The organism is Ornithinibacillus xuwenensis, from assembly GCF_039614845.1.
Classification (GTDB): Bacteria; Bacillota; Bacilli; order Bacillales; family Amphibacillaceae; genus Ornithinibacillus; species Ornithinibacillus xuwenensis.
In genome coordinates this window covers 456,719-514,389 of record NZ_JBDIML010000001.1, presented here as the reverse complement: position 1 = coordinate 514,389, position 57,671 = coordinate 456,719, and the positions used below count along the sequence as shown (strand labels likewise).

Below are 57,671 nucleotides of genomic sequence, written 5' to 3'. Positions count from 1 at the left end.
ATAATCTCATTAGCTCAATTCGAGTAGTATTATCCAATAATGCATACTCCAAAGGCGTACTTGTCGTGATGAATGATGAAATTCATAGTGCAATAAATGTAACCAAAACATCAACTAGCAACGTGGCTACATTTCAAAGTCCTCAATATGGACCAATTGGAATCGTTACGAAGGAGTCGATAATCTTTCACCATCAGCTAGTAACTAGAATTACTTATCCTGTTAAGCATATTTCCAAAAATGTATTTCTCCTTAAGGCATACGCAGGCATGGACAGTCGAATCATGGAAGCTATCCATAGCGGGAAACCAGATGGATTAGTAATTGAAGGTCTTGGACAAGGAAATTTACCGAAGGAAACCATTGAACCAATCAAGAACATTCTAGCAGATAATATTCCAATTGTGTTAGTTTCGAGAAGCTTTCGAGGTACGGTTCAACCAACGTATGCATATGAAGGTGGAGGGAAACGATTAAAGGAAATGGGGATTATCTTTACTACTGGACTTACAGGTCCAAAGGCACGTCTAAAATTATTAATTGCACTAGAGAACACTTCAGACATGGAGGATTTGCGGAACATTTTTGAAAAGGATTTATAAGGATAGAATTTAGGTAAGGGGGAATAATCCCCCTTTCAATTTAAAAGCAAAAAAACGCACAGAAAATTCAAGATGAATTACTGTACGTTCTCATTAATAAGATAAAGCTCACAGACGAGCTGCAATCACATTTGCAATTTTTTCGCCATGAAATCTTCCATTTTCGATAAAGATTTCGTTATTATTATTTCCCGCTGCAACTACCCCAGAAACAAATACTCCAGACACATTGGTTTCATACGTCTCCTCATCATATATCGGTTTCCCATTATCTTCGTTAAATAAGACACCAATTTCCTGTATTAATTTAAAGTTTGGACGATAGCCTGTCATGGCAAAAACAAAATCATTTTCAATACGATATTCTTTACCATTAACGGTATAATACACTGCATCTTCGGTAATCTTTGAAACATGGGAATTAAATACCATTTTAATAATATCTTTTCGTACTAAAGAATCAAAATCAGGTAATATCCATGGTTTAATACTCTGAGAATAACTTTCACCTCGATAAAGCACCGTTATATTTGCACCGGCCTTATGGAGCTCTAATGCGGCATCAACTGCAGAGTTCTTACCTCCTATGACAACAACATTTTTCTTATAATATGGGTGACCTTCTTTAAAATAGTGCATTACTTTTGGCAGCTCTTCTCCAGTTACATTCATATAATGCGGTTGATCATAATATCCAGTAGCAATAATCACATTATCTGCCAAGTATTTGAGATGCTCCCCCGATTGTTTATTCGTTGTAATGACAAATTGCTCATTTTCCTTATGCAGTGAAATTACTTCCTCAAAGGCTTTTACACGTAATTGTTTTCTTTCCGTGACACTTCGATAATAAGCTAACGCTTGATTTCGAACTGGTTTTTGTCTTTCTGTTATAAACGGAATACCACCTATTTCCAATTTTTCACTAGAACTAAAAAAGGTTTGATGAGTAGGATAGTTATAAATAGCATTGACAATATTTCCTTTTTCAATAAGTAATGCGTCAATCCCCTTCTCTTTAAGCGAAATTGCACTAGCAAGTCCACAAGGGCCAGCACCAATTATAATGACTTTTTCTTTTTGCATGTATCAAGCACTTCCTTTAAGTAAAATCAAAAAACTCTTATCTCTGATATATGATAAGAGTCTTTTTGTTTATTTTTCTGTTATACCCATCCGCGGAATCGAGATGCTTCTGCCATTTTTCTTACGCCAACCATATACGCTGCTAGACGCATATCAATTCTTCTCGTCTGAGAAGTTTCATAAATCGTGTTAAATGCTTTGGTCATCGTAGCAAGAAGCTTTTCATCAATCTCTTCTTCTGTCCAATAATAACCTTGATTATTTTGAACCCATTCAAAGTAAGAAACTGTTACACCACCAGCAGATGCAAGTACATCGGGTACTAGCAGAATTCCTCTTTCTGTTAAAATCTTAGTTGCTTCCATTGTTGTTGGGCCGTTGGCTGCTTCTACAACAATACTCGCTTGAATTTTATGAGCGTTTGCTTCTGTAATTTGATTCTCTACAGCAGCCGGAACTAGAATGTCACATTCCATTTCAAGTAACTCTTTATTGGAAATCGTAGTATTAAATAATTTGGTTACCGTACCAAAGCTATCTCTTCGGTCAAGTAAATATTCAATATCTAATCCCTCTGGGTCATACAATGCACCATATGCATCTGAAATACCAACAACTAGTGCTCCAGCATCATGTAAGAATTTAGAAAGAAAGCTACCAGCATTTCCAAATCCTTGAACAATAACCTTTGCACCCTTCACATCAATGTTACGTTTTTTTGCGGCTTCATCGATACATATCGTTACACCTTTTGCCGTTGCAGATTCTCTACCATGGGAACCACCTAATACAATAGGTTTACCAGTAATGAAGCCTGGGCTATTGAATTCGTCAATTCTGCTGTATTCATCCATCATCCATGCCATAATTTGAGAGTTTGTAAAAACATCTGGTGCAGGAATATCTTTGGTAGGTCCAACAATTTGACTAATTGCACGAACATATCCACGACTTAATGCCTCTAATTCACGAAATGACATTTCACGTGGGTCACATATAATGCCACCTTTTCCTCCACCATATGGTAAGTCAACAATACCAGCCTTTAAACTCATCCACATTGATAATGCTTTCACTTCAACTTCGGTTACGTCTGGGTGGAATCTTATTCCTCCCTTTGTAGGACCAACTGCATCATTATGCTGCGCACGATATCCAGTGAAGATTTTAGTTGAACCATCATCCATACGAACAGGAATTCTTACTGTCATCATTCGGAGAGGCTCTTTTAATAACTCATAAACTTCATCAGGGTAACCCAATTTCTCCAGTGCGTTTTTTACAACAGTTTGAGTTGAACTCAACACGTCCATTTGTTCCTTTTTCTCTTTGGTAGAATCTGCTGCTTTTTCGGCTACCATGAATTTACCTCCTAAAGATCATATAAAAATTTATTATAGCTATTCTCAGAGATTAGTATACACGTTAAACATAAATATGCAATATAAAAACTCTTATTTTCCATGAAAATAATAAAATAATGTAAGCGCTTTATTACTATATCATTTTTCGTCGGAATTTGTCACCTTTTTTAAAAAATACGTAAATATTAGGTAAAAGCTTCCATTATGGTTTCAACTGCATTTTCTTGGATAATGACTTTTCCATATTCCTTAAGTCTATAGGACGTGACGATGCTAGGATTTGAGAACTCAGACATTAATGCTATTATATTTTCTTTATTATTGCCATTTAATTCATTTCGTTTTAAAAGCATATAATATCGATTTCCCATGTAATATACTTGACCGCCATAAACCATTAATGTATTTAAATAGGCAGAAACTTGTATTATATTTTCAAAATCATCAAAAGAAAAAATTAATTCTTTGCTCTCATCAAGTGTCACTTTCATTTCAATGAAATCCTCATCCCAATCTATATTATCGCAGTTTTGCGTTACAATAACATGCATGCCCTGTGCCTGCATTAAATAGACCTGAACATATAGTTTTCCTTCTAGTTCAAAGCCTAACTCTGAGCTTGCTTCATGCATAACATCCGTAAAGAGGTTTTCAATGCTTATCGCATCGTACCATATTTCCTCTTTATTAAATCCCCGATCTACCAAATCATCAAACGTCAAAAATATTGTAAATTGATTACTGGACACCCTTTCAATACGCACATAGCATCCTCCTCAAATTTGCGAATTAGATAAAACCTTCATTTCTTATCAGCTTATTAGTTAAGAAAATAAAAAAAATCCATATTAATGGAATTACTTCCATTATCATCCTAATAAGAAGAATTCTTTTTATTAGTATATGCTCTTTATAAAATTGTTGAACGTTATCCGAGTTTATTCTTACTTATTCAAAAAGCGGAATTAATACAAAAAACCTCCTTAATCAGAGGCTTCATGTGTAATTTAGAACGTAACGATTCCGTCACCAAAGTATAGGAGCATGATAAGAATAATAATTAGTAAAACTGCTACTACTACTAATCGAATAAATGGTTTACTTAGCTTAACATGTGCTCTTCTTTTCTTTTGGCCATGAACTTCTTTTCTTGGTGGCAAATCCAATACATTAATTTCTTTTTGCTCATCTTCATGTTCAACTTCAATACGTTCATCAGAATTGTCATCTGATTGACTATGAAGTTCATTTACAATCGACCGAAGCTCCTTCGCCTGATCGTCAATTTCTCTCTTATTCTCTTCCATTCAAGATTCACCCCAGCTCTTATAACGAATGAATATCCCTAATAAAAAGTCCACTATAAAATGTGAAAAAATCGTTACGAGAAGATTATCTGTTACTTCATACATATACCCAATTAAAAAACTAACTAACAATATAGAAATAAGTAATACTGGCTTCCGTAAATAACGCACATGAACGATAGCAAAACTAACACTAGCAAAAATGTAGCCAAAGATCGTCTGAATGACACCACGAAAAAGCAGCTCCTCAGACAATGCTATTAAAAAAGTCAGGAGCAAAATCTTATCGATACTTATATCCGAAAAAATGCGTTTATTAATACCGCCATCATCATAATGTTTACTTGGTAAAAACCGCATTAATACAAGATCAACAAGTACAATAAGAATTCCGGGTAGAATTCCAAAGTAAACAACTTCGCTTATATCGAATTGTATGATAAATGTCCATGTTCGCAGGTCTTCAAACAGTACTAAACTAAGAACTGCTGCAATAACAATAAATAATAATTGCGAATATATGACAGATTTTCGAAGGTCTTCATTTGATAATTGTTTAATTAGCTCACTCTGTTTCATGTGTATCTCCTAAACCAAATAGGTGTTTAAGCTTCATCTCCCAATTGGGCAAGATACTAGCATTCACCGTCTGTTTTGGCTTAAAATCTGTTAAATCAATCCCACAGTTGCTACAGCATTGTTGAGTCAATACTGTATATCCATGTTGAAATTTAGTGTAAAGTTCTTTTCTTAAACATTCCGTGGAGTGAATCCATGAAATCATGTCTTGTAATTTATGCTGTTTTAATTTCATTCGCTCATCTCTAATTTCCCTTATTAGATGGAATGTTTCTGTTAGTTTACCTTGGTCATATTTTAAACTATTTTCTGTTAGGACGCTATTTTTTTCTAAATGAGAAGAAATAAATCTCCACTGTGTTTCACTTATTTCAAAAAGCGCTTCTACTTCCACCATGTCAGCTGGTATCACTTGTTGCTGTTTTGCATATCGACTAACAATCTGAAATACTCGCGTTAAATCACTATCAGATGGCAATTCACTCTGAATCAACTGCTTAGGAAGAAATTCATCCTGCTTTGAATAAAGTAATATACTAACACTCTGTTCCCCATCTCTCCCTGCCCTACCGATTTCCTGGATAAACGATTCTATTTGGCCCGGAAAATGATAATGAAAGACAAAACGTATGTTATTCTTATTGATCCCCATACCAAATGCACTTGTGCAACAAATAACATCAATTTGATCATTCATAAATTGTTGCTGAATCGAAATTCTGTCAATCGGATCCATTCCACCATGATAGTATGCAATACGGTGATTGGGGAGTTTTTTGTATAGCTGTTGTGTAAAACTCTCAGCAGAAGACTTTGAAGAAAAATAGATAAGAGATGGTACTTTATTCTTAGATAAAATGCATGATATAATCGCAAGCTTTTCCTCATTATCCATAACTTCTTGAACAGAAAGCATAATATTATTACGATCGATAGGATAGATATGTTTCACCATATTTGGTAAGTTAAGTGACCTTTTAATATCATTCTGAACTTCATTGGTCGCAGTAGCACTTAGCGCCAAAACATTAGGATTGCCTAGCATTTCAATTATTGGATAAAGCTTCTGATAATCTGGCCTAAACTCATGCCCCCATTGGGAAATACAATGTGCTTCGTCAATAACAAATAAAGCTATATGTAATCTACTCAAATAGTTCTGTAATTCTTTTTGCTGTAGAATTTCCGGTGACAAATAGATGATCTTATAGTTTGAAAGTGATCGATACAGCTTTTTTCTGGAATGAAAATCTAAAAAGCTATTAATTGCGATAACGTCTTTAAAATGATTTGCTTTTAACTCCTTCACCTGATCCATCATTAAAGAAATTAGTGGTGAAACAACAATCGTTATTCCTTCTAGTAACCTAGCAGGTAGTTGGTAACAAACAGATTTTCCCGTACCAGTTGGAAGTACCCCTAGAACATCCTTTCCCTTTAATACATCTTCAATAATCTCTTTTTGACCTACTCGAAAGGTTGAATAACCGAAATAGTTTTCAAGCTCTTTTTCTAAGTGGATTATGTTAGACATGTGGGCCCTCCAATCTCAACTCTTCTAGCCTAGCTAGGACAAGTCTAATCTGAAAATAGCTGATGGAAGAAGTAGTATTATCTTTTATTATCTTCAATTTATACGTGTTGTACTTATGGATTGCCTGTAATATGATAGCTTGCTCTTGCTTCGTCACAAATGTATCAATTGTAAATTCTTTATCATATAGTACAATTTCGACAATATGGTCATAGATTGTATTTAATTTGAGATTACGCATTGACGCAATCTCTGAAACCGTAAAGTGATTACATAATAATTGATAGGTTTGCTTCGCAGTATTCGTAATAAATTTTGTTTGCTCGAGATCTCGTAATAGTGAATACAAAACCGTAAATCGTTCTTGGTTTTGTTCGATTTTTACAATTAAATGATGCGTAACTCCAGTTAAGTAAAGGATAACATCATGCTTTGTTAGAGAATGTTTTTCTGATAATTGCTCAACACTCATTCCATAGTACTTGTACCCACTTAAACGATCTACAAAGATATTTGCTTCTTTCTCAGGTAATTGATTCAAAAGCTCATATAGCTCTTCATATAGTTTGATAGTAAAATTTCTCCTATTTCCTTTTATCGTAGTGTAAAACTTTTTTGTCCAATTTGTGATGCTTGGTCTATCAATTACTGGAATAAATGTGGTGTTTCCTTTTTGTATATTGGATAACGTTTGGATAATTAAAAAAAGCCGTTCTAGAAAAGTAACGTCTCGACCATAGTACTTTATCCCGTTAAAATAACATAAGATACTAGTAACGTCAGATTGCTTTAAATACTGTTCTCCTCTGTCCGTGATATCATAATAATTATCTGTTTTACCTTTTTTAATCAAACCACCTGCAACCATTTGCTGCACACAATCTAGGAAATCAATCATTGTTAACGCAGGATAGATTCCGTAAAGCCCTTCTAGGTTGAAAATTTTAGCATCATGAACAGATTGAATAGATTTCTTGCCGGAAAGCAGATGATAGATTCCGGAAATAGAGCGATTTTCCTTCATGAATGTTATACATTTTAATATTATCCCTTTAAAACACACAATACTTCCCCTCTTTTCCGTCACTATCTCCATCATAACACTGATTGCAATAGTTGAATTATATATGCTAACAAATTAATATAGAAGTAAGCACCAGAACTGCAAAGTAAGGATAAGGGGTATGTAACATGAGAGCAAAATATTCCATCGTGGATAAAGACACATGTATAGCCTGTGGTGCTTGTGGGATTACCTGTCCACAAATTTTTGATTATGATGATGAAGGTCTTGCGTTTGTCCGAATCGATCATAACACAGGAAATCAAGTAATTCCATTGGGATTAGAAGATGACGTACTGGATGCATTTGAGGGTTGTCCAAGTGACTCTATTAAAATATCCGAGCTTCCATTTAACGGTAATCCATTAAGGCTTGAAGAATAATAGAACACCAACTTAGGCTAGTTGGTGTTCATTTTTTTAGATGTTTCGTTATATAGTTATTAAAGATAAATGTAATTGCAGGATATAATAAAATCATAAATGCGGCATTCCCGATTGCATGATTCGTATCAAATGGTAATCCGGCAAGATAATATGCCAGAAATCCCTGACCAGTCACCTGGTAGTTTACCAATGAAACTACAAAACCATAAAAATAACCACAAAACACAGCGAATAAAACCACTACATAGAGAGGGAATTTCTTAGTATACTTGCCAATTATCCCACTTATTAAGCCTATTAATCCCCAAGTAATAATCTGCCAAACAGTCCAAATTCCAGTTCCTAGTAACATGTTTGACAGAAAGGTAACCAAAATTGCCAATAGGATTCCAGAAACTGGCCCTAAAAAAATGCCACTGATAATAATGATTGAGGTAACCGGCTGTACACTAGGAATGAAGGACACGGCAACCCGACCAACAATTGCTAATGTGGCGAGTAATGCAATCAGTGTTATCTTATAGATATTCACTTATATCATTCCCATGATTGGAAATCAAGTACTACTTCGTCACCATCTTTTAGTACAATGTCGTTTGCACCAACTTCAGCCGCTTTTCCATTAACAGAAATCATCCAGAATTTCTTTAATTCTTTATCTTTATCATTGATACCTTCAATAGAATTAACATAGCCATCTTTTTCTTCAACTTCAAAATTGGCTTTCAAAACATCCATTAAGGTGTCACCATCTTCAATAACAATATCTTTTTCTTCAATAACTTCAGCCTCTTTATCCTGAGAAAGTTTTATATGGACTGAAGCTTCCTCCTGCTGTTCCGAATTATTTTCGGATTCATTTGATTGTTCCGTAGTTGTGCCTTGACTTTGTTGTTCATTATTAGTGGAATCCTCTTCTGAACATCCTACCATCACAACTAATGTAATAAGTACTGCCATAAATTTAAATAATAGCTTCTTCATCTTCTCATCCTCCATACGTGTTATCAAGAACAGGAAAAATAAAAAGAGCTAACCCGCAACAAGGTTAACTCTTCTGACAGTCCTTCACCATAAAAAAGCATCGTTTTACTTTCTATGTACGAGATTGTCTCAAATGTCCTATCCTCGGGATCATTGATACAAATGACACTGGCAGGTCTACTGACTTGTGACTTATGCCTACTTTAAGCCCTTCCCGTATGTTATTCATACAGTGGCAATGCTTAGTTCGTTATCACTTACAGTTGCGAGGACAGCTCTAGATTTTCACTAGATTCCCTTTTAAGTGGAACACACCAATATCAAAAATATTGTATTCAATTCTACTGAATATAGTAACAATACAAGTCGAAAAACACAAGCTAAAGTTCTTCACTTCTAGGTATCTTCAAGTTAAACGTTGTACCAATATTTACCTTACTTTTAACCGATATCATACCGTTATGCGACGTTACAATATTCTTCGCTATTGATAGTCCTAGTCCGGTCCCCTTCACATGCTTGTTTCTAGTCCGAGATTTATCTGCTTTATAGAAACGTTCAAAAACAAATGGTAAATCTTCCTCGGGAATACCACTACCACTATCCTCTATCGATACATTCAGCTCGTGTATATCGTTTTGAACAAAGACCTTAACAAAGCCACCTTCACTCGTATGTCTAATAGCGTTATCAATCAGGTTTGTAAAAACTTGTTCCATACGGTCTGGATCATAATAAGCATATGGTTCTGATATTTCTTTTGTCAATACCAAATCTATCTGGTGTTCCTCTGCTATTCCTTTAAATTTCCGATATATACGATCCACATATGGATTAACCTCAACCGTATCTACCGTTAAGGTTAAATAACCCGCTTCCATACTAGCTAAATCAAGTAATTCATTAACTAATCGGCTAAGTCGTAGTGATTCTTCATAAATAATTTGGGCAAGCTCATTTTTTTCTTCTTTACTTTCTGCGATATCATCCACAATTGCTTCACTATATCCCTGAAGCATTGAAATAGGTGTTCTTAATTCATGCGATACATTGGCTATGAAATCTTTTCGCAATTTATCAAGTCTGCGTTCTTCTGTCATATCACGCATAACAGCAACTGCACCGCGAATATAGGATTGATCATATAATGGAGTCATAATCATAACCCAAGTTCTACCTTGCAATCCAATTTCTTCCAACACCTCTTTTTCTCCTTGAATAACCTCTTGCAGTAATTCATAGAGCTCGTTCGGAAGTTTACGATTACCATCTGCCTTCTCTAGGTTCTTCTCAAAATACCAATCCTCCATAAACTGTTCTGCAGGACGATTGGTGGCAATAATTTCCCCATTTCTACTTAATGTAATGACACCATCTGCCATGGAATTAACAATACTTGATAATTGCTCTTTTTCTTGTCTTAATGCATTAATATGAAATTTCAACTGTCTTCCCATGTGATTAAATGCCATCGCCAGTTCACCAATTTCATCATGGGTTAAAATGGGAACCTTCGTATTAAATTCACCTCTTGTTAAATCAAAGGCAGCTTCTCGCATTTTAATAAGCGGTGACGTAATACGTGTGGATAAGAAGAAAGCAAATATTGTTGTAAGAACAATGGCAACAGCAGCCGCACCTAATATTATCTTAGTTGTTTCAGATTTGGTTTTATCGACAACGGCAAGCGATTGATAGACAATTACTGCCGCATCGCTGTTAGGTACAGAGGTTGCAACAAGCATAACACCCATTTCCTCATTAGGAACTTCAATTTGCTTTTCGATCGTCGTATCACGATTTGACAAATCTCGAACATTAGAGTTTTCAATAATCCACTCTTCATTCAAATCAGATAGCATTTGATTATCGGTATTCGAACCCCAGATTCTTCCGTCTGAAAATAGAATAAGTACTTTACTAGCAGAATCTTTTACCCGTTCTGTCGTTTCATGAATTAACGAGATGTCTTCATGATTTTCAACCATCACAGAAACCTTCGTAGCTGTCTGCTCCAAGTCTTTTTCTGCTTCTTGAACGTGAAAGTTCTCAAAGAATTCAAGTAAAAATATGGTTAACACAAATAATACAAAAGAAACTAGCAATAAAATCGTCACTGCTAGTTTCCCTACAACACTACGCCAAAACATTATTCATCATCTACCTCAAATTTGTATCCAACACCCCAAACGGTTACAATCATCTTCGCGGCTTCTTTGGAAACATTATTTAATTTTTCACGTAATCTCTTTACATGTGTATCTACTGTTCGTAAATCACCAAAAAACTCATAATTCCATACATCTTTCAGTAATTGCTCACGATTAAACACTTTATCTGGGGACTTTGCTAAATAACAAAGTAATTCGTATTCTTTAGGTGTTAATCCTACTTCTTGTCCCTCCGCAGTAACACGATGTGCATCATGATCAATCGTTAAGTGTGGGAACACTAACAAGTCCTTTGTTTGCGCGTTCACATCATTATAACCGCTTGTTGTTGTTCTCCTTAATAAGGCTTTAACACGAAGTACCACTTCTCTTGGACTAAACGGCTTCACAATATAATCATCTGTCCCAACTTCAAATCCCTGTACTCGGTTTGCTTCTTCACCTTTTGCAGTCAACATAATAACGGGAGTATTCTTTTCTTTTCTTAATTCCTGGCACACTGCAATTCCATCCATCTCTGGCATCATGATATCTAATAAAATAAGATCATAGTCATTTTCTAAAGCAAGTCCGAGTCCATCCGTTCCATTCTCAGCTTCTTCTACTAGAAAATCTTCCCGCTCTAAATACATTCGAATTAATCGGCGGATTCTTTCTTCATCATCAACTACAAGTACTTTGGCACTATTATTCATTGATAAGCTCCCCCTTGATAAGCGTTACTAAAAGTATATACCAAGCATTTATAAAAGTATAAGAAAACACGACACCCGTTCAAAAATGTCATGTTTTCTATCATTTATTTATGCATAAGAATGTAGTCCTGCAAGAACTAAATTAACAACGATTAAATTAAACATAATAATTCCAAAACCAACTACTGCAAGCCATGCAGATTTCTCACCATGCCAGCCTCTTGAAAGCCTTAAGTGTAAATAAGCAGCATAGAAGAACCACGTAATTAGTGCCCAAACCTCTTTCGGGTCCCAGCCCCAAAATCGATCCCAAGCTATTTGCGCCCAAATTGACGCGAAAATCAATCCACCTAACGTAAATACAGGGAAACCAATTGCAACAGATCGATAATTTATTTCATCAACAAGATCTGGCTTTACGTTTTTAAGTAATGGTTGAATCGCAGCCCCTACACGCTTTCTTAATATTAAACGTATTAGTCCATATAGGACACTTCCGACTAGTAGAGACCAGACAACAGTATTAAACTTTCTTCCCGCGTCAGCTCCATGCATCCATTCAGGTGTCTGGAACCATGGTTCCATTACGCCTTCAGTGGTTAAGGTGCCATCATATGGTCCCGCAATCGCTGGCATAGTATATTCTGTTGTTACTGTTTTATCATTTAACGGATAGTCAAAGCTAGCACTGTATCCCATGGCATTAAACACCGATGAGCTAACGATAAATCCTATAAATAAAAATAGTGAATAGATAACAAACTCTAACGCAATAGTTCGCGCACTTCTTACACTTTGATCTACCTGACGAATTAAATAAATTAATCCCGCAACGAAACTAATAAAGAGTATACCTTGTCCTAACGCAACCGTCGAAACATGTATGGCAAGCCAGTGGCTTTGTAAGGAAGGTACTAGTGGTGAAATCTCCCTTGAGAACATACTAGCATATGCAATAATAATCATCGCAACAGGTAGTGCAAAGAGTCCTAACACACTAAGCTTGTATATAAAATAGATGATTATAAAAGCAAATACTAAACACATACCTAAGAAAGTTGTAAATTCAAACAAGTTACTTACCGGTGCATGCCCTGAAGCCATCCATCTAGTGACAAAATATGTTAATTGTGCGATAAATCCAATTATTGTTAGGCTAATGGCTAATTTTCCGGCGAAGCCTGTTTTGGATTTATCACTTGTTTTATCTTTGATAGTTGCACCAAAAAATAGGGTTGCAACTAAGTATAAAATAAACGCTGTAAAAAGTGCCGTACTACTTGTACTTAATAAGCTTTCCATAAGTGCCCTCCTTATTCTACTTATTCCTCTTCATTTTGGTCTTCTACCATATTAATAGCAGTGCCATCGATTGCTTTTTCAATGTCTTTTTTAAGTCCAAACCAATTTTTATTGGTATGACCTGCTAGTAACACGCCATCACCCTTACGTTGAATCCAAATTCTTCTGTGCTGCCAATACATTCCTTGGATAACCCCAATCATAAAGATTATTGCACCAAATCCAAATACTGGAAGTGTATAATCTTTTCTTACGGTTAATCCACTCTTACGATCAAAATCAATGGAGTCAATGAGAATACGATATTGATTTTCTCCAGTGGGATCAATTGACGGAGCAAATGTCCCAACCACATTACCCATCGGCTGTAATTCTACTACCGTTGTATCAATTCCTAAATCTTCAGCAGCACCTATGACATCACCGACAAAGCTAATCTCGTAATCTTCACTTTCCGGTGGGTAGAGATTAAACACGAATGCCGGATTATTGGAATCATTGGTTTCTGACTTAACCCCATCTTCCGTTAGTTTATAATCAGGATAGTATTCGGCCACAACCACTTTATATCCATTATCTAGTTTATATTCATGCTTCATATTGTATAAATCAATTGTAAATTCGCCCAGTGCTTCTGCATCAGGGTCATTCATTTCATAGATTTTAAAGGTCATATTCGCAAACTCATTTAATTGATAACCCTGCTGATAAAGAGCATAACCATCAAATTTAAGTGGGTAATTCATTCGTATTTCATCTTCCGTAACCTTTTCTAGGTCTGTTTCAGCGCCTAATACTTCTGAATCTCCTGATTTATAAATTATCACATTACTCTGGAAGTTACTCGGTACGATACCTTCTTTCGCAATTGCCTCTTTAAACCGCTCATCCTCTTGGTCATAGGTTTCTAAAATGAACTCTTTATTCTCGATATAGTATTCTCCATCCGTTCCAGGAATAACTTTCAATTCGCCTTCTCGAACCCAAACGTAATCATCTAGGTAAAGTAATGGAGTAGTCCGTAATAGGGCAGCAAGCAAAATGATAATCAAACCAATATGATTAACATATGGCCCCCACCTTGAAAATCTACCTTTTTCAGCTACTAGATGACCATCTTCTTCTTTTACCTTATAACGTTGCTTACGTAAACTTTCTTTAACAGATTCAATATCACCCTGCTCAACAGATTCTGTTTTACTATAAAAACGTTGTCTATTAATAAAAGATTCATGTCTTTTTGCTTTTTGCCTTTTCAATGCTTTATATAACGGCACAAAACGGTCAAGACTACAGATTACTAAGGAGATACCAATTAAAGCAATTAATAACAGATACCACCAAGAGCTGTATAAATTATGAAAGCCTAATTGATAGTAAATTTTCCCTAAAATACCAAATGTTTCCGGATAATATATTTGCGGATCTCGTGATACGGCAGTAGATGGTATGTATTGTTCCTGTGGAAAAATAGTTCCAATTCCTGAAGCAACTAACGCAATAACAATTAACCAAACTCCTACTTTAACAGAGGAGAAAAAATTCCATATCTTATCTATGATTGTCTTGTTATATGTTTTTGATCTTCTAGCACTACCTTCATAACGCATATTCAATAGTTTCTTTTTATCATTTCCATCGATATGCTGGTTCATTTCAATAGGCTTACCACATGCTTCACAAAGAACGGTGCCCTCCGGATTCACATGGCCACATTCACATTTAATATGATTCATCTATATCCCTCTCCAGTAATTATGATTCATTTGGTTGAATTTGTTGTAAATATCCCTCTAAACGTTCAAGTGAAAGCGCGCCTTCAACGATTTCAACTATCTCTCCTTCTGAATTGATAAAAAAGGTACTTGGAATTGGACCAATTTTATACTGGTCACGCACAAGATCTTTCGTATCATGTGGGATTGGGAAAGTTAAATCATGCTTATCAATAAATTTATCGATAACAAACTCAGTCGCATCAAGGCTAACCGCAATGATTTCGACACCCTTTTCCTGATACTTAGGATATAACTCTTGCATATATGGCATTTCCGCTTCACATGGCTCACACCATGTCCCCCAGAAATTCAGCATAACCCCTTTTCCACGATAATCACTTAAACGCACGGTCTCAAGTTCATTATTATTATTAACCTGTGTTAATTGAAAGTCTGGTGCCTGATCACCTATATCATAAATGGTTTTATCCTTTGTTATATTAGTAATTAAGGCATATCCCACTGCAATAAGTAGTAGAACTAAAATAACAGAACGAAAAATTAATCTGTTCCTTTTCTTCTTTTGTTTCGTAACTTTAGCTTGTTCAACGCTCACTAAGACCACTCCCTGCCCAATTATACCATTTATTGGACAATGTAAATTTGTCTAATCTTCAACAATTTTGGACGCAAGGTTTCTCATTTGCTTTACTTCCTTAGGAGTAAGCTTACGATATTCTCCTACACGTAGCCCTTCTAGTGTAAGAAGTCCATATTTTTCACGCTTCAGTTTCATTACTGGGAAACCAAGCTGTTCCATCATCCGACGAACATGCCTGTTCTTTCCTTCTCTAAGTGTCAACTCAAGAATGGTCGTATGATTCTTTTTATCAGTAGAAATCACACGATATCGTAATGCTTTCAATAGCTCTTTCTTGTCTTTTACGCCTTTACGTAGCTTTGCAAGGTCCATTTTAGAAGGAATTCCTTTTATTTTTGCAACGTATACTTTTTCTACACCATATTTAGGATGCATGACCATATTTGCAAATTCACCATCATTTGTTAGAAGCAATATTCCAGATGTATCATAGTCAAGCCGTCCAATAGGATAAATCCGCTCTTCAATTTCTGGAAAGAAATCTGTAACAATCTTTCTGCCTTTATCATCCTTCACACTAGAGATAACACCTCTCGGCTTATAGAACAGATAATGAACTGGTGGCTCTTTTTCAAGCTGTACACCTTCCACCTCAATTTTATCATCTGAGCTAACCTTCGTACCCAGTTCTGTTACAATCTTATCATTAACTTTAACTTTTCCAGCTACGATAAGGGCTTCTGCCTTTCTTCTCGACGTTACACCGCTTTGCGCAATAACTTTTTGTAGTCTTTCATATGTATTCGACATAATATCACCAATTTATCCTTTAATTTATTGTCACTTGTCATTAAAATCAATTGTATTAGAAACTCCAGAAACTAATGTTTAACTTTCTAACATAATAATAGCGTTAACTATATGTTAACGCTACTTTAACGATTTTATCCAATTCGAGCATTAGGATTCCTTTATAGCTTAACCAAAAACAAGTGTGACAATGACAATTGCTGCTATTATACCAACTAAATCAGCTAAAAGTCCAACCTTTAATGCATAACCCATCTTACGTATCCCTACAGCTCCAAAATATACTGTAAGAATATACAGGGTTGTATCTGTACTACCCTGCATCGTGGATGCTAATCTTCCTAAAAATGAATCTGGACCATGTGTTGCAATTAGCTCCGTGGTTATGCCGAGTGCAGCTGAACCTGAAATAGGTTTAACCAACGCCAATGGTACAATTTCTGGTGGAACACCAAAGAATAATAAGACCGGGGCAATTAAACCAATGATCGCATCGAGGGCACCCGAACTCCGAAAAATAGCGATTGCCACAATCATTCCTACTAAAAAAGGAAGTAAAGAAAATGCCATCTTAACACCTTCTTTTCCTCCCTCCACAAATAATTCATATGTTGATATCTTCCTCCAGGTTGCCACTAGTAATACGATTAGAATAAATGCTGGTATTATCCAAATACTTAGTTGTGCGATTATCCCCATATTATTTCCTCCATACACTTCTATAATAGAATATGCGATCGATTAGGATTGCACTACAGGTTGAAATCAATGTGGCGAGGATAGTAGTTCCAACAATCTCTGTCGGTGAAGCAGAATCATATTGCATTCGTATCGCAATAACTGTGGTTGGGATAATGGTCAGACTTGACGTGTTGATAGCCAAAAATGTAATCATAGATCTTGATGCAGAATCTGAGCCACTTAGTTGTTTCATTTGTTCCATAGCCTTTATCCCCATCGGCGTGGCAGCATTGCCAAGCCCAAAAATATTGGCAGTAATATTAGAAAGAATGTACCCAATTGCAGGGTGGTCCTTCGGTATTTCAGGAAAGAGTCGCACGACAATTGGACGGAATATTCTTGCTAGAGCCTTTAAGATTCCAGCTTCTTCTGCAATCTTCATGATTCCTAACCAGAACACTAGCACACTTATAAGCCCAATCGATAATGTTACCGCTTCATCTGCACTTTCAAAGATTGCTTTATTCACTTCATCCATCGTTCCATTAAACATCGCATATATAATTCCGATTATCGCCATAGACGCCCAAATAATATTGACCATGTTAGCTCATCCTAAATATTTGTTTAAACACAGAGATCAGATTGGAAAAGAATGTAGTATCCTGTTCTGCTTGCTTTTCTTGATAGATGGCAACCTCTGCGATTGGTTCATCATGAAGAAAATAACGCTTCTTCCCAACAATTTGCTCTTTAAAATCAAGTGTGACTGTTTCAATTGGATAGACCTCACTATTAATAGCATCTATTTCGTTCTCTGCTAATGGATAGATAGTATCTTCATAGGTATATCCCTCAATACTTTCACCAGTTTCTAATGAAATGTCTATGATTCCTTTCTTCGATAGTGCATGCATTTCATAGTTATCAAACCCCCAGTCAAACATTTGCATATGGTCACGCCAATCATCAGGGGCATTCAGGGTGACTGCTATTAAATCCATCCCATCCTTTGAAGCGGTCGAAACCAACGTTCGCCCAGTTTGTTTCGTGAAGCCTGTCTTTCCGCCTGTGCAATATTTATAATAGGCAGTCAGTAATTTATTTTTATTTCTCCAGCCATACTCTCTACCCTCAGATTTATATGACTTGGTTCCCGTAATCTTCTTAAATTCCTCATTTTTCATGGCATAGCTCATAAGTAAAGCCATGTCATATGCAGATGAGTAGTGTGTTTCTGAATCTAATCCATGCGGGTTGTCAAAATGGGTGTTCGTCATACCAAGCCACTTTGCTTTTTCATTCATCAAATACACAAATCCTTCTTCACTACCTCCAACATGCTCAGCTATTGTTACTGCTGCATCATTACCAGACCTTAGCATTAATCCATATACTAGGTCTTCTAGAGGCATTTCCTCCCCTTGCTTTAAGTAAATGGAGGATCCCTCTGTATTTACTGCTTCTTCACTAGCGGTCGCTAATTCCTTCATTTTACCAGACTCAATCGCTATAATTGCTGTCATAATTTTGGTGATGCTGGCAATGCTCTGTTTTTCATGGGCAGCCTTTTCAAATAAGATTCTGCCAGTGGATTGTTCGATTAATACAGCATTATTAGCAGATACACTAGGGGTAGCCTGTCCAATAATTGGAAATGAAAAGCAAAAAATTAATAATGTTATAAGGGTTATTGCAATAGAACGCATTGTTTTGCCTCCCGATAAATATGTCTATACATTTTATGCGGTGGATTCATGGTTATGAATAAATTTGTACAGCCTACCTATGAACAGATTCGGAAGTCACATAAAATACTAAAAGCACATAAATGAGTGTTATATATTAGCAGATAAAGTAAACACAAAAAACTCCAGCAACATCTGCTGGAGTTTTCGGTTAGAATAATAATAAATAATTTCAATATACATTAATCTTCTGTTTTTTCCTCTAACTGATTAAACCGATCAAAAAATAAATCAGCTTCCTCTTCAAGCTCATTTTCATCCATGTTTTCTGGTAGTGGTGGAAGCTCTTCGAGTGAGGTTAACCCAAAATAAGTTAGGAAATCCTTACTCGTTCCAAATAATACCGGTCTTCCTACTCCTTCACGTCTACCTACCTCTTCAATCAGGGATCTTGCAAGTAAAGTTTGGACAGGACGATCACTCTTAACTCCTCGAATTTCATCAATTTCTGATCGAGTTATCGGCTGTTGATAAGCAATTATTGCCAGCGTCTCTAATGCCGCCTGTGACATTCTACTTGTATGAGGGGTTTCTAATAACTTCTTATAGTACTCACTATGTTCTGGTTTCGTTGTCAGATGAAACACATCATGAGATTGCATCATCATAATCCCTCGATTGACATGTTCATAATCATATTTTAATTCTTCAATGAGATGTTCAACTGCTTTTGTTGAAATATCCATCACTTTTGCCAGATCCTTGATGGTAATTCCATCATCTCCACAAGCAAATAGCAATCCCTCTAAAATGGCTTTTACATTTTTCATACTACACTTCATCCCCCGTATAAAATACATATAATGTATCAAAATGGTTTGTTTGCTGGCAGGTAACCATGTTTATCTTCATCAGCTCCAGTAAAGCCATGAAAGTAACAACAATATGGGACTTCGTGCGTTGAGTAAACATTTGATCAAATGAAATACCACTTTTGTTAGATTTCACTAACTCCAATACCTCGTCCATTCGTTGTTCAATAGGTATATCGGCTTTTTGGATTCTAGTTTCAAGTGGTTCTTTCCATTTCTTACGTTCTAGCATTCTACCTAGGGCACCTAACATATCATAAATAGAAATGTCTCCTTGAACAATCGTTTTTTCGATATTTAAACTTTCAAAGATAACAGGTGGCCTTGTAAATATCTGATTTGCTTCTAATTCTTTTTCCTTAAAGGTTTCTGCAGCTTCTTTGTACTTCCGGTATTCAATAAGGCGCTGCATCAATTCCTCTCTAGGGTCTTCCATATAATCTTCCGTGTCATCCTCTAATTCTTGCTTCGGCAATAGCATTTGACTCTTGATTGCCAGTAGCGTAGCAGCCATTACAAGGTACTCACTTGCGATATTCAATTCAAGATGCTGCATAGCATGAATATAATTCATATATTGTTCTGTTATCTGGGCAACTGGAATGTCATAGATGTCAATCTCATATTGATTGATTAAATGTAACAATAAATCAAGCGGACCTTCAAATGTATCTAGTTTAACCTGATATGCTTGATTCATAGTTTTTCGCCCTTTCTTTTTACAGAATTATATTTCAACATTGGTTTCCAGAAAAAATTAAAGTCACTTGTATAAACGCCTATACACGATGCTAGGTATTTACATAAGTTATTAACGTAAGATAAATGTTACCCAAAACATTTATTTAAGTACAAAAAGGAGGAATTTATAATGGGAGCAGGATATAATTACGGTGGAGGATTCGCTTTAATCGTAGTATTGTTCATTCTTCTAATCATTGTTGGTGCTGCTTGGTTCTAATTTAGAATTCGCTACGATTAAATTCATTCCATCAACAACATCATAATCTCGTAATAAAAATCAGCCCTAAGGCAATATTAGGGCTGATTTTTTTAACTGTTATATGCATCCCTTAATTCAGATTATCTTCTTGCGTGCAATGATCATAATAACGTTGTATCGGCTCTTCCGCACAAATGTCATATTTCTGACCATAAAGCTTCTTAATCTCTTGTACCATCTTTTTGCCAATGCCTGCATTTCTATGTGAAGGATTTACGGATATATGTTGTAAGACTACTTTTTCATCATCAACTCGCAAGCCAATTGCGCCGATAATATCTTCTTCTTTCCATAGATAAAGATGCCAATTTGGATTGGACTCATACTCTTTTATGGTATGCTGCAATTTTTTAACATCTTTTTCTTCTGGCATAAAAGACAATAGACCCATTGCAATTTTTTCCGAATTTTTTTTATAGCGATTTAACATAGATACCCCTCATTATGTGAATAACTTTTAAACTAAGTTGGTTAAGCAATTCATCAGATTACTTTCAATTGGAGTTCGTATATATATTTATGACCTATTAATCTACATTTGTCAAATTAGGTTTATAAAACGAACAAAATCCAATAAGCAAATCCCCAAATTATACTAAGCAAAAGCAATACAACAAATAGTAGGATATTCTTTTTACGTTGTTTCAATCTGCTCATCCTTTACTATCATTGACAATTAATTCCTATTTATTACCTTTACCAATTAATTCCTTCATAATTATATAGCCATCGGACTGCTGATCCTTAATCTTAAATGGGATACAATTCATGACGAACAACCAGCAATTATACAACATCAAGACCAAAATGTAATCATTTTGCATATGTAGAAACAGAAGGTATAAGATGAGTGCAACAGCAGCATTAAGAAATGGACCAAAGAATGTAATATAAACGATTTCTATCGGTTTATAAACTTCCTCTCTTCTACTTACTGTAAAACCTGAAGTAAAAAATACAGACCCTATATCAATCTCAGTAGTACGGTATACAAATTTACATACGCTTGTACCTCTACCTAAATAAAGTTTGACCTCATCTGCTTTTGCAAGCTTTGCACCAATCAAGTGCCCTAACTCATGAATTAGATTACTGATTGGCGCAACAAATAATACAAGATACAGCAATATTAATGTATTCATCTAAACCTTCCTAATTTACAGAAGTCATTATGCAGAAGTAACCTTTACCTCTTTCATAACATCTCCGTTTCGCATTGCTTTTACATGCTCCATACCAGAAGTAACTTGACCAAATACGGTATGTACTCCATTTAGATGTGGTTGTGGTTCATGTACAATAAAGAATTGGCAGCTACCAGTATCTCTCCCTGCATGTGCCATAGAAAGTGTACCCTCAACATGTTGATGCGGATTATTATCTGTCTCACATTTTATTTTATAACCAGCGTCACCCGTTCCGTTACCAATCGGGCATCCCCCTTGACTTACAAATCCATCGATTACACGGTGGAATGTTAGTCCATCATAAAAATTTTCGTTAGCTAATTTTTCAAAATTCGCTACTGTTCCTGGTGCTTCATTAGGATATAATTCAAACTCAATCTTATTTCCATTCTCCATTAAAATATAACCTTTTTTTTCCATCTATTCCAACTCCATTCGTCTTGTTCACTGTTATTATAGCATTCATCATAACATTTCTTACCATTTATTAAAAGTTAATTGATAACATTACTCATAGGATAAATCGTGGCTGACAATATCCTCGTATGTTTCTCGTTTAATAACAAGCTTATCCAAACCATTCTCAACAAACACAACGGCTGCTTTTTGAATACGGTTATAATTACTGGCCATGGAATACCCATAAGCTCCTGTAGAGAATAATGCAAGGATGTCTCCACTTTCCACGTCAGGCAGTGGTAGATCCCAAACTAGCATATCTCCTGATTCACAGCATTTACCAGCAATCGACACAACAGAACTGCTTGGGTGATTTGCTTTGTTAGCAAGCACTCCATGGTACTTTGCCTGGTATAATGCTGGTCTAATATTATCAGTCATACCACCATCAACCGAAACATAATCCCGGACACCTGGTATATGCTTGGTAGAACCTATCGTATATAAAGTAATACCAGCATCTCCCACAATCGATCGTCCCGGTTCAATCCAAATTTCAGGCATTGGAATGCCCAATCTATCACTATGCTCTTGTACAGTTTCGACTAATCTTTCCACATATTTATGAAGTGGAAGTGGCTGATCATCTTTCGTATATCGAATACCAAACCCTCCACCTAAATTCAGAACCTCAGGAGAATAACCATACTTAGTATTCCATTTCGAAATAGCGTCAAATAAAATATTGGTAGCTAAAACAAATCTCTCTGTATCGAATATCTGTGACCCAATATGGCAATGCAGGCCTTTAAAATTTATAGCTTCATGCTCATGTAGCAACAAAAATGCTTCTTCAGCTTGTCCATTATGAAGGTCAAATCCAAATTTTGAATCCTCATTACCAGTCATGATATATTGATGTGTTTCTGATTTGATTCCAGGCGTCACGCGAATGATAACATCCGTTTCTTTACCATATTTAGCTAATAATTCCTTCAGTAGCTCAATCTCATAAAAGTTGTCCACCACGATACAGCCAATATTATTTTTTATCGCCATCTCAAGTTCTCTAGGGCTTTTATTATTGCCATGCATATGGATTTTTTCAGGATTGACGCCAGCTTGAAGGGCAGTAAACAATTCGCCTTCAGATACAACATCTACCGAAAGTCCTTCTTGCTTCATAACCTGTAAAATTGCAATAGAAGAGAATGCTTTACTTGCATATGCTACTTGCGCCTTCACGCCAAGCTTTTTAAATGTTTCTACAAACGCTCTACAGCGTTCACGAATAAGCGCGATATCATAGACATATAGTGGGGTACCATATTTTTTCACTAAATCAAGCGTATCAATTCCACCAATCTCTAAATGTCCGTTTTCGTTTATTTGATATGGGTAATTATCCAGCGACATAATTCTCACCTATCTGCATTATATTCTAAACATACATATAAAAAATTTACCATAACCTGATAGAAAACAAAAGAAATAATACCCCGCAGCAGTTGACACGAGGTATTAATTCCCTTTTTATGAATGATTCTTTACCGGTTGACGATAGGTATTCTTCGGATGGACAATGCTTGGTCTTGAATTTGCATAAGGAGTTGGGACACGAATTAAAATGGAAAGCATCGCCTTGGCATTAAATGGTAAAAGTGGCCATAAATAAGGAGTTCTAATAGATCTTACGCTAATTAAGAACAAGAAGAATAGGGTTATGCTGATTATATAACCCATCAATCCAAAGGCTGCTGTCGCTAATAACAGTATAAGGCTTGCTACTTTATTGGCTACGCTGAGCTCATAGCTTGGGGTTACATAAGATCCTATGGCACTAATGGAAATATAAAGAATAACCTCTGGACTTAGCAAACCAACATCTATTGCTATCTGACCAATTAATACGGCTGCAATTAACCCCATAGCTGTAGATAAAGCAGTCGGTGTATGAATAGCAGCCATCCGTAAAAACTCAATCCCAATTACACCTAAGATAAGCTGTATAACAATTGGAATGTTGCCTTCTTCATTTGGTCCGATAAATGAAAGTGCCTTTGGTAGCAAACTTGGATCCATTACAAACAATAGCCATGTTGGTAAAAGAAAAATAGAAGCAACTATCGCTAAAAAGCGAATCCATCTGATGAAAGTACCAATAACTGGTGCTTGTCGATGCTCTTCCGCATGTTGTGAGTGATGAAAGAATGTTGTCGGAACAATGATAACACTAGGTGAAGTATCCACAATAATGATGACATGTCCCTCTAACAAATGATTAGCAGCAACATCAGGCCTCTCCGTATAGCGAACCATTGGATACGGATTCCACTTGCGTTCCACAATGAACTCCTCAAGCGATTTTTCTGCCATTGTTACACCATCAATGTCGATAGCTTCAATCTTTTCTTTCATTAATTTCACAAGACCTTCGTCAGCAATATCTTTTATATAACTTAAGCAAACATCTGTTTTAGAACGTTCTCCAACCTTCAGCATTTCGTGACGCAAACGCTCATCACGAATTCTTCTCCTTGTTAATGCAGTGTTTTCAATAATGTTTTCAGTAAAACCGTCCCTTGAACCACGAATAACCCTTTCCGTGTCTGGCTCCTGTGGTGTTCTACCTGGGTAGTTTCTTACATCCACAACATAAGCAAATCGTTCACCATTGATAAAAATAACAATTAGTCCAGAGAGCATTTGATCCACTGCTTCATCCATCGATTTTATGGAATTAACCTGCTGATGAACTAAGCGATTTTTAATAATCTCCGCAATTTTCCCTTTTTCCTTTTCATGGTCATTCAAGTTAACCAGTTCTTCTAAGATGTCCTGAATAATCATGCTATCGACTAATCCTGTCACATAATACAATTGAATATCTGTTTTTAATAGAACTATTTCGCGAAACCCAACATCAAAGGATGTACCTACTCCTACTCTTTCTTTTAAATAGGCAGCATTATGTTTGATTGTGGATGATATTGGTTGTTGCTTCATAACTAACCCTCCATTCTTACAGCTTAACTAAAATAATCCATTGAAATAATGACCCTATAATCTTTCCAAACACGATTGCCATCATTAGGAGAATGAGCTTACCCTCTAGGTTAATCCTCCTAGATACTAACGGAAACACATTCAATACCTCTGTTAAGGCAGCAGCAAGCATTCCATTAAAAATCCCGTGCAATCCACCCCAAATCGCCAGTAATATTACTGGGTGATTCCATGTGATATCTGCAAAAGATAAGTAAGTTCCAATTAATGAACCTAAAATAACGCATGCCGTATAAACCTTTACTAAGTGTAATGTTTTGCTTAGTTGAATTAATCTTGGAATAATACCAAGCACTGTTAAAAAGGCAACAAATCCACATCCAACAGCTAGTCCCCCAGAAAAGCCAATGATGATCTGGACGACATTAATGAGGATGGTTTGGATCATTTAACTGATTCTCGTGATAATTTACATAGTCATCAAGGGATTTCTGGTAGTTATAGATTTCAACCTCTAAGGGACTTGGCTCCTCATTAAAACGTTTATTAAACCAATGGTTAAAAAATAATATCATTCCGATTCCTAAACCAAATGAATAAGGAATCTGTATCCACAGTGGATACTCATTTTCTTCACCTGTCAGTAAGTAATGTAATTTCTGTTGGACTTCTTGCATGCTTACATCATAGTGAAAGTTCATAATTGTCATCGCTGTCCCAATAAATAAAAGCAACCATACAAATGCTACAATAAATACATTTGGAGATTTCCTGTATTTGCTAACTCGGATAATGGTTTGTTCAGGACCAACTAGTTGAACCTCTATAAATGGATAGTTTTGATTTAGGTGATCGATAATCAAAAAACTATCAATAATAACGATTTCTTTATCTTTTTCTGTTATTCGGTAGATCTTTAATGCCTCTAATTCTTGGACAATGTTTTTGGAATTAGATGACAGATAAGCAACATCCTTTAAATGAATCACCTTCGGATTACTTATTTCTAGCTTCTTTTTCATCCGTAAATATACAATTCCATCCATTAGTCATCACCTCAGCGGAATTTTGTTCGATACACTATAGTATCTGTTTAAAAAGAAATATTATAATTGGAATTGCGGAAGAAAGTAGTGAAATCAATAAAAAAATCATCACATACGTGATGATTTTTTTAAGAATCCATTTTATTTTTCATTTCAAATAGTATTTTTTTCTCTAATCTCGAAACTTGAACCTGCGAAATCCCTAATCTTTCTGCAACTTCAGATTGGGTTTTATCCTTATAATAGCGCAGATATAAAATTAATCTTTCACGCTCATTCAAGCCCCGTATAGCTTCTTGTAAGGATAATTTATCAAACCAATTTGTATCTTGGTCAGCAATTTGATCGAGTAATGTTATAGGGTCTCCGTCATTTTCGAATACAGTTTCATGTATGGAGTGTGGTGCCTTCGATGCTTCCTGAGCATGGACAACCTCTTCTGGAGATATCTCCAAAGCCTCCGCAATTTCATTAACTGTTGGGGACCTTCCAAATTGCTTTGTTAACTCATCTTTCTTTTTACGAATCTTATTTCCAACTTCTTTTAAGGAACGACTAACCTTTACGCTACCATCATCTCGAAGAAATCGTTGAATTTCTCCGATTATCATCGGTACTGCATATGTTGAGAATCGAACGTCATAAGATAAGTCAAACTTATCAATTGATTTAATTAAACCAATACTACCAATTTGAAATAAATCGTCAGGGTCATATCCTCGATTCATGAAACGCTGAACAACTGACCAAACTAATCGAATATTTTTTTCAACTAAAAAGTCTCTGGCTGCTTTATCACCTTGTTGACTCTTTAAAATATATTCTTTTACTTGTTCATCCTTCAACGCTTCATTCCGACTATCTTGTTTAACATTAACATCCATAGGCATACATCCTAATTATAAACCGTTTTACTTTTAGTTAACTGCTTTTTCATATAGACAGAAGTACCTTCGCCTTTTATAGACGTAACCTCTACTGAGTCCATAAAATTCTCAATGATTGTAAAGCCCATACCAGAACGTTCCAGCTCTGGCTTCGATGTATACAATGGTTGTCTAGCCTCTTCCACATCTGCAATACCAATTCCATAATCGCGTATCGTTATTTCAATTTCTCCATCTTCTTGTAGCTTACAAGTAATCGCAACCTTGTGGTCAGGCTCATTATTATACCCGTGAATAATTGCATTTGTAACAGCTTCAGAGACAACTGTTTTAATTTCTGTTAATTCATCCATTGTAGGATCAAGTTGCGCAACAAATGATGCCACCGTTACACGAGCAAAAGATTCATTCTGACTTACACTTGAAAACTCGACATGCATTTCATTTTTCATGAAGCCACCCCCAATGTTTCTAAAGCAAATTCTTCATTCTCCTCCAGGCGAATAATCTTAAACATACCCGACATTTCAAACAAACGTTTAATTGAATGTGGTATTGAACAAACGACCATTTCTCCTCCCAACTGCAGAACTTCCTTATATCGACCTAGGATTACACCCAATCCTGAACTATCCATAAAACTAACTTGATCAAGGTTCAAAATAACATGTTTCACTGGATTTAGATAAAGCATGTCCTTCCATCTGTCTCGCAGTGTTTCAGCTTCGTGGTGGTCTAACTCTCCCGCTAGACGAACGATTAGAACATCTTCTTTTACTTCAAACGAAAACTCTAGCCCCATTAATAATCCTCCTTACATTCCTTTGTAAGTACATTTCTTTATCAAATGGGAAAAATCCTGCTAATAGACAAAAGAAGAAATAATTCTGCTAAACTAGAAGGAATTAATCATTTTTCGACAACTTTTGAATCGTACGTTTGAACAGTGTAAAGTACGACGCTTTCTTTACATCCTTTTCTACAATTAAAGGAGTTTCTGATATTAATTTTTTTCCATTCTTAACAACCAAGGTTCCCACTTGGTCACCTTTTTTCAATGGTAATTCAACAGAGTTCAACTCAACCGAAGTTGTTAAATCTTCAATGGAATCACCTTTTTTAAATACTGTGCTGATGGATTCCGAAGCAACCACTTCAACCTTACGATCCTCTGCCTTAAGAAATTCTAACTCAGAAATTTGTTGACCCTTGTCAAATAGTTTTTTTGTTTCATAGGTGTTGAATGCGTAATCTAACATATTAGACACCGTTGCATTACGTTCTTTTGGCGTAGCCGCCCCCATCACTACCGCAACGACACGCATATCATCCTTTTTAGCAGTTGCCGTTAAACAATACTTTGCCTCATTTGTAAATCCTGTTTTTAAACCATCAACCCCTGGATAAAAACGTACCAGCTTGTTTGTATTAACTAACCAGAATTCATTTTCAGTTCCTTTTCGTAAATAATCTTCATAAATAGACGTGTAGTCTGTAATGGACTCATGACTCAATAATTCTTTTGCAATCATCGCCATATCATAAGCAGTGCTATAGTGATTATCAGCAGGGAGTCCAGATGCATTTTGGAATTGCGTGTTTTTTAAGCCTAACGCTTTCACTTTTTCATTCATCTTTTTAACAAAGGCTGCCTCACTACCAGCAATTCTTTCTGCCATAGCAACACTAGCATCATTCGCTGAAGCTATTGCGATTCCTTTCAGTAAGTCATTTACCTTCATTTCTTCCCCTGCTTCGAGAAAGATTTGCGAACCACCCATGGATGCTGCATTTTCACTAATACGAATAACGTCATCCTTTTTTAGAGAACCTTTCTCCAATTCTTCCATAATCAATAATAGCGTCATAATTTTAGTCATACTAGCAGGTGGTAGCTTCTCGTGAGCCTGCTTTTCAAACATAATTTTCCCTGTATCCCGTTCAATCAAAATGCCGGATTTCGCATCAGGAGCCAGATCTAATGTATTTTCACCTTGTGACTCTCCACCTTCTTCAGCAAAAACTGTTGTTGTAACTAAACATAACGTGAAGAATAGTAAACTAACCATCAGAGCATATTTTTTCATTTTGTTTAACCTCCAGCAATCAATATACTCCTAGGATTGCCAAAATTAAACAATCTTATAACGTAGTTATGGGATAAATATATTTTGATGCAATTACAACTATAGTTGAAAAAGAAAAACGCACAAAATTATTATTTTGTACGTTTTTACATGTTTACTCATTCTGTAATGGTATCGTAGATAAGAGTTGGTGCTGCAACAGCATTATCCGATATCAATATACTCTTGTGAATTAGATCGATAACCGAATTTACTTCTTGCTGATTCGTATGCAATGTAAGGATTGGTTCTCCTTCTTGAACCTTATCTCCGACTTTTTTGTGTAACAATATTCCAGCAGAAAGATCTATTTCAGATTCTTTGGTTGCTCTTCCAGCTCCTAGCATCATGGCTGCTGTTCCGATATTATCAGCAACAATGCTTTCTATAGTACCTGTTTGTTTTGCTTTTACCTGGATTTGTTTAGCAGCCTTTGGTAATAATTCCGTATCGTCAATCACAGACGGATCTCCGCCTTGAGAGGAAAGGAAAGTCTTAAAGTGCTCAAACGCTTGTCCGTTCGCTAAACTCTCCTCCAATTTTTCTCTTGCTTCTTCAATCGTAGATGCTTGATTAGCTAATAAAACCATCTGACTACCAAGAACAAGACATAATTCTGTTAAATCTTTTGGACCTTTACCTTGTAGCGTCTCAATTGCTTCTTTTACTTCTAATGAATTACCAATAGCAAAGCCTAGCGGCTGACTCATATCAGAGATTACTGCCATCGTATTTCTACCGACCTGTTTTCCAATAGAAACCATTGCTTTCGCTAATTCTTTTGCATCCTCCAGATCCTTCATAAATGCCCCTGCGCCAGTTTTTACATCTAGTACGATAGCATCTGCTCCAGAAGCAATTTTCTTACTCATAATAGAGCTTGCGATTAACGGTATAGAATTAACAGTTGCTGTAACATCTCGCAGACTATACAACTTCTTATCTGCAGGTGTTAAATTTCCTGTCTGTCCAATTACAGATACTTTATTCTTGTTAACAAGATCAATAAATTCTTGATTACTAATTTCAGTATGAAAGCCAGGTACCGATTCTAGCTTATCAATTGTTCCACCAGTATGTCCTAAACCTCTTCCACTCATTTTCGCAACTGGTACACCAACAGAAGCTACTAGAGGCGCTAGCACTAATGTAGTAGTGTCACCAACTCCTCCAGTGGAGTGTTTATCTACTTTAATTCCGGAAATATCGGTAAGATCAATTTTATCACCTGAATCAACCATAGCTTGCGTTAATTGCGCTCTTTCCTGCTCAGACATATCCTGAAAGTATATTGCCATTAATAATGCGCTTACTTGATAATCCGGTATATCTCCTTTTGTATAACCATCAACAAAAAATCGAATTTCTTCTTCTGTTAATTCATTGCCATTGCGCTTTTTCTCAATAATGTCATACATTCGCATTTTATAATGCACCTCCCCCATGTTTCACAGGTAATGTGCTAATAATCTTTTTAACAAATTGTAAAAAGTCCTGCTTTACCTGATCGGTAGTTTCAATTACTTCATCGTGTGTTAGAGGTTGATCTAATATTCCTGCCGCCATATTGGAAATACAAGAAATTCCCAAGACTTTCATTTGTGCATGATTTGCAACAATTACTTCAGGAACAGTTGACATTCCAACTGCATCTCCACCCATTTGTCGAAGCATACGAACCTCGGCTGGTGTTTCGTAAGCTGGTCCAGTGTTGCCAACATAAACACCTGATTTCACCTCTAAACCAAGTTCCTTTGCACAATCGACGGCATGCTGTATGTACTGCTTGTCATAAGCAGAAGACATATCTGGAAAACGAACACCTAACTGCTCATCATTTGGGCCAATTAATGGACTCGTACCCATATTATTAATATGGTCCGTTAACACCATAAGATTTCCAGGCTGGAACGATTCATTTATTCCACCTGCGGCATTTGTCACAATCAATGACTCTATTCCAAGCTCTTTCATCACACGAATTGGGAAGGTCACTTGTTGCATCGTATACCCTTCATAAAAATGAAAACGACCTTGCATCGCAAGAACTCTTTTACCTTCCAATGTACCAACAACAAGCTGTCCCTTATGTCCTGATACTGTAGATTCTGGGAATGAAGGTATCTCATTGTATGAAATAATTGTTGGATCTTCAATCTCCTCAGCTAATACACCTAACCCGGAACCAAGTACTAGTGCTAATTCAGGCTTAACCGATAATTTACTCTCAATAAACTTGCTAGCTTCTTTAATTTTTTGATAATCCATGTTATTTTCCCCCTACTCTATTTCGTGTAAAAAGCTCTTACCATTTTCAGGTAATTCTACATTAAAGTTGTCTGCAACTGTTGCACCTATATCAGCAAATGTTTGTCGCAATGGTAATTCTTTTCCTACTTCAATTCCCTTATGGTGTACAAGTAAAGGTACATATTCACGTGTATGATCTGTACCATGATGTACTGGGTCGTTACCATGGTCAGCTGTAATAATCAGTAAATCGTCTTGTCTCAATTTTGCTAACACTTCGGGAAGTCTCTTATCAAATGCTTCGAGTGCTTCTCCATATCCTTGTGGATCTCGTCTATGTCCGTATTTTGCATCAAAATCAACTAGGTTTAAGAAGCTAATACCATTGAATTCCATATCCATGGACTCCACGAGCTTCGTCATCCCATCCTCATTGTCTTTCGTGCGGATAGATTTAGTTACACCTTCACCATCATAAATATCAGAAATTTTTCCGATTGCAAGGACATCATAGTTTTCATCCTTTAATGTATTCATTACTGTTTTACCAAAAGGCTTTAAAGCATAATCATGTCGATTAGACGTTCTTTCAAAAGCACCCGGCTGCCCAATAAATGGTCGCGCTATCACTCTACCTACCATGTATTTTTCATCTAATGTAAGTTCTCTTGCGATTTCACATATACGATATTGTTCTTCAATAGAAATAACATTTTCATGAGCGGCAATTTGTAGAACAGAATCTGCAGATGTATAAACAATTAAAGCACCTGTTTCCATATGCTCCTGTCCTAATTCATCTAATATAGCAGTACCTGAAGCTGGTTTATTTCCAATCACTTTTCTCCCAGTTCTACTTTCTAACTCTTGAATCAACTCATCCGGAAACCCATCTGGAAAGGTCTGAAATGGTTGTTCGATGTGAAGTCCCATAATCTCCCAATGGCCAGTCATTGTATCTTTACCATTGGACGCTTCTTGCATTTTTGTAAAATGAGCTTTTGGGTTTGCAGCCTTTTGAACTCCTTGTATTTCACGAATATTACTTAAACCAAGCTCAGCCATATTAGGCATATGTAAGCCTTTCATATGTTCTGCAATATGTCCCAATGTATCTGCACCTAGATCATTAAATTTTTCCGCGTCAGGAGCTTCGCCGATACCAACAGAATCCAAAACAATGATAAACACACGATTATATTTACTCATATTATTACCTCCCTGTATTATATTGCCATATTTTTATAATTCTATGATGCGCTAGAAGTGTTGTAGGATGTCAGACAACTTAAAGAAAAAAGAAAACCTATGCACGTGGATGAAAAGATTTGTACATATCTTTTAATCTAGTCTTTGTAACATGTGTATAGATTTGTGTAGTTGATATATCTGCATGCCCCAGCATCTCTTGTACCGCTCTTAAATCTGCTCCATTTTCTAACAGATGTGTAGCAAAGGAATGCCTTAATGTATGCGGCGTAATATCTTTTGTAATCATTGCATCTTTGGCTAGTTTTTTAAGTATCTTCCAAAAGCCTTGTCTAGTCATTGGTCTTCCATGCTGATTTAAAAAGAGCACATTTTCATCCCGCTGTTTTTTTAAGAGAGTTGGTCGACAATACTGTAAATAATTCTCTACCGCTTTCTGTGCGACATCCCCAAGTGGTACAATCCGTTCTTTAGCACCCTTTCCAAAACAACGCAAAAAACCCATTGTTAAATGGAGATCATTTAGCTTTAGAGCGATTAACTCACTTACACGAAGACCAGTCGCATAGATTAATTCTAACATTGCTTTATTGCGAATATCCAATGGAGAATTCCCATTGATTTCAAGAAGCTTGTCTACTTCTTCGATAGATAATACATCAGGAAGCTTCCGTTCTTTCTTTGGTGTTTCAATATGTAATGTTGCATCATGCTTCACGATTTCTTCACGCAATAAAAAATGATGGAATTGACGAATGGATGAAATTGTTCTAGCAATTGTAGCAGATGATTTATTTTCATCTCTAAGCTTATATAAGAAACTAATAATGTCTGCTCTAGTAATCTCGTTCCACGATGAATGTTTTTCTTCAACATAATCCGTATAGTTCTTTAAATCTCGCTTATACGATGTTAATGTATTATCTGACAATCCCCGTTCAACTTGTAGATAATGAAAGAAATCATGATAAGCATGGTTTAGCATTCTACTACTCCCCTAATCGAAAAAATATATTTAAGCGATCCATGAAATCCTCTTCATTGTTAAACACTTTAACAGATGGACCTTCAGGTGTATCGTAGCGATGGAATTGTTCATATTCTGAATGCATAACTTGTATTCCGAAATAAAATAAAAAAGTGCAAGCTATGAAAATAACAAATACCTTAATAGTGTCCCATACCATTTTTTTCATATGGCATATCCCCTTTAATAATTTCTCATACTAAAAGATATGCCAAAAAAGATACACTTTATACATCCTTATAGAAAACTAGTCCAATAATTCAAAGAAAGTTACCTTATACTCATTCTACACGAAAACTGTATTACTTTACATGCAATTTCTACCTGATAATAAATAATGCCTTCTCAGGCTGAAAAGGCATTTTGTATTATGATGTAGTTTCCACCGCAGCTTTTTGACAAGCCTTACACAACCCGTGGAAGGTTAAGCGATGATCCTGGACTTGAAAGCCCCATTCGCTTTCCACTACTTTTTCAACTTCTCCTAATAAATCATCCATAATTTCTTCAACTGAGCCACATTCGATACATACGAGATGATGATGGAAGTGTTCGGCTCCTTCTTTACGTAAATCATACCTGGAGACGCCATCGCCAAAATTGATTTTATCGATAATTTTTAGCTCAGATAGTAATTCTAGTGTACGGTAAACAGTAGCTAGACCAATCTCAGGTGCTTTTTCTTTTACCAACAAATATATGTCCTCTGCACTTAGATGATCTGCTTCACGCTCTAATAATACACGTACAGTGGCTTCTCTCTGTGGTGTTAACTTATAGCTATGCGCATGAAGCTGCTTCTTAATCTGATCGATTCGATGTTCCATGGCGATCTCCTCCCTCATATCCCATCTTTATTATATGCACAGAGAATTAGAGTGTCAAAGCATAAATGCGCAAAAGCAAGATTTCTCTATTTACTTACCTGCCTGAATACAGTGATTTAATGTACGATACCATTGCTTCATTCGCTACATATGCCTCTATGAGGGAAGGGATAAATGATAGTACTAATAATAATGAAAACACCGAAATATATTTCACAAACGGACTCATAATAGGTTGTGCCATCGTGACCTTACTTGAGAATAATTTATTTAATAATCCCAATGAGAAAATCATCGATAAACTTCCAGCAATAATATAAATTGGTATAACTATTACATTTTGCGGCGCAATTGACAACGTTGCTAATAAAAATCCTTTGACTTGGAATTGATTCACAATAAAACCAACGGAGAAGCCCACTACTAAGCCTTTTAAAAATATCAACACCCAAACAACTGGAAGACCTATTACAGATAAACCTAAAATAAATAATAGAAATAAATATCTAGCATGATAGAAAAAACTATCCTTTAAAACATCTTTTTTCTCTATCGAGCTCGCGTTATCCTCCGATATATGTCCAAAAAACTTTTCAAGATAGAAGAACAAATCTTGTTTTTGTGCAAAACCCATACTGTTAACTACAATTGCACCGAAGATAATACCAGTTAAAAATAAAATAATCATAAAGATATAAATGGTCGCATGTTCCCGTATGTGCTCTACTAATTGCATTCTATGTTTATTCATTGGAATCCTCCATTCACTACTGCACTATATTAAACGTTATGAAGAATCCCATAGAAAAATACCAACCAAATCTATCTTTTTTTCATAATGCCGAAATCAACATAAATTGCCTACAAACTATTAAAAGATGACACAAGTATAGTTAAAGGACAATTTTAACTGATACTCATATTGGTCGACGATATGAACATTACTTCCTGTTAATGAAGTTCTTATTTAGGAACTGGATACACTACCGTATTTTCCTCCACCACCAGCAATGATTGATAGTTTTCCTTCTCTCATTTGCATAATAGACCTTGCGATAGGTTCGGGTACTACTTTGACTAGACTCTCATATGGTACATGATGAATAATATTCATCTCTGTTTGAAAGCTATCTAGTAACTTCTTAAATGTCTTTGGACCTAATTTTGGTAAATATTCTAATGGAACTTGATACAAATATGGTGGACGATTATTTAATAGTTGCTGATTATCCGCAAGCTCTTCGATTCGATCCGCTACCCCTTTTACAACTTTATGAGATTTGCATTGCTCACATTCTGTTGAAGCAGGATTCATATATGCTGAGCAATTATCACAAACGGTTCGATGATACTTTCCAAGCTGAGGATTCATACCATAATTTCGGACAATTTTTCGTCCATCTATGTTGTGTAATGCATAATTAAATTCCTTAAAGGAAGGCTCCTCCATTAATATCTCTTGATACTCTCTCCCTATTTTCGCAAGAGAGTGCGCATCCGAATTCGTAACGTAGGTATAAGCATGTAGCTCGCTAATTTGATCAGCCATTAATGTATCCGAGCTCAATCCAAGTTCAATTCCATCAATTAGATCTCCATCAAAAACCTCGGTTAATGACTGATGCACACCCTTCCCATACAAGCTTTTATATGGGGTGAAGACATGAGCAGGTATAAAGATACCCGACAGCTCTTTAACTTTATACTGCAGTTCCTTTGCTGACCCGTAGTAACGCTGTGAACTAAGGGTAATATTCTTCATCTTCGAAACGAGCCATTCTGAGAATAACGCCATTTCTTTTAAGCCCGGAAGGAAACAAAGCACATGAATTGGACCCTGGCAGTTTTCGTCATAAACCTCAATTTCAGACCCTAATAGTAAGGTTACCTCTTCAAATCGGATGCCTCCATCACCCAGTTCATAAGCTTCCCCCTTCTCAATCAGCTGCTGCAATTCAAGTTGCACAGCTGGTGATTGACAATCAATAACTCCGATTAAATTTATCCCCTTATTTCGACTAGACTCTTTTAAAATATTCGTTATGGTTAGGCTTTTAGAAGCTGTTATCTTAACCGGCTTATCAAAGATATCCTTTCCAATGTGGATATGCATGTCGGCGAAATATGACCTCAACATTCTATAACAACTCCTGCGTTTCAAGATATAAAACTGCAAAATTAGTTTTAGCATCATGAATACGTTCCGCTTCAACAAAACGCTTAGCTTCATCTAAAGATAATTCAATAAGCTCCACAAACTCATCCTCATCTTGTGCAGGGGGCTGCTCAAGCTTTTCCAAATCACTAGTTATGTAGATATGCATTAATTCATCGGCAAAACCAGGTGAGGTGTAAAAGGAAGCTACCTTCGTTAACTTACTTGTTGTATAGCCTGTTTCCTCCTCAAGCTCACGGATTGCAGTTCTTTCCGGGTCTTCACCGGGCTCTAGCTTACCCGCTGGTATTTCAATAATTGATTTTTCTAATGGCTTCCGATATTGTTCAACGAAAATTATCTTATTGTCCTTGGTAATTGGTATAATTGCTACTGCCCCTGGATGTTTAATCAGCTCCCGCTTAGATGTTTTTCCGTTTGGTAAACGTACATCGTCGACCTGTAGTTTCACTATCTTCCCTTCAAAAATTGTTTCAGATTTTAGCGTTTTTTCCTCAAACTTTTTCATTACCGTCATCCTTTAAATCGTAATGTTTTTATTGTAGCATAACCGTCTAGACAAGTTAATTTCAAAACATATTGCATCTTATTTGTCATACAGGATTGGTTTCCACTAGAATTTAACTAGGAGGTTTTTAATATGAAAAAGAATATGATAGGAAAATCAACAATTGAAGTGTCTGCGCTTACTCTTGGCTGTATGTCACTTGGAACGGACAAACAAAATGCGAAGAATATTATTGATTTTGCTTTAGAAATGGGGATAAACCACCTAGATACAGCTGATTTATACGATTTTGGATTTAATGAAGAAATTGTTGGTGAGGCAATTAAAGATAGACGAGATAAAATTGTAGTTACAACGAAAGTCGGGAATCATTTCAATGCGCAATCAAAGGACTGGTACTGGGATCCTTCCAAGACTTACATCCAAGCAGGTGTTAAGGAAAGTTTACGTCGTTTAAAAACGGATTATATCGATCTATACATGCTACATGGAGGTACCCTCGAAGACCCGATTGAAGAAACAATCGAAGCATTTGAAGAGCTTAAGAAAGAAGGCGTTATCCGAACATACGGTATCTCCTCTATTCGCCCTAATGTAATTCGTGAGTACGTGGCGAAATCATCTATTGATGCTGTTATGACTCAATATAGCTTGTTTGATCGCAGGCCAGAAGAAGAAACGTTAGATTTTTTACATCAGAATCAGATCAGCGTATTGGCACGCGGTCCGTTGGCGAAGGGTATGTTAAGTAATCAAACATTGAAACAGTTAGAAAGAAAAGGACAACATGGCTACTTAGAATACTCGTATGAGGAGTTAAGAAATGCCATACATAACCTATCCAACTATAATAGTTCACTAAATGAATTAGCGATTCAATATGTCATCACGCATCCAGCTATTGCAAGTGCTGTTTTTGGTGCAAGTTCGATTGAACAAGTAAAAGAGAACACTAGCTTTAATACAGATATTAGCTTGGATGAAGAAATTTATCAGGAGTTAAAGGCTATTACCAAGCCATCGAAGTACCAGCATCACCGATAACAGAATTTTTAACGGTCTATAAAGTAAAGCTCAGAAATAATCTGAGCTTTTTATAACTTATTGTGTTCTCTACAACTTTATTTGAAGCATTCCCCTAACTTATGAAGGTAATTTCCAGTTTTTTTGAGACCTACTACATGTCAGTTAGACTTGTACTTTCCATTCCGCAAATGTCGTCACATCTATGCCTATATTACTTGAATTTATCCATTCAAAAGCTTTTAGAACCAGTGGAGATGAATTATCTTTTGTTATATCTTCTTCAGATACCCATATGGCACCTAGTGAGTCCTGTCCATCGAATTGTTTGGGCTTCGTTAGCTTCCCACCAACTCTTTTAACTGAATAAAAAACTGCTATGTGGTGTACATGCGAAAACTCCTTCCAGACCCACGGAAGCTTAAAATCAACCACACCAATATTGTCTTCAACCATAATTTCAAGTCCTGTTTCCTCAAAGAATTCTCTTTTCATCGCCTCTATTAAACTTTCACCATCTTCTAAACTTCCTCCCGGGAGATCATACCGATTAATATAAGGCCCGCCACCTTTATGGATAACTAATAGCTTTTCATTTTCAATACATATACCATAAACTCCAAATGCACGATGATATTTCATTTGAATATTCACGACACACCTCACAAGTGTTAAATTCGTTTAAAAACATTACGCCAACTTAAAATCATAGCCTACATAATTAAACACATGATGGAAACCTATTTTTTCCGCAACTGCAATCGACGGCTTGTTTGATTCCATGCAATCCCAATAGGCAATATCGTTATTTTTTATACAATCTTGTACAAATGCTTCTGCAATATTTTGTGCTAGCTTTTTCCCTTGATGTCTAGGTAATGTCTCAATATCAATGCAGTGGGTATTTTCAATTACAAAACCAGAAAAACAAATACTCACAATCTCTTTTTGATAAACGACACAATAGCCAATTCCAACATGAAAGAAGTCCTCTGGTGTTGACCAAAATTCTGATATCTTATCATGTAAAAAATCAATATTATGAATTGTATTGTCTACGTTATAAAAGAGAGCTTCACTTATTTTCACTACCTTATACCCTTGTTCAATTTCTCGTAAATCCTTGCAATCATCGTTTTCCTTTAGAAACTTATAAACTCTTTGATTCCAGCTTCCTAATTCACGGTGTTTAAAAATACTACTGATGATCTTGTACCATTTCTCATGATTGCCAATACCTTCAAACCAGTTTAATCCAACTTTTTTAGCTTCTGGTATGATTACGGAATCAATAAAGTTGTTTAGTTCGCCATTAAACGCTTCATTTGCTTCATCTCCAATGAAAATAAAACCATCATTATTCCCTAGCCAGATTAAACCAGATGAAGGGAGATCAAGATTATCAACGAAAACACGCCCAGGATTTACGCCTTCAATTACAGCTATCGCTTCTATTTGACCATTTCTATTTAACAATTCGCTGCATTTATAATAATCATCTTTCTTTAACTCTGAAATCATGCGTATCACCCTAACTAAAACTATTCACTAGTATTTGATATCGGTTACCAACTAATCCTTTACTATCTTGCCATATATGCTTGCCATCCTGGATGGAATAAACAAAATTTTGTAGTTAGCTGCTAGCTCTTTCAGTAGTTTTTCCGTCAATATAGCACCCTGTTCATTATGTTTTCTCTCCATTTCGATACCATTAGACAGTAATGTATCTTGATCCCAATCAATCCATAGACCATATTGAGTTGCCCATTCCAATAATTCGCTTTTTAATGATTTAGTTATCGGTGTGTCTTCAAGATCTAAATTACCCCCACATTGATTACACCAAATTGGATCAGCACCTACATCCCCTTCAACCTTTAACGCATTCGTTAATTTTCCTTCATAGTTACAGTACACGTAGACACCCCCATAAACTCACCAATTATATTTTTTAGTATCTCTTAAATCCTTCCTCTGTGGAAGGATTTTTCTTAATACCACATAAATTAATACGCCCGCCACAAGCAAAATGGGGACAAATAATAGCTGCACATTATTTCCACTAGGTGCATCAAAAGTTTGAGCAGCTACGATATTTACTGCTAGTAGAAGGATTAGAAAAGACAGTAATAAGACTAACGAACGGTATATCAACGATTTATGTTTTTTAGAAAACATAATAATCATTGTAATAATCAATACGATTAAAAAAGAACTTTCTATTGAAAGTGTATAATTAGATAAAGTATGGAGTCTAGCAAATTCTGCTTGCGTGATTTCAGATTTCGCTAACATAGGCTTACTAATGTTAGATTTATACAGTTTAATTGATATGTATACCATATTTAATAGCAGCATCACGATTAGCATTAGCCAAAATGCACCAAATTGTTTCATACTATTTTGATTACGATTATTTACTTGCAAAGAAACACCTACCTATTCCTACAACAATCTAGTAAATTCTTATGTAACACTCTCTACGTTTTCCTAATATATATCGAGTATTCTTCGAAGCGATCAAATCCTAACTTGGAAGCTAATTTTTGGGATCCGACATTTTGTTTATCACAATCCCAAGCTGGAGTTAGCCCTTCCTCAAAACATTTCTTAATGAAAGTATTACCTAATAGATATGCAAACCCATTCCCCGCATATTCTTCTTGTGTCACGATATCAATTTCAGCATATTGATTACTGACAAAAATAGACGTACATTCACTGACTACTGTTTCATTATGAACGACACAATAACCTATACCGTATTTCAAATAATTAGATACACCATTCCAGTATTGGGAATAGTAATCCCTGTTGAAATTCGAGGAAGCATCGATCATTTTTTCATTTATCACAACTAAATCAAATCCGTCTGGTAATTGCTGTATTTTAGTTGTTTCATCTTTTTCGTTAAAAAAATACTTCCTTCTAACCATCTGGCTAGTCTCTTTTTGTAGTAATTCTTTAATGACATGATTCCAACTACTTGTAGGTGAAAAAAGCGTAAATCTTGATGCATCCCCTTTTGTACATTGTCTATAATAATTAAGAAACATCGTGTTAAATTCGACATTCCTATCAGAGCCTGCTATGAAATATATTCCATTATTTGTACCGATTAATATCGTTTCCGGTCTCTTTTGATTGTCTACATACACACTTCCTGGAATAATGCCGTCAATTACAGAACAAGCAAAGGTTGGACATGTTCTAGAACAACTATTTATTATTGGTAATACGAGATGATAGTTTGCTTTCTCAAGTAGTTTCATTGAACATCAAACCCTTAGTTTAGTAGATTCATCATAATTTTTCGTAGAATTATAAGATATCATTTCAGTTAGTATGACTTTTCAATTGGAATAACAATTGCGTGACATGCCTTCTCATAAAATTCTATTGGTCCCGCTCCACCAATAATGGCATATTCATAGCCAATCGCTTTCATATCATTCAAACAATGATGAAGAAGAGAATAGCCTATTCCTTTCAGTCTATTCTCTGATGCCACACCCATTGGTCCAAAATAACCCTTTTTATTCTTATAGACATCATAAGCAGCAAATCCAGTAATATCATTTTGATCATTAAAGGAAATATACACATTCGGCTCCTCAATAGAAAATGACCCATTTATGGTTTGTGACCATTCCGAAGAAAAATTCTTTTCAACAAAGGCTACAAGGGGTAGTTTATCTTGTAACATGTCCTTTAGAATGAATTGTGTTTCAACTTTTGGAAATGTGTAGTTACCAAGTTTCGTAATCATGTCTCTTGCTGTTGTTCCAAGTGTTAATATCAACTCTTTATCCTCTTCAGATAAGATATAATCCACAACTCCAGTTGCTAGAAGCGCTTTCAGTAAATGACCTTCATTTAAATAAATCTGATTATACCTTTTCATAATGTCAATGGCCGCTTCCATAACATGCACTACACCCTTCGTTATGTCTATTGTAAAAAACTCAGAACCTGAAAGTTCCTGGTTAAGAGAGGCACCCATTTTCATTAATATCATTCTTACATCCGCAACGTTTAGGGAACAATTCAAATATAAATCTCTAAGTGCTCCAGATTTTTCATTTAAACATGCTAGCAGTAAATGCTCCGGCGTTAATACCTGGTTCTTAAGTTGCAGCGTTTCTTTTTCTGCATTCATAATTATTCGTTTCATTCTACTTGTCATCTGGACATTTGCAAAAACCATTGTAAAGCCACCTTCTAATTTATCTATTCGCTATCATTAACTCCTATCACAAATTCAGAAACTTAGATATTTCTTTGTTTTACAACCTCAAGAATTTGTGCTGGATGATATAATTTCGAATAACCTGTGATATTATCATGAAGGTGCTTAGGTAAAAACCAAGTTGCGTGGTATGCTTTCATACCACTATTCGTTGCTCCTTCTAATTCATTAAAACCTCCATCACCTATAAAAATGGAATTTGTCGCTGAGACATTTAGGTTTTTACATGCCTTTTCATATATTTCAGGGTTTGGTTTTGAAAGTCGCATTTCATAAGAGAATACAACATCATCAAATAACTCTGCTAGCATCGAAGTGTTCCAGCCTTCCACTTCCTCTGGCGCACAATTACTAATTAAACCAATTCTAATACGGAGTCTTCGTAACGTCATTAGCATGTCAATAATAGCTATATCGATGTTCTGAAACGGCACTAATTTTGCTCTTACTCTATTTTGGTGGATAGCTTCGATAGTCTTCTGATCTACTTCTAATCGTTGTGAGGCCATAATATCGATCAAGACACTTTGATGGTCAGGATACGTCCCATCCATCCGCTTATTTCGTCGTAATGCCCATTCTCGTTTATATACCGCTTCTTCCAAACCTAGTTCTTGAATGGAATAGGTAGCTTTCTTTTGATTGTTTTCCCATTCTGTAATAAGCGTCTCATATAAATCAAAGAATACTGCTTCAATCAATCTACTACTCCTCCCAATCCCCTAATATCATTGTACTTTACAGTTAAGGATTTTTATGTAAAGCTTGTTTACTCGCAAAATCGATATAATCAAGAATAATTGGTAAGTCAGGTGGATTGATAGTAGAAGGAAGTGCCGAAACATCAAAATACTTTAAATCTAGAACTTCACTTTCTTCATTCCTTCGTACACCGTCATAATTGCTGCATAGATAGGCAGTTATCACATTATAGACCTCATCTCCGTGAGGATATTTATAATAGAATTTATCACCAGAATAGACATTAAATAAGGTTAAGTTCTGTGCACGTAACCCTGTTTCTTCCAATAGCTCTCTTTTGGCAACTTCCTCTAACGTTTCACCTAAATCAGCTGCACCACCAGGTAAGCCCCAGCAGCCATTATCCCTTCTGCACTGTAGTAATATTTCCTTCCGATTATTTATAACAATTGTACATGCACCTACCATTAAAAGTGGGCGGGTTCCGACTATTTTTCTTAAGTCGTTTATATAGCCCATTTAATTCACCTACCAATACTAGTTAATAATTTTATCATTATAGAAATTGATTCACTTTTCTAACGAGGGCCTTCCGATACTCCATTGATAAACCGACAACTATCCTTTGTTTTCACTTTTGATGTATAAATACATAAGAGTGATAACAAAAATTTATTTAAGTTTGTAAAACTCAACGATATATTTAACACTGTTCATGACCTTATAAACAAGAATTACTCATTTGTTAATGAATCCATTATTTATTAAAGCTTGTCCCTATTTTCATGTTCTAGCTCACTAACTCTTTTTTCTAACTCTAAAATTTTTACTCTTAAATTATCAATTGGTCGTTTTACTCTGTTCACTACTCCATTAATAATTGCTATTATTGCTATTACAAAAACTACTACGCCAGCAATATACATAAAGATAATTTCCATTATCTTTTCACTCCTTACAATTCTCCTATCAAAAATGACCAGCTATATGTAAATCTGCACATTTCAATACTAACATAATATTCCAAAAATAATATTGATTTAGCCAAAAAAAGAAAAGATGATCATTGGTTGATCACCTTTAATCGTTAATAGTTGTAATTGTAGTAAAACCTAATTTGCTATTCTAATAGAAATAAAAAAAATCCATGACATTTACTAATTACCCATCATAAAAGGCAGAAATATAAACGACAAGCCTAAGCTTAATAAAAATGTTATTACCCAGTCCTTTTTTTTGGTCATTTTCAAAAGAATATTTAGTACAGAACTAATGCATAAACAAATTAAAAAGATTGATAAAAACATAAAACTTGCCTCCAAGCTTACCCCTCCTGATCCTACTGGTTATTTTAATAAGTCTATCGTAATTTAGAAAGTCTTAAATGTTGAGGTAAATGAACTAATTCAAGAATAGTTTTATCAATTATGCCACCTATCTCGATTATTTTCATAAATATTTCTGTGCACATAATCCTCGTTCTTATTCGAAAACCACTGACCTAGAGAGGTTGCTAAATACAAAAATACACCACCTATTATAAAACCGAAAGTGTAGTGTTCTTTTAATATTAATCCAAATGAAGCGATTAGGGTAGTAACCAATAAGATTAGCATAAAGATTCCAATACGTTTATTTCGTCTTTCCACTATTTCCCCTCCTCAACCTTTTAAGAACTAGTACTCATCATTAACCTCGTTAAGTACGACATTTTACATGCTCAATTAAATTCGGCAATTATTCGATACAATATCTTCATACTTTCTTCATCCTTCTGTCTATAAGGACGACCAATCTCTCTATATATTTTCTTTTCCTCTATGAGTTGTTTAGGATGTACTACTTTTGCTTTTTTTCCATGTAGCCAATAATACTGAGGTATAAGGGAGTCAGCCCTCCATTCCCATTCTGGTAATCCATTCATAATAAGGCTACCATCAAGGCCGTATGCTAAATAGCCAAATGTAATATCAACATTGTCTACACGAAAGTCAGACTGTCTATCACGAAATGGCTCAGCTACAGGTATTTGTTCATAACCAGCTATTAAAAGTTCATTCTCTAATCGAACTCTATTTTCTATCCAGGTTACGATATCGATGTCACTATGCTTTCGAGTAACCTTACCAAGTAAAAAATCCACTGCCCATCCTCCGCGCAGCCAAAATTCAGCATCCAACAACTCGAAAAATCTAGTAAGCTCCTCCAATACTATCAATTGTGTTTTAGTATTCAAATGATAACTATCTCTTGTCATCGTAAAAGTCAAATCCCCTATAATATTATTAGAAATAAATTGACTGTCTTCGAAGGGTAGCAAGCATTAACCCATTGTTAACGAAAGAACCGCATTTATTTTACATTCTTCTTAAACACATAACTTACTTTGTCATAACCCATTGTTTTTTGATAAAAACGATGGGCGTTAGTTCTTTGTAATCCTGAAGACAAAGCTACACTTGTATAATTGTTTTCTAGTGCCCATTCATGAACAAATTCAAGTAGTTCCTCACCGTAGCCTTTGGAACGCTTAGTTGTATCAGTCACTAAATCACATACCCAAACAAATCTACCGTAATATAATGTGATCATTGGTTTAAAGCCAGTTACTGCGACAATTTCTCCTTCATCAATTAAAGCAAACAACCTATAACTATCTTCGCCTTTTGCATCTAATACTAAATCCAGATACATTTTTTCATCAAGATGTGTTCGTAATTGTTTCATTATAGGAAATGCTGCTAAAACCTCGTTTTGTGATTGCAGTTCTTTAATCGTTAAAGAATCTTCCATGATAATTCTCCTTTTTTCATTGTTCTTAATTGAATAACCTGGATTTTAAATCCTATATCTCTACTTTTATAATTTAACATAATTGTCTAAATATTTCCCCGTCAGTATCATTTTTTTGCGGCTCGCAATGAGTAACTATTTACTTTTTCACAGTTAGATTAATATAGTTCAACTTCACTCAATTTTAGACTAAAGTACATCAGTCATTTAAATTCAATATAAGTTCGAGATAAAATGGGAAATAAGATTGATTATTGTAATTAACTTGTTAATCCAATAATCATCTACAAGGTGATTAATAGGATTAATAAAAGAACGATTACTTCATCAATCTTATTTATTCATTTAAGCACCTGAGGTTCTAAAATAATGCTTATATCTCTATTAACATAATGAAACAAAATATTACTATTAGGTAAACCCCAACAACTAATGATGCTATTAAATACCTCTTAACTTTTTCAGCCTTCATTAATTCTTCAAACTGTTCTTCATTCATCATTATTTCCTCCCCATTCTATTTATCATTATTTCCTCCCCATTCTATTTATCATTATTTACTTAGAATTACCGAAAGGGATACATACCTTAATACAAATATATTTATTACTGGTCACCTGGAACTAATGTCATCCTAAAAGAAATTAATTTATATTAAATTCAAACTTTTAGTAAATGGTTACAAAAAAAGGTGACCGAAGTTGATATGCTCCCCTTAAGGTAGACAGATTAAAAAATAAAAAATCTGTTTTACCTTAGGGGGAGTTTTTTTGTCTAATAGATCTTATCCAAGCAACTTTAAATATGAAGTAATAAAGGCTTATCAAAATAAGGGTTATTCACTTAGGCAATTATGTTTCAAATATCAAATTTCAATAAACACTATTAATAAATGGAAGGAAAAATTTGAAGAGGAAGGACTAGACGGGTTAGAGGAATCAAAGACGTGGAAAAATTATTCTAAAGAATTAAAAGTCAGAGCTGTAAAGTCGTATATAACTGGAGAATATTCTCAAGATGAAGTGATTAGAAAATATGAAATCTCCAGTCATTCTGTATTACAGAGATGGATAAAACAGTATAATGGTCATAGAGAATTAAAAGATACGGGAAAAGGAAGAACGAGCTCTGTGACTAAAGGAAGGAAAACTACTTGGGAAGAACGAATCGAGATTGTACAAGATGCATTAGAGAATGGAAAGCACTATCAACAGACAGCGGAGAAACATCAAGTTTCTTATCAACAAGTTTATCAATGGGTACGTAAATACGAAAATAATGGATGGGATTCTTTACAAGATAGACGTGGACGTTCGAAGAGCGTAGAAGAATTAACTCCGGAAGAAAAAATGAAGTTAGAGATGCTTCGAATCGAAAAAGAAAATGAGCGTTTACGCGCAGAGAATGCTTTCTTAAAAAAGTTAGAGGAAGTCGAAAGGAGGCGAAAATAAGCCAAGTAAGATTTGAAGATAAATATATTGCGATTAGGGAACTTCATGAGAAGGATAATTTAAGTATTGTTTTATTGTGTAATATCGCTGGTATTTCCCGAGCTGCTTATTATAAATGGCTTAGACGCAAACCTTCACAAAGAGAACTTCAGAATACAGAAATCATGCAAGAAATGAAAATTACACATAAGAATGTAGAGGGAATATATGGTTATCGAAGAATGACCTTAAACATAAATCGTAAGTTTGACCAAACTTTTAACGAAAAGCGAATTTATAGACTAATGGGGATTGCCGGGATTCAATCCGTTATACGTAGAAAGAAGAAGCGATATAAACATTCGAATCCTCAACATCTTGCAGAGAATTTACTAAATCGTAAATTCCAAGCTGAAAACCCAAATGAAAAATGGGTAACCGATGTCACTGAATTCAAATATGGTTCCAAGAAAGCATATCTAAGTGCCATTTTAGATTTATATGATGGTTCCATTGTGAGCTATATATTAGGATGTTCCAATAATAATAAACTTGTCTTTCAGACAATCGATCAAGCTACTAAATTATTGAATGGAGAGCACCCATTAATTCATAGTGATCGTGGATTCCAGTACACCTCTTATGGATTTAAAGGGAGGATAGATGAAGCGAAAATGACACACAGTATGTCTCGTGTAGGTAGATGTATTGATAACGGTCCAATGGAATCGTTTTGGGGAACACTGAAATGTGAGAAGTATTATTTACATAGGTATGAGACTTTTGAGGAACTCACTAAAGCAATAGATGAGTACATCTACTTCTACAACAATGAAAGATATCAAGAACGATTAAACGGCCTTAGCCCTAATGAATACAGAGCTAAAGCCGCTTAAGTCCTTTTTTATTATTTCCACTGTCTACTTGACAGGGGGCAGTTCAAGTAAGTCACCTATACAAATAGTTACAATATTTTATGAATCACTTATTAGTTGGATGTAATAAACCGCTAACCTGTCTTAGCATTAATTTTTTTGGAAGAAAGCGATTTAGTTGTGAAACTAAATAATTCCTACGCCCTGCAACCACATAGGAATGACTAGTGCCAAGTGATTTAAGTGCAACATCTACAACATGCTTAGGACTCGCCTTCTTTCCTACTACTGCATCAGTTGTGCCTACAGTGTCAAAAAATGCTGTTTCTGTTGAGCCAGGACATAATGTAAGAAATCGTATACCACGTTTACGATTTTCCTCCCATAATGCCTGGGTAAACGAAAGAACAAAAGCCTTGGTTGCTCCATAAACAGCCATATATGGGGCTGGTTGGAATGCTGCTGTGGATGACACATTAATGACTACCCCGTTTCGATTTTCTAGCATTTCCGGTAAGAATAAATGCGTAAGCTCTACGAGCGACATCACGTTAAGCATAATTTGATCATGGTTTCTTTCTAAGGACTGATTCTCAAGTAGTCCATGTGTAGCAAATCCAGCATTATTTACTAAAATATCAACACTTCGCCCACGATCTTTACATTCTTGATAGAGTTCTTCTGGAGCCCCTGCTAGGGAAAGATTAGAAACAATAACCTCTGTTTGAATGTTATATTTTTCCGTAAGTTTCCGCGCAAGGTCATTAAGTTTTGATTCTGAACGAGCGGTTAAAATCAAATGACTACCTTTCTTTGCTAATTCATTGGCAAATGCTTCCCCTATACCTGATGAAGCACCTGTAATTAGTGCCCATTTGTTGTTAACTTGTTTCATTCCATCAACCCTTTCATTTTATCTTTGTCAGAAACAGCGTTTCCAATTGGTATCATTGTATCCTAATTGGAAACTAATGTCTACTGTTTGACTAGCTGTAAATAATTACAGTATAGTACAGATGTAGAAACAATGTTTCTCACTAAATCTGAATGATTTGAGGGTGACATCACATGAACTTCAAAACTTATTCTGAATCCAAACAACAATATACTGAAAATATAAAACAGACCATTGTAGATGTTGCTGCAATGATTTTACAGGAACAAGGGCCCGAGGCAGTCACTATTCGAAGGGTTGCAGACAAGATGGAGTGTTCTACTAAAATAATTTATAATTTATTCCATAATAAGGATGGATTGATTAAACTTCTATACCTAGAAGGCTGTAACGTATTAGCCAATTCATTTAAATCAGTTAACAGGCAGAATAATATGGAAGACTATCTTCAAGCCCTATGTGAAGCTTATTGGGATTTCAGCCACAATTATACGAGTTATTATCAGTTAATGTTTGGTGGTGCTTTTGGTGAGTTTAAGCCAGAGGAAGAAAGTATACAGGCTACAAACACAGCATTGGAGCAATTCACTCAAGTTATTATTGAGGCGATTGAAGCAGAGTTAATCGCGGAGAAAGACCCTCTTGAAGTTGTCCGGATTATATGGGCATCATTACATGGAGTCATTCACCTCTATCAAGGAGGGCATATAGAAAGTTCTGAAGCAGCAAAATCCTTATATGATAAATCTGTAAAAAATATTATTCAAATCTATATGTATAATTCTAACTCATAAGTACTCAACGAAAAAAAGCCGATTTATTTAGAACGGCTTTTTTATATTTATTGAGCGATTTAGAGCTTACTAAAAGCTCACTTAATTAGGTTCGTCCCTTTCTATCTTACCCTTACTTGACGTGCATTCTTTCCAATATAATCCTAATTATTTTAGATAATTCCACTCCCATTACAAAATATTAAATGCCTATTTCTCAACACTTTTCCCTAATTCAGAAAAGGATTATGTCGTCCTGGTGTTCTTATTCAATAAAAGACTGCCTATCACTAGAATTGCAATAACTATCGTAGCAGTTAAGGAGTAAATAAAATATTCCTTAAACAAAGTTTGAGACCAGCGAACTCCATCGGTTATTATCCAATAACTTACATTATTAGTTATTGCAATCCCATCTTGGTCACCAAAACTTGCTTTATAATTTAATCCTAAACTAACAGTGGATACGACTGAAAGAAAAAATCCAAGAATAAGAGTAATAAGAAGAGAACGCTTTACAGAAAAAATATTCAACAAGGCCAAAATAGTAAATAGTAGTACTGCAATTGTTAATATAAACACAGAACATCACCCCTCTTATTTTTTAATTTCCATTAATCTACGCATTATAAATAATACTTCCATTTTAACCCTAACATAATATTACAAAAATATTCTTAGGAACTTGCAAAAGTATAAGCCAATTAGTGTTACTATCTGCTTTCAGTTTCAAATAGTTTAAGCGCTCCTATGATACTATTGATTTCTCCCTCCATCTTTCATTCAATATTTGATAAATATGTTTCAAAACGGAAATGACAATAAAAATGCTTTCTTTTCGGTATAATTTTTTTCTATAAACAAATTATTAATATAGAGCTAACTTTATAAAGGAGATGTGATATGAGGTTAAAAGGAAAAAGTTTAAATCTGTTGCTGTTTTTATCATTAGTCTTTTCCACTTTACTCTCCAATCCTTTTACAGTTGCAGCTGAACTTAAACAGGTTCCTACTGCTGGAGTATATGTAAACGGAAAAATTGTAAATGGTATCAATCCAATTCAATATAATGGGGAGTACTATGTTCCAATCATCTACATTTCAAAAATATTGGGATATAATCACATTATTTTTGAAGAAGACACCAAAACTTATCAACTGACAGATGGCTCAACTATGATAAGAGTTACAATGGGTGGAACAAGAGCGAAACGTGGAGATGGGTATATCAATATTAAACCTCCATTATGGACAGATATTGAAAAGACAGGATACTTACCATTATCAAGTGCGGGTGTTTTATTTAATGCGGATATTGCCTTTCAGAAATCCGATGGTTCAATCCGAATAACCACTCCAGCAAATTATCATCTTGTACAAAAAGGTGACACGTTATGGCGAATAGCAAAAGCCTATCATACAAACCTAGAATTGTTAAGAGCAGTTAATGACATGACTTCTAATACAATCTATATTGGACAAAAATTAAAATTGCCACCAAAAAACCAAGTACAGGAACGTGAACCAGCAAAAGAACATCAGCAGCCAAAGATAGCGAAGCAACCGAGTGGCACAAATTTAGTAGACAACATCATAAATGAAGCGAAAAAGTATATAGGCGCACAATATAAATTTGGTGCATCACTCTCAGAGGCACCTGAGCTATTTGATTGTTCTTCTTATATTCAATTTCTGTTTTTAAATAGTGGAGTTGAAATACCCAGAGTATCAAGAGATCAGGCATCAGTCGGGGCAAAAGTAGCCAACCTTCAAAAGGGAGATTTAATGTTCTTTACTACTCCTGAATTATACTCAGATGGTAGAGTCGGACATGTTGGCATTTATATGGGAAATGGCAATATGATTCACGCATCATCTTCTAAAGGCGTAACGATTACTGAAAACGTGTTACAGAACCCTTATTGGTCAAAGAATTATTTATTTAGTAAGCGAGTTATACAATAAAGAGTATTCAAATAAAGACATGGATAGTTATCCATGTCTTTTTGAAATATTACTTATTCCCAGATAGATGTCTTATAAACAAAATCTGTAATAATCATACTGTAATAATATTTTCTTGTTAATTGGTTCTTTCTTTGATTTTAATAATTAACTCCATCACCAATTTTATTGGAGTAGATTCTAATATCTTTGTTTAAATATACGGCTTCGTTTTTTTGTACATCTTTACACCAAGTAAAATAATAAAAAAATAAATCATCGCATTCAATACAAAAGACAGAACATTTAAACTAATATTCACTATATTGAAAGGATTAACTACAGATAAAGGACTTTTGTACCACTCATTAATATCAAATAATGTTATAAAATTAATTGGATATCCTAGAAGGATATCACCTTCAATCACTACAGGGAATAGAAAAATAGTGATATAGGATACTAAAAGACTTAATAAAAACACTTTTGTTTTCAAATCTATTCTCCTCACAATAAACAGTTTAAATATAGACACTACTCAAACGTTTCAGTTTTCGGATTGTGTATGAAAAACCTTGATTTAGGTTGGAAACGGATCAGAAAGTATTTCCATCACATTACCTCTAATAAGAAAGCTCTTCCACAGACCAACCTTTGTACACACCTTTATATTTTTTAGAATATAAAGACATGAGCTCCGTTTGATAATCTACAAGTGCCAACGCCTCTGTTTTAGTTACATTAAGAATTGTACTGTTATTATTTTTTTCTTCATAAGTGATTTTAAATCCTGTTTCACTTATTTCTCCGACACATTCTTCTGCATATAAACTTGGTATTTCTAGAGAGTGCGTAATGGAACATGTATTGACCTGAAATAGGTTAATTTTCGTTTCTTTTACTTTTTGTTCGTTTGTATCAAGCCTATTTACTTTTTCTTCAGTGGTTTCGTAGTAATTGAATAGCCCTCTTTTAAAACTGTTATCGATTTCTACACGATTATAATCTAAAATCCATTTCCTATACTTTTGATATAATGGTAGAAGGATATCTTTATTAGAACTAAATACATCACATCCACGGTCATCATACATGTGAAATAAAATCCCTTTTGTTTCGTTCACAAATGATAGATTGTGGTTATCGTTAATTTTAGGTTTCCGAGCGAAATCTTTATTACTAATTGCCTCAGTTAAATAGTCTAATCGTATATCACTTTTATTGACTTTTATACTATATTGGATGGATCTCATTTCTATATCTTCTTCACCATATTCATAAGGTATAGTTGTACACTGGAGGGTGTAAATTAATTTTTCGTTTCTTAGAAAGCGTTTAATATGGGGTAAATCCATTTCCTTATTATCAATATAGTTACTAACAGTTGCCACTAACCAAATGGTATCACTATCGTTAAAAAGAAAGTTAAAAATAGATTTTGCTCGATATTGGATTTCTTTAAAATATTCACTATCAGCTAACTCAACTAGTCCTAACTCAAAACGCATCCAATTATTAATTCTTTTTCTTAATTGATTATATAACTCCATCGTATTCTCCCAAAAGATTCATAATTCATCAACATTCTATCCATAGCTCCTCTTTATACTACCATAATATTCCAAAAACAAAATGAGTTTTTTCAGTAGAAGAGTCTCCCTTATTGGATTACCTCATTCATTAATTGCTCCCCCTAGTAAATACAGCACTTTTAACGTTATCATTTTTTTGATTTGTGGATAAGGTAATTTAGTGGCCCAACAAAGATTATTCCCCCAACAACGAAACCTAGAAAAACAGCCGTGTATGAGAGTAATTCAATATCCCTGCCTAAGAAAAAATCGATAATAATACGGAGAACAGTTACAATAACCGGAAAAATCAGTGACCAAAACAACATAACCTTTAAACCTTTTGACACATTTATTCCCCCTTTTTATTATCGAAACTTAATTATACCCTATTAGTTAAATACCAAATGTTTCCTTATTTACTTAAGAAACGCAAACATTTTTTATAAATTACAATATTATCCAATTAAATAATACCATATTATTTAATTTCAAAAACAAAAGACCATCAGCTGATGATCTCTTAATTCACTATTGATGCAGCTTGAATATGTATTTCGCAAGTATTTCGATGTACGAAGAAAAATTCTTAGGAAATAGCATTATAGATAGCATCTGCTTTCTCTATTGGGTTTTCAGTTTTTAGGTAATGCTCTTCACCCAGCCAATATCTTCTTTGATATTTACTTAACCTTTCTTTTTGATTTCCAATATACGCATCACGGTTTAACACTCTTTCCATACGTAATTTGCGGGAGCATTCAATAAATATTACAAAATCAAAGAAATCTCTCCATTCTATTCTTTGCAGGAAAACACCCTCTATCAGAACAATACTGTTAGGTCTGATATTAGTGGATTTTAGAGAAATTGAATCTGTCTTGTTATTATATAAAGGTAAAGATACATTTCGAAAATCTTGATGCATTTTTTCAAAAAAAACCTTCGCAAGCAATTTTATGTCCCATTGTAAATAATAATATTCAAACCATTCCTCATGCCCTGTATTGTACCGTTTGTTTTTTCTTACAATATAATCATCAATATGTAAAACCACTAGTTGACAATCCTGATTCGTTAATCCTTTCTCCATTTCATTTACAAATGTTGTCTTTCCAGCTCCTCCTAACCCGTCAATACCAACAATAAAAGGTCGATCTATTACATCTAAATTGGTTCGCTCCAATAATAATTGAGCAATTATTTCTTTTAAATTCATTTGATAACCTCTTTCATTAGCTAGTGTAATCTAGAGTAAATAAGAAACAGAGAAGATACTTCTGAATCAACCTGAACCAGATGTAGTTACAATGTAGTAATGATCGGTCCTTCCTTTGTAAGAATAATCGTATGTTCATATTGAGCCACAAAGCTTTCATCGGTTAGATAGGTCCACCCATCTTCTGATAGGTAAACCTCCTCTTCCAAGGTAGAGATGAAAGGCTCAAAGGCAATTACCATACCATCTTTTAGAATCTCGTCATCCCAGCGAGAGAAGTAATTTAAAATATGATCGGGCGCTTCATGAATGGAGCGCCCAACACCATGACCAGTAAGATTCTTAATGACCGTTAATCCGTGCTTTTTCGCTATATTGTGTGCAGCTTTACCAAGTGCGCTTTTTTTCGAACCTGGTTTTGCCTTATCAAGTCCAGCCTCGAACGCTTCTTTAGCAACATCACATATTTTCTGCAGAATTACCTCTCCCTTTCCAACCACAAAGGAAACACCAGTATCTGCGAAATACCCGTTTTTTGAACCTGAAACATCAATGTTTACCAAGTCCCCTTCTTGAATGATCCGTTCACTCGGAATTCCATGAGCTACTTCTTCATTTATACTAATGCACGTATATCCAGGGAAATCATATTCTCCCTTTGGAGCAGATTGCGCTTCTACTTTTTCAAACATATCCGCAGCGATTTTATCAAGTTCTTTTGTAGTAATTCCAGGTTTAGTGCATTGGACTAACTCATCCCGAATTGCTCCACAAATTTTACCAATCTCTTTTAATCCATTAAAATCTTCTTCAGTTTTTGCAATCATTGTGGGTCCTCACTTTTTATAAATATTTTATAATTATCATTCCATATAGTTTCTAGTATATATAAAAGCTTATTCTTCAACTATATGGTTCGATTGATGAACTCATCATAATGGCTGACTATACAATATACATTTCTACTAGGTCCAAATATCAAATACTCGGTTTACTATCCAACCAACTAAAACATTCGGTAAACCAAATGCAACAAATTTATATTTCAGACGATTCCTGTCCTTATAATCAGCATAACCATGATTATTACTAAATTGATTATAACGATAAAGCCATATAAGTCCAATGTGCATATAAAGTGCAATAACGAAACTAATTGATCCTACAATTAAATTAAAAAATACTACTATTTCAAAATATCCTGTTATCATAGCAACTATAATTGATAGAAACACCAATAATAAACCAACTAAAAACCATATTCTCATTTATTTTAATACCAACTTTCAAAAAATATATAAATACGCCTACTCCCGGCATAGAGATTACTTATTCTGGTACCATGTTGAAGATAAGTCCAATTACCTGAACTGAAACAGTTAATCGTTAGTGCCCTTAACTATCCCCCTCAAGATTTCATCCCCTAACCAAAATATAAATGCAGCTAATAGCGTAACTACAATAAGGAATTTGCTTTCTAAAAAGTAAGAAATCACTACTCCTGCAATTAAGCCCAAGATAATATGGGTTAAAAATGCTTTTGTATATCTCTGTTTGCCGTTAAGATTTTTGGTTCGATAATCTGAAAACACTGAAACAGGAACCCCAATTAAAAGAATAAATGGGAAAGTAGCAGTAAGAATTATGCCAAAAGTTGAGAATAAATTATCAATGTCTTCCGTTATCACAATATAATAATTCAGAAATGATCCGATTAATAGAGTGGTAAAAACAAATCCAAAAAATTTTCTTAGAACCAATGAATTCTTCCTCCTTTTTATAAACAACATTCTATGTCTTCTGAACTATACAGTATTTTAACATTAATTACTTCTATCTTAATACTAGGATTAAGATTCAAAAAGAAAATTAGAAGAATTATGATATGAACAAGTTGCCCCCTCAGGATCGCTTTGGAATTGGGTTGGAAGAGTATTATTATTTTCGCGCGAATAACATATTAGCCTATTCTATAAAACAGAGGTATACAAGAGGACCCTAATATAAGTTCATAGTTTGACAAAAGATAAAGTGATCACAAGGATTCCATATATGTTGATTATCAGCAGTGTACCCTCGTAACCATAATACTCCGTTGATATTACTAAGATAGAACCCTTTAGGGAATAAATCGTCTTCTTTAACGACGTTCGATGCAATTGTTATGGATCCAGAAGGTGCTGTATGTTGTTGTGAAAGCCTCTCTCTATGACCTTCAGGTTGATCTAAATACATAAGCCTTAAGTGGGGGCCTAGTTCGATTGGACATAATTCCAGTCCTAGTTTGATCGCTCGATCAAATATCTGAGGTAAAGTAGCTCCATTAGGAAAACCAAGATCCGTTACACGAAGATCTACGGTTTTTAGAATGTATTTTATGTTAGAAGTAGTAAAATCTTCATCAGACAATAGTACCTGTGCATACTCATTCAATAAGATGGATTGTTGTTGCAATTTTAGTCTAAGTTGCAGACTCGTTAACCCACCAACCTCTATTGTTCTAGTAATAGCAGGACAATCCGGGTATATCCCCATTAGAAGTCACGCCTTTCAGCTTGGTAGAAGAAATTATAAAAATGGTTATATATTGAGTTTATAAAGAAAACTAATAAGCCTAAAATAATGATAGTTTTACTGTTAATAGAATAGTTGTACAAACAAAGATACGTTTTCTTCCTTTAGCTACTAACCTTTTGTTTCATCCGATAATTCGATGTTTGTGACATAATAGAATTGGGGATCATGCAAGTAACCGCCAACCATTTTCAGCTCCATTTAGGTAATAAGCTATTGGTATCGATGTGATAAAACTAATCAAAAGTGAAACCCAAGATTTCTTGAAGATACCGTAAAGTAGCGTAATAACCGATATCATTAACGAGATTTGCCATAAAAAGACAATCCAATTAAACGTCCCCACTGTATTCACTCCTTTAACTTAGTTACTCCACAGATAAAAAATCATGCTCGACTTTGTATTAGTATTAATTCTATTTATGTAATTCCTTATAATTCGAATGAAATTTTGAATGATACTTATAAACGAATGGAGTTATCGTGAAGATAATAGCTAAAACCATTAGATAGATTACGAAAAACA

Annotated in this window: 70 protein-coding genes and 1 riboswitch (2 of these 71 running past the window's edge); of the genes, 7 read left to right on the top strand and 63 right to left on the bottom strand. The window is 35.1% G+C overall.

Features of this window, described 5'->3' with window-relative positions; all coding sequences use genetic code 11:
* Positions 1 to 602, top strand: the 3' portion of a protein-coding gene (locus ABC228_RS03085) for an asparaginase (RefSeq protein ID WP_345823614.1). 370 nt of this gene lie to the left of the window's left edge; the window shows 602 of its 972 coding nt (coding positions 371–972); its start codon lies off the left edge, out of view; it ends in the stop codon at positions 600 to 602.
* Positions 603 to 710: 108 nt separating this feature from the next.
* On the opposite strand, the gene ABC228_RS03080 is transcribed toward ABC228_RS03085, so the two are convergent.
* The 7 genes from ABC228_RS03080 to ABC228_RS03050 form a co-directional block, all read right to left on the bottom strand.
* Positions 711 to 1,688: a YpdA family putative bacillithiol disulfide reductase gene (locus ABC228_RS03080; RefSeq protein ID WP_345823613.1), complete on the bottom strand. Its 978-nt coding sequence runs from the start codon at positions 1,686 to 1,688 to the stop codon at positions 711 to 713.
* Between the two features lie 80 nt (positions 1,689 to 1,768).
* Positions 1,769 to 3,049: a Glu/Leu/Phe/Val family dehydrogenase gene (locus ABC228_RS03075; RefSeq protein ID WP_345823612.1), complete on the bottom strand. Its 1,281-nt coding sequence runs from the start codon at positions 3,047 to 3,049 to the stop codon at positions 1,769 to 1,771.
* Positions 3,050 to 3,237: 188 nt separating this feature from the next.
* Entirely contained in the window at positions 3,238 to 3,816 is a 579-nt protein-coding gene (locus tag ABC228_RS03070) for a genetic competence negative regulator (protein ID WP_345823611.1), read from the bottom strand.
* A 243-nt stretch (positions 3,817 to 4,059) separates the two neighbouring features.
* Positions 4,060 to 4,359 (bottom strand): hypothetical protein, encoded by a 300-nt coding sequence (locus ABC228_RS03065; protein ID WP_345823610.1) that lies wholly within the window; start codon positions 4,357 to 4,359, stop codon positions 4,060 to 4,062.
* Complete coding sequence (locus ABC228_RS03060) at positions 4,360 to 4,938, bottom strand: CPBP family intramembrane glutamic endopeptidase (RefSeq protein ID WP_345823609.1); 579 nt, start codon at positions 4,936 to 4,938, stop codon at positions 4,360 to 4,362. It lies immediately after the preceding gene.
* Positions 4,925 to 6,472, bottom strand: a complete 1,548-nt coding sequence (locus ABC228_RS03055; protein WP_345823608.1) for a RecQ family ATP-dependent DNA helicase — start codon at positions 6,470 to 6,472, stop codon at positions 4,925 to 4,927. The genes ABC228_RS03060 and ABC228_RS03055 overlap by 14 nt, the downstream gene beginning before the upstream one ends.
* Complete coding sequence (locus ABC228_RS03050; RefSeq protein ID WP_345823607.1) at positions 6,465 to 7,535, bottom strand: YpbB family protein; 1,071 nt, start codon at positions 7,533 to 7,535, stop codon at positions 6,465 to 6,467. Before ABC228_RS03050 ends, ABC228_RS03055 begins: the two co-directional genes overlap by 8 nt.
* A gap of 128 nt (positions 7,536 to 7,663) precedes the next feature.
* Here ABC228_RS03050 and ABC228_RS03045 point away from each other — a divergent pair, with 128 nt between their 5' ends.
* The gene (locus ABC228_RS03045) at positions 7,664 to 7,918 is read left to right on the top strand and encodes a ferredoxin (protein ID WP_345823606.1); all 255 of its coding nucleotides are present in this window, start codon (positions 7,664 to 7,666) and stop codon (positions 7,916 to 7,918) included.
* A 28-nt stretch (positions 7,919 to 7,946) separates the two neighbouring features.
* Here the strand turns inward: ABC228_RS03045 and ABC228_RS03040 are convergent, their stop codons facing one another.
* The 13 genes from ABC228_RS03040 to ABC228_RS02980 all read right to left on the bottom strand — a co-directional run bounded on the left by ABC228_RS03040 (position 7,947) and on the right by ABC228_RS02980 (position 20,143).
* Complete coding sequence (locus tag ABC228_RS03040; protein WP_345823605.1) at positions 7,947 to 8,453, bottom strand: ECF transporter S component; 507 nt, start codon at positions 8,451 to 8,453, stop codon at positions 7,947 to 7,949.
* A 5-nt stretch (positions 8,454 to 8,458) separates the two neighbouring features.
* Entirely contained in the window at positions 8,459 to 8,905 is a 447-nt protein-coding gene (locus ABC228_RS03035; RefSeq protein WP_345823604.1) for a DUF4430 domain-containing protein, read from the bottom strand.
* A 153-nt stretch (positions 8,906 to 9,058) separates the two neighbouring features.
* A riboswitch (cobalamin riboswitch) is annotated at positions 9,059 to 9,239 on the bottom strand.
* Positions 9,240 to 9,285: 46 nt separating this feature from the next.
* Complete coding sequence (locus tag ABC228_RS03030; protein ID WP_345823603.1) at positions 9,286 to 11,055, bottom strand: ATP-binding protein; 1,770 nt, start codon at positions 11,053 to 11,055, stop codon at positions 9,286 to 9,288.
* Complete coding sequence (locus ABC228_RS03025; protein WP_345823602.1) at positions 11,055 to 11,771, bottom strand: response regulator transcription factor; 717 nt, start codon at positions 11,769 to 11,771, stop codon at positions 11,055 to 11,057. The genes ABC228_RS03030 and ABC228_RS03025 overlap by 1 nt, the downstream gene beginning before the upstream one ends.
* Before the next feature lie 108 nt (positions 11,772 to 11,879).
* Complete coding sequence (gene ccsB, locus ABC228_RS03020; protein ID WP_345823601.1) at positions 11,880 to 13,073, bottom strand: c-type cytochrome biogenesis protein CcsB; 1,194 nt, start codon at positions 13,071 to 13,073, stop codon at positions 11,880 to 11,882.
* 20 nt (positions 13,074 to 13,093) lie between these two features.
* A complete protein-coding gene (resB, locus tag ABC228_RS03015) occupies positions 13,094 to 14,809 on the bottom strand; it encodes a cytochrome c biogenesis protein ResB (RefSeq protein WP_345823600.1) in 1,716 nt (571 codons plus the stop codon).
* A gap of 19 nt (positions 14,810 to 14,828) precedes the next feature.
* On the bottom strand, positions 14,829 to 15,407 hold the full coding sequence (gene resA / locus ABC228_RS03010; RefSeq protein ID WP_345823599.1) for a thiol-disulfide oxidoreductase ResA: 579 nt from the start codon (positions 15,405 to 15,407) through the stop codon (positions 14,829 to 14,831).
* A gap of 51 nt (positions 15,408 to 15,458) precedes the next feature.
* Entirely contained in the window at positions 15,459 to 16,202 is a 744-nt protein-coding gene (locus ABC228_RS03005; protein WP_345823598.1) for a pseudouridine synthase, read from the bottom strand.
* A gap of 168 nt (positions 16,203 to 16,370) precedes the next feature.
* Positions 16,371 to 16,901 (bottom strand): spore maturation protein, encoded by a 531-nt coding sequence (locus tag ABC228_RS03000; protein WP_345823597.1) that lies wholly within the window; start codon positions 16,899 to 16,901, stop codon positions 16,371 to 16,373.
* Position 16,902: 1 nt separating this feature from the next.
* Positions 16,903 to 17,487 carry a nucleoside recognition domain-containing protein gene (locus ABC228_RS02995; RefSeq protein WP_345823596.1) on the bottom strand — a complete coding sequence of 195 codons (585 nt, stop codon included), beginning with the start codon at positions 17,485 to 17,487 and terminating at the stop codon, positions 16,903 to 16,905.
* Between the two features lies 1 nt (position 17,488).
* Entirely contained in the window at positions 17,489 to 18,592 is a 1,104-nt protein-coding gene (locus ABC228_RS02990; protein ID WP_345823595.1) for a D-alanyl-D-alanine carboxypeptidase family protein, read from the bottom strand.
* Positions 18,593 to 18,813: 221 nt separating this feature from the next.
* Complete coding sequence (gene scpB, locus ABC228_RS02985; protein ID WP_345823594.1) at positions 18,814 to 19,401, bottom strand: SMC-Scp complex subunit ScpB; 588 nt, start codon at positions 19,399 to 19,401, stop codon at positions 18,814 to 18,816.
* 1 nt (position 19,402) lies between these two features.
* The gene (locus tag ABC228_RS02980; protein ID WP_345823593.1) at positions 19,403 to 20,143 is read right to left on the bottom strand and encodes a segregation/condensation protein A; all 741 of its coding nucleotides are present in this window, start codon (positions 20,141 to 20,143) and stop codon (positions 19,403 to 19,405) included.
* A gap of 171 nt (positions 20,144 to 20,314) precedes the next feature.
* Here ABC228_RS02980 and ABC228_RS02975 point away from each other — a divergent pair, with 171 nt between their 5' ends.
* Entirely contained in the window at positions 20,315 to 20,404 is a 90-nt protein-coding gene (locus tag ABC228_RS02975; protein WP_047980004.1) for a YjcZ family sporulation protein, read from the top strand.
* Positions 20,405 to 20,516: 112 nt separating this feature from the next.
* On the opposite strand, the gene ABC228_RS02970 is transcribed toward ABC228_RS02975, so the two are convergent.
* The 20 genes from ABC228_RS02970 to ABC228_RS02875 form a co-directional block, all read right to left on the bottom strand.
* Positions 20,517 to 20,876 (bottom strand): GNAT family N-acetyltransferase, encoded by a 360-nt coding sequence (locus ABC228_RS02970; protein ID WP_345823592.1) that lies wholly within the window; start codon positions 20,874 to 20,876, stop codon positions 20,517 to 20,519.
* Positions 20,877 to 21,129: 253 nt separating this feature from the next.
* A complete protein-coding gene (locus tag ABC228_RS02965; RefSeq protein ID WP_345823591.1) occupies positions 21,130 to 21,588 on the bottom strand; it encodes a site-2 protease family protein in 459 nt (152 codons plus the stop codon).
* A 27-nt stretch (positions 21,589 to 21,615) separates the two neighbouring features.
* Complete coding sequence (locus ABC228_RS02960) at positions 21,616 to 22,053, bottom strand: peptidylprolyl isomerase (protein WP_345823590.1); 438 nt, start codon at positions 22,051 to 22,053, stop codon at positions 21,616 to 21,618.
* 87 nt (positions 22,054 to 22,140) lie between these two features.
* On the bottom strand, positions 22,141 to 23,448 hold the full coding sequence (gene lysA / locus ABC228_RS02955) for a diaminopimelate decarboxylase (RefSeq protein ID WP_345823589.1): 1,308 nt from the start codon (positions 23,446 to 23,448) through the stop codon (positions 22,141 to 22,143).
* Between the two features lie 117 nt (positions 23,449 to 23,565).
* Complete coding sequence (locus ABC228_RS02950) at positions 23,566 to 25,038, bottom strand: spore germination protein (RefSeq protein ID WP_345823588.1); 1,473 nt, start codon at positions 25,036 to 25,038, stop codon at positions 23,566 to 23,568.
* Between the two features lie 16 nt (positions 25,039 to 25,054).
* Complete coding sequence (locus ABC228_RS02945; protein ID WP_345823587.1) at positions 25,055 to 25,486, bottom strand: stage V sporulation protein AB; 432 nt, start codon at positions 25,484 to 25,486, stop codon at positions 25,055 to 25,057.
* Entirely contained in the window at positions 25,464 to 26,084 is a 621-nt protein-coding gene (locus ABC228_RS02940) for a stage V sporulation protein AA (protein ID WP_345823586.1), read from the bottom strand. The genes ABC228_RS02945 and ABC228_RS02940 overlap by 23 nt, the downstream gene beginning before the upstream one ends.
* 128 nt (positions 26,085 to 26,212) lie before the next feature.
* Positions 26,213 to 26,968 (bottom strand): RNA polymerase sporulation sigma factor SigF, encoded by a 756-nt coding sequence (sigF, locus tag ABC228_RS02935; RefSeq protein ID WP_345823585.1) that lies wholly within the window; start codon positions 26,966 to 26,968, stop codon positions 26,213 to 26,215.
* Between the two features lie 11 nt (positions 26,969 to 26,979).
* The gene (gene spoIIAB / locus ABC228_RS02930; RefSeq protein WP_345823584.1) at positions 26,980 to 27,423 is read right to left on the bottom strand and encodes an anti-sigma F factor; all 444 of its coding nucleotides are present in this window, start codon (positions 27,421 to 27,423) and stop codon (positions 26,980 to 26,982) included.
* Positions 27,420 to 27,773: an anti-sigma F factor antagonist gene (gene spoIIAA / locus ABC228_RS02925; RefSeq protein WP_345823583.1), complete on the bottom strand. Its 354-nt coding sequence runs from the start codon at positions 27,771 to 27,773 to the stop codon at positions 27,420 to 27,422. Before spoIIAA ends, spoIIAB begins: the two co-directional genes overlap by 4 nt.
* Positions 27,774 to 27,876: 103 nt before the next feature.
* On the bottom strand, positions 27,877 to 29,058 hold the full coding sequence (locus ABC228_RS02920) for a D-alanyl-D-alanine carboxypeptidase family protein (protein ID WP_345823582.1): 1,182 nt from the start codon (positions 29,056 to 29,058) through the stop codon (positions 27,877 to 27,879).
* A 158-nt stretch (positions 29,059 to 29,216) separates the two neighbouring features.
* Positions 29,217 to 30,521 (bottom strand): pyrimidine-nucleoside phosphorylase, encoded by a 1,305-nt coding sequence (locus ABC228_RS02915; protein WP_345823581.1) that lies wholly within the window; start codon positions 30,519 to 30,521, stop codon positions 29,217 to 29,219.
* Position 30,522: 1 nt separating this feature from the next.
* A complete protein-coding gene (locus tag ABC228_RS02910; RefSeq protein WP_345823580.1) occupies positions 30,523 to 31,365 on the bottom strand; it encodes a purine-nucleoside phosphorylase in 843 nt (280 codons plus the stop codon).
* Between the two features lie 12 nt (positions 31,366 to 31,377).
* Entirely contained in the window at positions 31,378 to 32,556 is a 1,179-nt protein-coding gene (deoB, locus tag ABC228_RS02905) for a phosphopentomutase (protein WP_345823579.1), read from the bottom strand.
* Positions 32,557 to 32,653: 97 nt separating this feature from the next.
* On the bottom strand, positions 32,654 to 33,541 hold the full coding sequence (gene xerD / locus ABC228_RS02900; RefSeq protein ID WP_345823578.1) for a site-specific tyrosine recombinase XerD: 888 nt from the start codon (positions 33,539 to 33,541) through the stop codon (positions 32,654 to 32,656).
* A gap of 4 nt (positions 33,542 to 33,545) precedes the next feature.
* Positions 33,546 to 33,752, bottom strand: a complete 207-nt coding sequence (locus ABC228_RS02895) for a DUF4227 family protein (protein WP_345823577.1) — start codon at positions 33,750 to 33,752, stop codon at positions 33,546 to 33,548.
* 199 nt (positions 33,753 to 33,951) lie between these two features.
* On the bottom strand, positions 33,952 to 34,410 hold the full coding sequence (gene fur / locus ABC228_RS02890) for a ferric iron uptake transcriptional regulator (RefSeq protein ID WP_345823576.1): 459 nt from the start codon (positions 34,408 to 34,410) through the stop codon (positions 33,952 to 33,954).
* A 94-nt stretch (positions 34,411 to 34,504) separates the two neighbouring features.
* A complete protein-coding gene (gene spoIIM, locus ABC228_RS02885; RefSeq protein ID WP_345823575.1) occupies positions 34,505 to 35,161 on the bottom strand; it encodes a stage II sporulation protein M in 657 nt (218 codons plus the stop codon).
* A gap of 216 nt (positions 35,162 to 35,377) precedes the next feature.
* Positions 35,378 to 36,547, bottom strand: a complete 1,170-nt coding sequence (locus ABC228_RS02880) for an endonuclease Q family protein (protein WP_345823574.1) — start codon at positions 36,545 to 36,547, stop codon at positions 35,378 to 35,380.
* A 1-nt stretch (position 36,548) separates the two neighbouring features.
* The gene (locus ABC228_RS02875) at positions 36,549 to 37,094 is read right to left on the bottom strand and encodes an NUDIX domain-containing protein (RefSeq protein WP_345823573.1); all 546 of its coding nucleotides are present in this window, start codon (positions 37,092 to 37,094) and stop codon (positions 36,549 to 36,551) included.
* A 132-nt stretch (positions 37,095 to 37,226) separates the two neighbouring features.
* On the opposite strand from ABC228_RS02875, the gene ABC228_RS02870 reads away from it, so the two are divergent.
* Positions 37,227 to 38,138: an aldo/keto reductase gene (locus tag ABC228_RS02870; RefSeq protein WP_345823572.1), complete on the top strand. Its 912-nt coding sequence runs from the start codon at positions 37,227 to 37,229 to the stop codon at positions 38,136 to 38,138.
* A 144-nt stretch (positions 38,139 to 38,282) separates the two neighbouring features.
* Here ABC228_RS02870 and ABC228_RS02865 read toward each other — a convergent pair whose 3' ends face one another.
* The 13 genes from ABC228_RS02865 to ABC228_RS02805 form a co-directional block, all read right to left on the bottom strand.
* Positions 38,283 to 38,771 carry an NUDIX hydrolase gene (locus tag ABC228_RS02865; protein ID WP_427902206.1) on the bottom strand — a complete coding sequence of 163 codons (489 nt, stop codon included), beginning with the start codon at positions 38,769 to 38,771 and terminating at the stop codon, positions 38,283 to 38,285.
* 36 nt (positions 38,772 to 38,807) lie between these two features.
* Entirely contained in the window at positions 38,808 to 39,638 is an 831-nt protein-coding gene (locus tag ABC228_RS02860) for a GNAT family N-acetyltransferase (protein ID WP_345823571.1), read from the bottom strand.
* 51 nt (positions 39,639 to 39,689) lie between these two features.
* Positions 39,690 to 40,037: a hypothetical protein gene (locus ABC228_RS02855; protein WP_345823570.1), complete on the bottom strand. Its 348-nt coding sequence runs from the start codon at positions 40,035 to 40,037 to the stop codon at positions 39,690 to 39,692.
* Positions 40,038 to 40,055: 18 nt separating this feature from the next.
* Positions 40,056 to 40,547: a hypothetical protein gene (locus tag ABC228_RS02850; RefSeq protein WP_345823569.1), complete on the bottom strand. Its 492-nt coding sequence runs from the start codon at positions 40,545 to 40,547 to the stop codon at positions 40,056 to 40,058.
* A 53-nt stretch (positions 40,548 to 40,600) separates the two neighbouring features.
* Positions 40,601 to 41,392 (bottom strand): GNAT family N-acetyltransferase, encoded by a 792-nt coding sequence (locus ABC228_RS02845; protein ID WP_345823568.1) that lies wholly within the window; start codon positions 41,390 to 41,392, stop codon positions 40,601 to 40,603.
* 68 nt (positions 41,393 to 41,460) lie between these two features.
* Positions 41,461 to 42,327 (bottom strand): GNAT family N-acetyltransferase, encoded by an 867-nt coding sequence (locus ABC228_RS02840; RefSeq protein WP_345823567.1) that lies wholly within the window; start codon positions 42,325 to 42,327, stop codon positions 41,461 to 41,463.
* A gap of 62 nt (positions 42,328 to 42,389) precedes the next feature.
* Complete coding sequence (locus ABC228_RS02835; protein WP_345823566.1) at positions 42,390 to 43,070, bottom strand: HAD family hydrolase; 681 nt, start codon at positions 43,068 to 43,070, stop codon at positions 42,390 to 42,392.
* A 43-nt stretch (positions 43,071 to 43,113) separates the two neighbouring features.
* Positions 43,114 to 43,590, bottom strand: a complete 477-nt coding sequence (locus ABC228_RS02830; RefSeq protein ID WP_345823565.1) for an NUDIX hydrolase — start codon at positions 43,588 to 43,590, stop codon at positions 43,114 to 43,116.
* A 245-nt stretch (positions 43,591 to 43,835) separates the two neighbouring features.
* Positions 43,836 to 44,012 (bottom strand): hypothetical protein, encoded by a 177-nt coding sequence (locus tag ABC228_RS02825; RefSeq protein ID WP_345823564.1) that lies wholly within the window; start codon positions 44,010 to 44,012, stop codon positions 43,836 to 43,838.
* A gap of 480 nt (positions 44,013 to 44,492) precedes the next feature.
* Positions 44,493 to 44,720 (bottom strand): hypothetical protein, encoded by a 228-nt coding sequence (locus ABC228_RS02820; protein ID WP_345823563.1) that lies wholly within the window; start codon positions 44,718 to 44,720, stop codon positions 44,493 to 44,495.
* 71 nt (positions 44,721 to 44,791) lie between these two features.
* Positions 44,792 to 45,328, bottom strand: coding sequence for a nucleotidyltransferase domain-containing protein (locus tag ABC228_RS02815; RefSeq protein WP_345823562.1), 537 nt, complete (start codon positions 45,326 to 45,328; stop codon positions 44,792 to 44,794).
* Positions 45,329 to 45,423: 95 nt separating this feature from the next.
* Positions 45,424 to 45,864, bottom strand: a complete 441-nt coding sequence (locus ABC228_RS02810; protein WP_345823561.1) for a GNAT family N-acetyltransferase — start codon at positions 45,862 to 45,864, stop codon at positions 45,424 to 45,426.
* 373 nt (positions 45,865 to 46,237) lie between these two features.
* Positions 46,238 to 46,366 (bottom strand): hypothetical protein, encoded by a 129-nt coding sequence (locus ABC228_RS02805; RefSeq protein WP_345823560.1) that lies wholly within the window; start codon positions 46,364 to 46,366, stop codon positions 46,238 to 46,240.
* A 268-nt stretch (positions 46,367 to 46,634) separates the two neighbouring features.
* On the opposite strand from ABC228_RS02805, the gene ABC228_RS02800 reads away from it, so the two are divergent.
* A protein-coding gene (locus ABC228_RS02800) for an IS3 family transposase (RefSeq protein ID WP_345823559.1) occupies positions 46,635 to 48,190 on the top strand; the annotation gives its coding sequence in 2 pieces (ribosomal slippage) (positions 46,635 to 47,268 and positions 47,268 to 48,190; 1,557 coding nt in all).
* Between the two features lie 85 nt (positions 48,191 to 48,275).
* On the opposite strand, the gene ABC228_RS02795 is transcribed toward ABC228_RS02800, so the two are convergent.
* Complete coding sequence (locus ABC228_RS02795; RefSeq protein WP_345823558.1) at positions 48,276 to 49,064, bottom strand: SDR family NAD(P)-dependent oxidoreductase; 789 nt, start codon at positions 49,062 to 49,064, stop codon at positions 48,276 to 48,278.
* Between the two features lie 173 nt (positions 49,065 to 49,237).
* Between ABC228_RS02795 and ABC228_RS02790 the strand changes: the two genes are divergently transcribed.
* A complete protein-coding gene (locus tag ABC228_RS02790) occupies positions 49,238 to 49,858 on the top strand; it encodes a TetR/AcrR family transcriptional regulator (RefSeq protein ID WP_345823557.1) in 621 nt (206 codons plus the stop codon).
* Positions 49,859 to 50,740: 882 nt separating this feature from the next.
* Entirely contained in the window at positions 50,741 to 51,802 is a 1,062-nt protein-coding gene (locus ABC228_RS02785) for an NlpC/P60 family protein (RefSeq protein ID WP_345823556.1), read from the top strand.
* A 193-nt stretch (positions 51,803 to 51,995) separates the two neighbouring features.
* On the opposite strand, the gene ABC228_RS02780 is transcribed toward ABC228_RS02785, so the two are convergent.
* The 9 genes from ABC228_RS02780 to ABC228_RS19075 form a co-directional block, all read right to left on the bottom strand.
* Entirely contained in the window at positions 51,996 to 52,277 is a 282-nt protein-coding gene (locus ABC228_RS02780) for a hypothetical protein (protein WP_345823555.1), read from the bottom strand.
* A gap of 127 nt (positions 52,278 to 52,404) precedes the next feature.
* Positions 52,405 to 53,331: a DUF3885 domain-containing protein gene (locus ABC228_RS02775; protein WP_345823554.1), complete on the bottom strand. Its 927-nt coding sequence runs from the start codon at positions 53,329 to 53,331 to the stop codon at positions 52,405 to 52,407.
* Between the two features lie 170 nt (positions 53,332 to 53,501).
* Positions 53,502 to 53,702, bottom strand: coding sequence for a hypothetical protein (locus tag ABC228_RS02770; RefSeq protein WP_345823553.1), 201 nt, complete (start codon positions 53,700 to 53,702; stop codon positions 53,502 to 53,504).
* A gap of 239 nt (positions 53,703 to 53,941) precedes the next feature.
* Positions 53,942 to 54,571: a kinase gene (locus tag ABC228_RS02765; RefSeq protein ID WP_345823552.1), complete on the bottom strand. Its 630-nt coding sequence runs from the start codon at positions 54,569 to 54,571 to the stop codon at positions 53,942 to 53,944.
* 86 nt (positions 54,572 to 54,657) lie between these two features.
* Positions 54,658 to 55,398, bottom strand: a complete 741-nt coding sequence (gene map / locus ABC228_RS02760; RefSeq protein ID WP_345823551.1) for a type I methionyl aminopeptidase — start codon at positions 55,396 to 55,398, stop codon at positions 54,658 to 54,660.
* A gap of 552 nt (positions 55,399 to 55,950) precedes the next feature.
* A complete protein-coding gene (locus ABC228_RS02755; protein WP_345823550.1) occupies positions 55,951 to 56,331 on the bottom strand; it encodes a hypothetical protein in 381 nt (126 codons plus the stop codon).
* A 238-nt stretch (positions 56,332 to 56,569) separates the two neighbouring features.
* Positions 56,570 to 57,106 carry a helicase gene (locus ABC228_RS02750; RefSeq protein ID WP_345823549.1) on the bottom strand — a complete coding sequence of 179 codons (537 nt, stop codon included), beginning with the start codon at positions 57,104 to 57,106 and terminating at the stop codon, positions 56,570 to 56,572.
* A gap of 205 nt (positions 57,107 to 57,311) precedes the next feature.
* Entirely contained in the window at positions 57,312 to 57,491 is a 180-nt protein-coding gene (locus tag ABC228_RS02745) for a hypothetical protein (RefSeq protein ID WP_345823548.1), read from the bottom strand.
* A gap of 70 nt (positions 57,492 to 57,561) precedes the next feature.
* Positions 57,562 to 57,671, bottom strand: the 3' end of a protein-coding gene (locus tag ABC228_RS19075) for a TIGR04104 family putative zinc finger protein (protein ID WP_427902205.1). Its footprint extends 277 nt past the window's final position; the window shows 110 of its 387 coding nt (coding positions 278–387); the start codon falls outside the window, past its right edge — the gene reads right to left on this strand; it ends in the stop codon at positions 57,562 to 57,564.

Bases quoted from the DNA above. Each gene is read 5' to 3' on its own strand.
- ABC228_RS02825 (WP_345823564.1), bottom strand. From the start codon at position 44,012: ATGGAAATTATCTTTATGTATATTGCTGGCGTAGTAGTTTTTGTAATA.
- ABC228_RS02815 (WP_345823562.1), bottom strand. From the start codon at position 45,328: ATGACAAGAGATAGTTATCATTTGAATACTAAAACACAATTGATAGTA.
- lysA (WP_345823589.1), bottom strand. From the start codon at position 23,448: ATGTCGCTGGATAATTACCCATATCAAATAAACGAAAACGGACATTTA.
- ABC228_RS02795 (WP_345823558.1), bottom strand. From the start codon at position 49,064: ATGAAACAAGTTAACAACAAATGGGCACTAATTACAGGTGCTTCATCA.
- ABC228_RS02965 (WP_345823591.1), bottom strand. From the start codon at position 21,588: ATGAATACATTAATATTGCTGTATCTTGTATTATTTGTTGCGCCAATC.
- ABC228_RS02810 (WP_345823561.1), bottom strand. From the start codon at position 45,864: ATGGAAGATTCTTTAACGATTAAAGAACTGCAATCACAAAACGAGGTT.
- spoIIAA (WP_345823583.1), bottom strand. From the start codon at position 27,773: ATGGGGCTAGAGTTTTCGTTTGAAGTAAAAGAAGATGTTCTAATCGTT.
- xerD (WP_345823578.1), bottom strand. From the start codon at position 33,541: ATGCTAAACCATGCTTATCATGATTTCTTTCATTATCTACAAGTTGAA.
- scpB (WP_345823594.1), bottom strand. From the start codon at position 19,401: ATGAAAAATGTAAAAGCCATTTTAGAGGGATTGCTATTTGCTTGTGGA.
- ABC228_RS02870 (WP_345823572.1), top strand. From the start codon at position 37,227: ATGAAAAAGAATATGATAGGAAAATCAACAATTGAAGTGTCTGCGCTT.
- ABC228_RS02980 (WP_345823593.1), bottom strand. From the start codon at position 20,143: ATGAATCAAGCATATCAGGTTAAACTAGATACATTTGAAGGTCCGCTT.
- ABC228_RS02805 (WP_345823560.1), bottom strand. From the start codon at position 46,366: ATGATGAATGAAGAACAGTTTGAAGAATTAATGAAGGCTGAAAAAGTT.
- ABC228_RS02895 (WP_345823577.1), bottom strand. From the start codon at position 33,752: ATGAAAAAAATGGTATGGGACACTATTAAGGTATTTGTTATTTTCATA.
- ABC228_RS03080 (WP_345823613.1), bottom strand. From the start codon at position 1,688: ATGCAAAAAGAAAAAGTCATTATAATTGGTGCTGGCCCTTGTGGACTT.
- ABC228_RS03030 (WP_345823603.1), bottom strand. From the start codon at position 11,055: ATGTTTTGGCGTAGTGTTGTAGGGAAACTAGCAGTGACGATTTTATTG.
- ABC228_RS03075 (WP_345823612.1), bottom strand. From the start codon at position 3,049: ATGGTAGCCGAAAAAGCAGCAGATTCTACCAAAGAGAAAAAGGAACAA.
- ABC228_RS02970 (WP_345823592.1), bottom strand. From the start codon at position 20,876: ATGTTAAATCGCTATAAAAAAAATTCGGAAAAAATTGCAATGGGTCTA.
- ABC228_RS03035 (WP_345823604.1), bottom strand. From the start codon at position 8,905: ATGAAGAAGCTATTATTTAAATTTATGGCAGTACTTATTACATTAGTT.
- ABC228_RS02785 (WP_345823556.1), top strand. From the start codon at position 50,741: ATGAGGTTAAAAGGAAAAAGTTTAAATCTGTTGCTGTTTTTATCATTA.
- ABC228_RS03025 (WP_345823602.1), bottom strand. From the start codon at position 11,771: ATGAATAATAGTGCCAAAGTACTTGTAGTTGATGATGAAGAAAGAATC.
- ABC228_RS02995 (WP_345823596.1), bottom strand. From the start codon at position 17,487: ATGGTCAATATTATTTGGGCGTCTATGGCGATAATCGGAATTATATAT.
- ABC228_RS02845 (WP_345823568.1), bottom strand. From the start codon at position 41,392: ATGAAACTACTTGAGAAAGCAAACTATCATCTCGTATTACCAATAATA.
- spoIIAB (WP_345823584.1), bottom strand. From the start codon at position 27,423: ATGAAAAATGAAATGCATGTCGAGTTTTCAAGTGTAAGTCAGAATGAA.
- ABC228_RS02975 (WP_047980004.1), top strand. From the start codon at position 20,315: ATGGGAGCAGGATATAATTACGGTGGAGGATTCGCTTTAATCGTAGTA.
- ABC228_RS02840 (WP_345823567.1), bottom strand. From the start codon at position 42,327: ATGGTTTTTGCAAATGTCCAGATGACAAGTAGAATGAAACGAATAATT.
- ABC228_RS03005 (WP_345823598.1), bottom strand. From the start codon at position 16,202: ATGTCGAATACATATGAAAGACTACAAAAAGTTATTGCGCAAAGCGGT.
- map (WP_345823551.1), bottom strand. From the start codon at position 55,398: ATGATTGCAAAAACTGAAGAAGATTTTAATGGATTAAAAGAGATTGGT.
- ABC228_RS02950 (WP_345823588.1), bottom strand. From the start codon at position 25,038: ATGAAGCAACAACCAATATCATCCACAATCAAACATAATGCTGCCTAT.
- sigF (WP_345823585.1), bottom strand. From the start codon at position 26,968: ATGGATGTTAATGTTAAACAAGATAGTCGGAATGAAGCGTTGAAGGAT.
- ABC228_RS02790 (WP_345823557.1), top strand. From the start codon at position 49,238: ATGAACTTCAAAACTTATTCTGAATCCAAACAACAATATACTGAAAAT.
- ABC228_RS03065 (WP_345823610.1), bottom strand. From the start codon at position 4,359: ATGGAAGAGAATAAGAGAGAAATTGACGATCAGGCGAAGGAGCTTCGG.
- ABC228_RS03060 (WP_345823609.1), bottom strand. From the start codon at position 4,938: ATGAAACAGAGTGAGCTAATTAAACAATTATCAAATGAAGACCTTCGA.
- ABC228_RS02875 (WP_345823573.1), bottom strand. From the start codon at position 37,094: ATGAAAAAGTTTGAGGAAAAAACGCTAAAATCTGAAACAATTTTTGAA.
- ABC228_RS02915 (WP_345823581.1), bottom strand. From the start codon at position 30,521: ATGCGAATGTATGACATTATTGAGAAAAAGCGCAATGGCAATGAATTA.
- ABC228_RS02750 (WP_345823549.1), bottom strand. From the start codon at position 57,106: ATGGGGATATACCCGGATTGTCCTGCTATTACTAGAACAATAGAGGTT.
- ABC228_RS02880 (WP_345823574.1), bottom strand. From the start codon at position 36,547: ATGTTGAGGTCATATTTCGCCGACATGCATATCCACATTGGAAAGGAT.
- ABC228_RS02830 (WP_345823565.1), bottom strand. From the start codon at position 43,590: ATGGGCTATATAAACGACTTAAGAAAAATAGTCGGAACCCGCCCACTT.
- ABC228_RS02765 (WP_345823552.1), bottom strand. From the start codon at position 54,571: ATGAATTTAAAAGAAATAATTGCTCAATTATTATTGGAGCGAACCAAT.
- spoIIM (WP_345823575.1), bottom strand. From the start codon at position 35,161: ATGAATAAACATAGAATGCAATTAGTAGAGCACATACGGGAACATGCG.
- ABC228_RS02945 (WP_345823587.1), bottom strand. From the start codon at position 25,486: ATGATCCAAACCATCCTCATTAATGTCGTCCAGATCATCATTGGCTTT.
- ABC228_RS03055 (WP_345823608.1), bottom strand. From the start codon at position 6,472: ATGTCTAACATAATCCACTTAGAAAAAGAGCTTGAAAACTATTTCGGT.
- ABC228_RS02990 (WP_345823595.1), bottom strand. From the start codon at position 18,592: ATGCGTTCTATTGCAATAACCCTTATAACATTATTAATTTTTTGCTTT.
- deoB (WP_345823579.1), bottom strand. From the start codon at position 32,556: ATGAGTAAATATAATCGTGTGTTTATCATTGTTTTGGATTCTGTTGGT.
- fur (WP_345823576.1), bottom strand. From the start codon at position 34,410: ATGGAACATCGAATCGATCAGATTAAGAAGCAGCTTCATGCGCATAGC.
- ABC228_RS02910 (WP_345823580.1), bottom strand. From the start codon at position 31,365: ATGGATTATCAAAAAATTAAAGAAGCTAGCAAGTTTATTGAGAGTAAA.
- ABC228_RS02960 (WP_345823590.1), bottom strand. From the start codon at position 22,053: ATGGAAAAAAAAGGTTATATTTTAATGGAGAATGGAAATAAGATTGAG.
- ABC228_RS03045 (WP_345823606.1), top strand. From the start codon at position 7,664: ATGAGAGCAAAATATTCCATCGTGGATAAAGACACATGTATAGCCTGT.
- ABC228_RS03000 (WP_345823597.1), bottom strand. From the start codon at position 16,901: ATGGGGATAATCGCACAACTAAGTATTTGGATAATACCAGCATTTATT.
- resB (WP_345823600.1), bottom strand. From the start codon at position 14,809: ATGAATCATATTAAATGTGAATGTGGCCATGTGAATCCGGAGGGCACC.
- ABC228_RS02920 (WP_345823582.1), bottom strand. From the start codon at position 29,058: ATGAAAAAATATGCTCTGATGGTTAGTTTACTATTCTTCACGTTATGT.
- ABC228_RS02775 (WP_345823554.1), bottom strand. From the start codon at position 53,331: ATGGAGTTATATAATCAATTAAGAAAAAGAATTAATAATTGGATGCGT.
- ABC228_RS02860 (WP_345823571.1), bottom strand. From the start codon at position 39,638: ATGATTTCAGAGTTAAAGAAAGATGATTATTATAAATGCAGCGAATTG.
- ccsB (WP_345823601.1), bottom strand. From the start codon at position 13,073: ATGGAAAGCTTATTAAGTACAAGTAGTACGGCACTTTTTACAGCGTTT.
- ABC228_RS02940 (WP_345823586.1), bottom strand. From the start codon at position 26,084: ATGGATGGAATTGTATATTTACGGATGAAAAAGAAGCTAGAAATAAGT.